We start from the raw sequence: 56,839 nt of genomic DNA on the forward strand, positions 1-56,839 counted from the left end.
CGTAGATCAGTTTCCGCATGGTCAGCCTTTCGTCCGGAGTGTCCGGCGTATGGACCGGCGTGGCGCGGGAAACTCATCGGTGCGCGATCCGGGCTCGCCGGTGGTCCTCGTGCTCGGGCTCTTACCCCGGCTCAGGTCCTGGCTCCGCGTGGCGTGCTCGACCGGCCCGCTCGGCCCCGCGGGGAGCCGAAGGGATCGGTCGGTGCCGGTCGGAAGATCCCGAGGACGCAGGACTCAGCCGTCCTGGGACGGTGCCCAGTCAGGGGCCGGATCCTCGGTGAGCAGGGGCCGGAGCGCGCCGAGAACCGCGCCGACGCAGACGTCCCGCAACTGGGTGCGGGTGCAGGTCTCGTGGGCGAGCCAGTCGACGCAGAGGACCTGGACGAAGACCAGCCAGCTTCTCAGGACGCCCGAGACCGCCTCGCGCGCGCCCTCGTCGGCGAGAGGCAGTACGGCCAGCAACCGGGAGCGGAGCGCGTCCAGTTCGTTCGTCATGATCGTCTGGATCACGGGGTCGCCCGCGAGGACCCGGTTCGCGGCGAGGACGGCGTGGCGGTTGGCCACGAAGTAGTCGAGATGGACCTCCATGCCCTGGACGAGCTGTTCCACCAGGGAATCGGCGGGGTCGAGCCGGGTCTCGGCCAGCAGTTGGTCCGCGGCCTGCTGGTAGACGGCCGCGAAGAGCGCGTGCTTGCTGGGGAAATGGCGGTACAGCAGGGCACGGGAGACGCCCGCCGCTTCGGCGACCTCCTCCATCAGGACTTCGTCGTACGGATGTGTCGCGAAGAGCCGTGACCCGACTCCGAGGAGCTGGGCACGGCGGTCGGCGGGGTCGAGCCGTTGGCGGGGAGGCACGGAGGAAGGCTACTTGACATGTGTCTACTAGCGCATCCAGTCTAGTAGACACATGTCAACTAGACTGGATGCCGATCGGGCTGGACCGGCAGGGTTCGGAGGGGTCATGGCGAATGTTCTGCGCGTGCTGACGCGGGTGATGGGCTGGGCCTGCGTGGCGATCGGTCTGTATCACGTGCTCCTGGGGAACGCGGCGATTCCCGGGGCCGGCTCCGCCGGTCCGACGATCGACAGTTGGGGCCGGTTCATGGGGGCCAGCTTCGTCGGCTACGGGTTGGCGTGGCTGTGGGCCGCGCGACAGCGCCCTGTTCCGGCCCGTGCGGTGCGGTGGCTCGCGGGAGTCTTCCTGCTGGGTGGCGTGGGGCGGCTGCTCTCGCTGGCCGAGCACGGCCGGCCGCACTGGTTCCAGATCGTGCTGACCGTGCTCGAACTCGCCCTGCCCCCGGTCTTCTTCTGGCTGGCCGACGCGGAGGAGCGGCCCCGGCACGGCGGGACGGAGGTCGCGGCGGCCGGGCGGTGAGCGGCGTGCGCGTACGACCGCCGGGCCGACCCTGTCGCGTGGCCACGCCGATCCGCAGGGCCGTTCCAGCGGCTTGACCTCAACCATTGTCGAGGTTGTTGGGTGGGTGAGGGCGGCGGACGCAGCCACCACCTGAACGATGTCGATACGGAGAGGACACCGCCATGACGAGCGGCATTCTTGTAGTGGGGACGATTTCCACCGAGGACCAGGACGCGGTGATCGGTGTGGTGAAGGGCCTGGAGGAAGCGTTCAACGCGAAGGACCCGGCCGCGCTGGGCGGGCAGTACACCGAGCGCACGTCCTGGACCAATGCGAAGGGCACGCGCCTCGACGGCAGGGAGGAGATCGCCGAGTTCAGCGCTGTGGCGATGAAGAGTTTCCTGAGCGACTCCTTCGCCCGGTACGACGTGGTCAAGATGCTGGCGGTGGCCCCGGACGTGATCGCGGTGAATGTGGTGCAGACCCCCCTCGACAGCGCGGGCGACGCTGTCGACGGCCCCGGGGGAGCGGCGCTCTACGTGATCGCCAAGCGGGCCGACGGCTGGTACATCGCGGCGGGCCAGAACATGGCCGTCGACCGTACGGGGTGACCTCCGGACCGGGGCGGGTTTCCGGGGGAGTCGGCAACAGGGTTCAGGAGCCCGTCCCCGCCTCGGTGCGCAGCCAGTAGAGGCCGTCCGCCCGGTCGACGATATCCAGCTCGACCAGGTAGCGGCGGATGGCCACATGGTCGGTGCCGGAGTCCTCGCTCCAGTTGCGCAGGATGTCGTTGACCGACTGCTCGGGGTAGCGCTCGCCGGGGCGGAAGGCACGCTGGGCGAGGTGGGCCAGAACGGCGCGGCGGCGGCCGATCCGGGAGGGGAGGCCGAGCAGCCGGTCGCCGTCGACGAAGGTCCGCAGCAGGGAGTCCGTACTGTCGTCGCCGGTGCCGGTGCCGGCCCGTTCGGTTGGGGCCGCGGACCGCAGGACTTCCCTGAACCTGCCGGTGGCGGCGGTGAGACGGCCGCCGTCGTCGGTCACGAGGCCGCCGGTGGTGAGCTTGTGCAGGGCGAGGGCCACGTTCCTGGTCTGCTCACCGGTCGTGGACGCGATCTCGGCGGGGGTCGTCGCTCCCAGCACGATCGCCGAGAACACCCGCAACCGGATCTCGTCCGCGAGCAGACCCGCCAAAGCCTGGGCTGTCACTGTGTGGCTCCTCGATTCGGTTCGTCCGACGCGTCGTTCGTCGTCCTTGTCCATCGCGTGCAGTGTTGTCGACGAGGGGGAGGCGCAGGTACTCGTTTTCGTGCTCCGCGGCGGGCTCGGCGCCGGGCCCGCCGCCCTGCCGCCCCTGGCCGAAGCAGCGGTGGGGAACCGTCGTGCACAGCATGATCGTCAGATCCAGATGTGACTGAAGTGACGCCAGTGCTGACCGATGACCATAGCGAGCTGATCTCCGACCTGTCCGGAATCGTCTGCGACTATCCCTACGTAGATCCGGAGGAGGCCCTCATCGCGCTCGTCGGAGACGCGGCGGAGGCGGTCGGCCGCCAGGACGCCCCCGAGGGGCGCCGGGAGCGGACCGGGTACGTGATCCTCCTCTACGCGACCTGCTGGTACGCCTCGGCCAGGGTCTTCAACAAGTCCCTCTTCACGTCGTACACGGAGGTCCTGGACGGCTTCCGCGACACGCTCGACCCCACGGTCTGTACCTGCTCGGCCGGGGCCCACCCCACCGGCCTGGACTCGGAGTACGGGGTCGAGGCCGGGGTCAGTCTGCTGACCGGGGCCGGGCGGTCGGTCCTCGCCGAGGACTACGACCTGGAGGACGAGGACCTGGCGGTGTTCGACTGCGAGGGGCTCCTCGCGGAACTCGCCGACCGGGCGGCCGACCGGATGAGCGAGGCGTATCAGGAGATCTTCGGCAGCATCGACGTCTCCTCTCTCGACGCGCGGTTCCTCGGTGAGGGCGGCGGTATCGACATCGTCGCCATGCAGGAAGCCATCCAACGTACGTGGGAGGGCAACGCCGGCCCGGTCGCGCTCTGGTCGGCCCGGCGCCTCCTCTCCGGACAACTGCGGGACACGGAGCGGCTCGGAGTGTTCCTGTGCCTGTGGATGGGGGTCGCCCAGTCGTACGGGGGACTGCCACCGTCCTATGCTCGGGACCTGGCCGCCGCTCTCGCCACCGTCGACCCGGACGTCAGCTGCGACCACCCGAAGCACCCCTGGTCCGCCGTGGACAGCTCCACCCGGAGCCGGTCCCGCGCGGTGCTTCACCTGTACGCGCCGGACGATCACCCGGACACTCCCGTTCCGGCCGAGCTGTCCCTCCGTGAGCTGTGGGAATGCCCGGTGCAGTACGCGGAGTTGGCGCGCAGCGCACTGGCGGACATCGAAGGCTGGCACGGCATGCGCGGCGGTGACGGGGAGGACTGGAAGGGCTGAACACCTCTGCCGGGCCCGGGTACGCTCCGGAGCCCCGTCCCGGGCCGGGGTCGATCCGGGGCCGACCCCGGCTGATTTCCGGACCGGTCCCGCCCCGGGCCGGAACGGCAAATGAGGTCGCCACCGCCCAGTTCTCCAGGTAGTTCTTGACCATGATCTCCGAACCCGAACAGCTGCTCCCCGGTACGCGCCGCGCCCTGCTGCACCGCATCGCCGTCGCACAGTCGGAGGGCCGCGCGCCCTCGCTCGTCGCCGCCGTGCAGCGGCAGGGGCAGGTCGTCTGGAGCGGCTCCCGAAGCTGCGTGGACGGTCATGCCCCGGACGGCGACACCCAGTTCAGAATCGGCTCCCTCACCAAGACCTTCACCGCGGTGCTCGTGCTGCGGCTGCGCGACGAAGGTCTGCTCAACCTGGACGACCCGCTGGAGAAGCACCTCCCGGGCACCGACGTCGGTGACATCACGGTCCATCAGCTGCTCGGCCACAGTGCGGGGCTCGCTGCCGAGTCCCCCGGTCCCTGGTGGGAGCGGACGCCGGGCGCCCTGCGTCCCGAACTGCCCGATGTGCTGGGCGAGCAGACCCGTATGCACGTCCCGGGCCACCGGTTCCACTATTCGAACCCCGGCTACACGCTGCTGGGCTCCCTGGTCGAGCAAGTCCGCGGAATGAGCTGGGAGCAGGCGCTGCGGAACGAGATCCTGGAGCCGCTCGGTATGCACCGCACGAGCCTCCAGCCGGAGGCCCCGCACGCGGGCGGCTGGGCCGTGCACCCCTGGGCCGATGTCATGCTGCCGGAACCGGCCGAGGACCTCGGGCTGATGGCCCCGGCCGGGCAGCTCTGGTCCACGACGAACGACCTTCTGCGCTTCGCGGCCTTCCTGATGGAGGGGGACGACCGGGTCCTCTGCGCCGACTCCGTGGAGGAGATGCGGAAGCCGTCCGCGCCGACCGGGCCAGGTGACTGGCAGTCCGGTTACGGTCTGGGGCTCCAGTTGGCCCGGGACGGTGACCGCACGCTCTTCGGGCACACCGGCTCACTGCCGGGGTTCCTGGCCACGCTGTGGATCAGCGCCGAGGACGACGTGGCGGCCGTCGCACTCACCAATACGACGGCGGGGCTGGCGATCGGTGAGGTGGCCGCCGAGCTCGTCGGGATCGTGGCCGAGGCCGAGCCCCGTGTCCCGGAGCCCTGGCGCCCGCTGACCGAGTCCGAGGTGGACACCGATCTCCTGGCGCTCACCGGCCCCTGGTACTGGGGCACGCGCGCGAACGTGCTGCGGCTGACGCCGGGCGGCGGGCTGGAGATCGCACCGATGCGCGGTGCCGGTCGCGGCGCCCGGTTCGTCCCCGGGGGCGACGGCACCTGGACGGGGCTGGACGGCTACTACGCGGGGGAGATCCTGCGGGTGGTCCGGAACGACGACGGCAGCGTCAACCATCTCGACCTGGGGTCCTTCGTCTTCACCCGGGAGCCTTACGACCCGGCTGCGGCCGTTCCCGGCGGCGTGGACGCGAGCGGATGGCGCGGCCTGGGCGACTGATCGAGCGTTTCACGTGAAACGCTCTGTTTCACGTGAAACGGGAGTCCTGTGCCGGGCCCGGCCGTACGGGGCGGTGCCCGGCCAGGCGTTCCGCGACGACGGATCCGCAGGCTTCAGGAGGTCAACTCCCGCTCCAGCGGGGTTCGGAAGCGCGGTGTGATCCGCGCCGGGCCCACCCACCGGGAGAACCGGGATGCTTCGGCCTCGATCGCGGCGGAAGCATCCCGGCCGACATCGGAGAGCAGCCGCCAGACCGGCTCGCCGTCGGCCCGCTGGGCCCAGCCGCCCACGATCCGACCGTTCCACCACACGGACGGGCCGATATTGCCGGACCGGTCGAAGAGGGCTTCCCGGTGCTCGGCCGGAAGATGGAATCCCCGGTCGGCCCAGCCCATCGCGCTGGGGTCGAGAGCCGGGAGCAGCGCGGCCCAGGGCTCGGTGGCCGGTTCCGGGTCCAGGTCCTCCGGCAGTACCCATCCCGTGGCCCCGCCGTCCAGGAGGACCCGCTCGGCATCGACGGCTGCCAGGGCCGTGCGCACCTGACCCAGGGACCAGCCCGTCCACCACTTGAGATCGGCCTCGGTCGCCGGGCCGTAGGAGCCGAGCCAGCGCCGTGCCAGCTCCGCCCGTGCCTGCTCGGGCTCCTCGACGGGCCAGGGTTCGGACACCGTCCAGCGGAACTGGCTGGAGGTCCAGGAACCGCGTGGGCGATCCCGGCGGATGCGCCCCTCGGCTGCCAGGACCCGGATGACACGGGAGGCGACGCCCTGTACGGTCTCCGCCCTCTTGCCCGGAAAGATGGTGATCTTCGTACGCAGCACGGTGATGGCGGCGGAAAGCTCGGAACCGGTGGCGGTCCCCCGGTCGGCGAGTGCGGCGAGGGTCTGCCGCTCGGCATCGGCCAGCCAGCGCTCGTCCAGGCCATTCCCGTCGTCCGCCAGGTGCTTGAGCAAGGTCCTGCGCTCCTTGGCGGCCACCATCCGGGCGTTCGTGGCGTCGACACAGGGGGCGAACTCCCGGTCGACGACGAAGAGCGTGTTCCGCATGGAGAGCTGGCGGACCAGTGAGACGTCCTCGTAGAGGGCCTGTTCCACCGGGGCCGTGCCCGCCTCGGCCAGCCGCGCACAGGCGGAGAGGTAGACGGTGGCGGCGTCGGTGGCGTGCAGCGCGACGACCGCCCTGGCCACGGACACGGGGGAGGCGGCCCGTGCGGACGTGGCCAGAAGGTGGCGCCGGCCGAGCCGGATTCTGCGCTGCTCGTCGCTGATGCGGTACACGGCCGGCCTCCCGGGTCGACGGACGGAGTCAGAGGGCGAGCTTGAACCCCACGTGACTGCCGGTGAAGCCGAGCCGCTCGTAGAAACGATGGGCGTCGGTCCGCTTCGCGTCCGACGTCAACTGGACCAACTGGCAGCCCAGACGCCGGGATTCCTCCACTGCCCATTCGATCAGCAGGGTACCGAAGCCGCTGCCGCGCTCATCGGCGCGGATGCGTACGGCCTCGATGATCGTGCGGGTCGCGCCGCGCCGGGAGATCCCGGGGATCAGCGTCAGTTGCAGGGTGCCGACCACCCGGCCCTCGCGTACCGCGACGACGAGCCGCTGGTTGGGGTCGTCCGCCAACCGCTGGAACGCGGCGAGGTAGATGCCGAGGTCATCCGGTGACTCACGCTGCTCGCCCAGCGGATCCTCGGCGAGCATGGCGACGATCGCCGGAATGTCGTCGGATGTGGCGGGTCGTATGTCGAGTTCGGTCATGATCGGCAGCGTACGCAGGTCACGCGGGCAGGGCTGGACGCACCGCCCGCGTGGACGTCGATGACATCAGCCCGTCGCCACCGTCAGTGGGGCGTAGCGGCGGGTCCAGTCGCCCGGGAGATCCGGGGCTCCGAGCGTCATCACCGTGGTCGCGGAGGAGGGCAGCAGTCCGCGCCGCTCCAGTCGGTCCAGCAAATCGCCGTGGCGTGCGTCGATGTCCGCGCGCAGCGGCAGATCCGTGGCCGCAGCGAGTGCGGCGACGAGCGCCTCGGCGGTGTCCGTGTCGGGGGCGATCAGCGGGCCGACCACATGGGCCCGGCCGCTCGGCCAGAGCGCCGCGTACCCGACGATCTCTCCCCGGACCCGTGCGACCCGGATGTGGTCGGCGAAGGCCGGGAGCCGGGCGAGGAGATGGGTCCGGTCGGTACCGAAGACCTTCGAGTCCAGTTCGATCATCGCCCGCAGGTCCTCCGCCGTGGCCGGGAGGACGGTCGCGTCGCAGGGTTGCTCACCGCCCGGCAGATAGCGGCCGGTCACTCGCTGGGCGCTGCCCACGATCGCGAAGCCCAGCTGTTCGTAGAGCGGCTGTCCCGCGGTGGTCGCGTAGAGGCTGAGCGGCGTGCTCCCGTGCTCGGCGAGCACCCGGTCCATCAGGTGCCGGGCGATGCCCTGCCGTGCGTACCGGTTCGCCACGAGCAGCATGCCGACGGCGGTCAGGTCCGGGCCGTAGGAGGTCACCACGCAACTGGCCATCAGCCCCTCGCCTCCGGGGTCGTCCATCCCGTAACCGGTTCCGGCGGCGAGGAGCAACCCCCACCTCCGCTCGTCACGTGCCCAGCCGCGGTCTTCGCAGAGATCGGCACAAGCGACCAGGTCGCTCCGGGTGAGGCGCCGGACGGGCAGTTCGGCGAGCGGGCGGGGCAGTGAACTGGGCATGAGGGCCAGGCTTACCGACGTGGCGTCCACGCGTCCACCCCTTTACCGGTTCCTGGTGATTGAGCCGTTTCACGTGAAACGGGCAGCTTGGAACGTGCGGCGGGCGCCTGGCGATGGACGTCATCGTGCGTACTTCCCGGCGCCGCCGCTCCTTCGGCCGGAGGATCAGGCGCTTGGCGTGCTCCGGCCGGGACACGCCAGGCGGTGACCGGAGTCCCTGCCGGAGCATCCGCTGCGACCGCCCCGGCGTATCAGCGGCCCTCGGAGCATCAGCCCAGGTCGGGCGCGTGCATGGCGCGTACGCCCTCGATGTTGCCGTCCAGGTAGTGCCGCAGCGACAGCGGGACCAGGTGGACGGCGGCGATCCCCATCCGGCTGAACGGCACCCGGACGATGTCGTACTCACCGCAGGGATCCTCGATCTCGGGGCCGTGCCGCCGGGACGGATCCATCGACTCCAGTCGGCAGACGAAGAAGTGCTGGACCTTGACGCCCTTCACCCCGCCGCCCTCGATGTGCTCCACCGTGTCGACGAAGCAGGGGACCACATCGGTGATCCTCGCGCCGAGCTCCTCGTCCACCTCGCGGTGCAGGGCGTCGACCACGGTGGCGTCCTCGGGCTCGACCCCGCCGCCCGGTGTGAGCCAGTACGGATCGACCCCCGGCTTGGTGCGCTTGATTAGGATCAGGTCATCGCCGTCGAGCAGGATGGCGCGTGCGGTGCGCTTGACCACAGGGCGTTCGGTCATGGCAAGAGAGTGGCCCGCCCGACCGCTTCTGAAACACCGGGGGTGATGCCGTGCCGCCCGCCCAATGTGCGGCAGGGCGAGCGAGCCGGCCCGCGCGCGGCCAGGAAACGGGTCCGCGGCAGAGGCAGGCTCACGCCCCGCCTTCCCGTCCACGCGACGCTCCAGGCCCGTCCGCGTGCGGATGTCTCAACCGGCCGGTGTCGCCTGCGGCAAGTGCGCCGGTGGAGGGGCGACCAACCTTGTCCGTACGGCTCTTCCCCGGGGAGCCGGGGCGGCCCGAGCGATGAGGGGGAGAGGCTCGGACCCGCCCGTGCTCGCCTATCCCAAAGCGATGTCCAGCGCCCGCTGTACGTCCGCGATCAGGTCCGGAGCGTTTTCGGCACCCACGGAGAAGCGGATGAAGCCCTCGGGCACGGCATCACCGCCCCAGCGGGCGCGGCGCTCGGCGGTGGAGCGCAGGCCACCGAAGCTCGTCGCGTCGTCGACCAGGCGCAGCTCGGCGAGAAAGCGCTCGGCCCGCTCGCGGTCGGGCAGGACGAACGACACCACGGAACCGAAGCGCCGCATCTGCCGGACCGCGTTCGGATACGAGGGGTCGGTGGGCAGCCCGGGATACCGCAGCCCGGTCACGCCGGGCCGGTCGTCCAGCACCTCCGCCAGGGTCAGCGCGGTGGCGCACTGCCGGTCGACGCGCAGCTCCAGCGTGGCCAGCGACCGGTGCGCGAGCCAGGCCTCCATGGGGCCGGGGATCGCGCCGACCACCTTGCGCCAGCGCCGCACCCCCGCCGCCAGAGCGGCATCGCGGCAGGTCACATGGCCGAGCAGGATGTCCCCGTGCCCGGTCAGCCCCTTGGTGTCGCTGGCCACCGAGAAGTCCGCCCCCAGCTCCAGCGGACGCTGACCGAGCGGAGTGGCGAGCGTGTTGTCGACCGCCACCAGCGTGCCGGCCGCATGCGCCGCTTCGACGAGCCGACGCACGTCGCAGACATCGAGGCCCGGATTGGACGGGGTCTCGATCCACAGCAGCTTCGCGCCCTCGAGAACGGCCAACTGGGCATCGCCGCCGGTCGGCGCGGTCCGCACCTCGACGCCGTACGCCTCCAGCTGCTCCCGAACCAGCGGCAGGGCCTGGTAGCCGTCGTCCGGCAGCACGACCGCGTCGCCGGTACGTGCCTGGGAGAGCAGTACGGCCGAGATCGCCGCCATCCCGGAGGCGAAGACCGTGGTCTCGACGGACTCCCCCGGCGCCTCCAGCTCGCCGATGGCCCGCTCCAGAAGGGTCCAGGTCGGGTTGGTGTCCCGGCCGTAGGTGTACGGGCCGACGGGCTCGCCGGAGAGATGGAAGTGTGCGGCGAAGACCGGGCCGGGCAGGGTGGGCTCGAACTGTTCCGGCTCGGGGAGGCCGGCCCGTACCGCTCTGGTTCCGTCGCCTGTGCTGTCCATTCCGCTTCCTCGTTCCTCGTGCGTTTCTCCCCGATGGGACACGGTGGCCGCCCGCTGCCGGACGGGGCCGGCTCAGTCGTCGTCGGGAAGGATCATGTTCAGGGCCCACGAGACGATCGAGATGATCAGACCGCCGAGTACGGCCGTCCAGAATCCCGAGACGTGGAAGCTCAGGTCGAGCTTCCCGGCCAGCCACGAGGTCAGCAGCAGCATGCACGCGTTGACCACCAGCGTGATCAGCCCGAGCGTGAGGATGAACAGGGGCAGGGTCAGCAGCTTCACGATCGGCTTGACCACGAAGTTCACCAGGCCGAAGATCAGCGCGACCAGGATCAGGGTCAGCGCCTTGCGTCCGGTGCTGCCCCCGGACAGCGTGATGTCCTGGAGCAGCCAGATGGCCACGGCCAGCGCCCCTGCGTTGGCGATCGTCTTGACTACGAAATTCTTCATGTGTCTGATCGTGGCAGACGAGATCGGTGGCGGACACCGGCAGCACAGAGGCAAGGGGCACATCGGCCATGAAGGCATTCAGACTGGACGAGCTGGAGGCGGAGCGCGCCGCGAACGACGGCGCGTATCTGCAGTTCGTGAAGGAACGCAACATGTCCGTCGGTCTGTACGCGCTGAACGCCGGTGAGATCGACCCGCAGTTGCCGCACCAGCAGGACGAGGTGTACCTCGTCGTCAGTGGCCGTGCCTCGATCACGGTCGGCATGGAGACCACACAGGTGGGCCGGGGCAGCGTGGTCTACGTACCGGCCGGGGTCGCCCACAAGTTCCACCACATCACCGAGGACCTCCGCGTGATGGTGGTCTTCTCCCCGCCCGAGAGCTGAGCCGGGGAGCCGAGCCGCAGGGCCGGGCCGCAGGATCAGGCCCGGAGCCCGGCCCGGAAGCGGTATCGGAACCCGGCCGGGGCGGAACGGGGAGGTCACGGCCCGGGGGCCGGTCTCAGGGATCCCTCAGGGATCGATCAGGGGACTTCAAGGGCCGTGGCCCCTCTGGCAGCCCCCTCCGCGCCTCTAGCATCGGAAGCAGGAAATCCGAGGAGAAGAGGTAGGGACGATGGCCATGCGGGAGATATTCGCGGGAATGCCCTGGTGGGTGAAGTGGATCGCGGTACCGGTGATCGCGATCGTCGTGTTCGGTGGACTGATCGCCAGCGTGATCGGATTCGTGATCGGTCTGCTCTTCAAGATCCTGATCTTCGTGATCCTGGTCGGCGGGCTCGTCTTCGTCGTACGCAAGTTCATGTCGTCCTCCTCACGTGGCGACTGGTAGGACGATCGGAGACCGGCCGGGACGTTAGCCCAGGTGAGCTAAGTAGCGAGCGAATGAAACATCCCTCGCGGACCCGGCCTATACAGTGACAATTCGCTGTCGCCACCGGTGAGTCAACAGCCCGTCACCACACTGAATCAGTGGGTTCGTACGACGTTCGGCCCCCGGACTCCAGCCGTGCGGCAGCCCGTGGGGGCGGCCCCCACAGGCGGGACGACCACCCGTCACCATGCCTGGGGGTGACTGTTGACCACGGCATCGAGGGCTGCTGCCCCGACGCTGATCGGATCGGTGCAGCGAGCGCTGAGACTGCTGGAAGCCGTGGTCGCCCACCACGGCGGGGCGCCCGCGAAGCAGCTGGCCAGAGAGGCCGGACTGCCCCTCCCCACGGCCTACCACCTGCTGCGGACCCTGACGCACGAAGGCTACTTACGCCGGGAGAACGGTGTCTTCGTCATCGGGACCGCGGCCCAGCGGCTGATCGGTGTGGAGACCCGGCAGGGCCGTCGCGGCAAGATGGCCGAAGCGCTGGGGCGTTGGCGCGACATCATCGGGGCCCCGGTCTACTGCGCCGTCTACCGCGAGGGCGAGATCGACCTCGTCGCGGTCGCCGATTCCCCCGACGCCCCCGCCGTCGCCGCGTCGGGGTCCTTCCGGGAGACCGGCCATGCGCATGCGATCGGCCAGTGCCTGCTGAGCCGACTCGACGAGAAGACCCGTGAGGACTACCTGGATCGTCACCCTCTGCGTCCGCTGACCCGCTACTCGTTGCGGGACCGCGCGTCCTTCCTGGAACGGCTCCGGTCGCTGGAACGGATGGAGCCCGTCATCGAACGGCAGGAGTACGCGTTGGGGACGGTCTGCGCGGCGATCCCCATCGCCGCGGGATTCACCGCGGCGGCGATGGCGATTTCCTTACCACTGGAGCAGGAAAGCCGGTTGCTCCCCGCAGTCGAACAACTACGTGGCGAAGTCGCCAACCTCTTGCGTTCGTTCGTGTTCTCTATCAGTATCTGAAAAATCACTCCTTGTGATCTGCTATCGCGTGCACCACGATGGCGTCAAGAGGGCCACGGGGGATCATTCCTGGCCAGATTCACCTACTGCGGGGTTGAACGATGCGCGAGTCGGTTCAAGCTGAGGTCATGATGAGTTTTCTCGTCTCCGAGGAACTCTCTTTCCGGATCCCGGTGGAGCTCCGGTACGAGGTCTGCGATCCATACGCGATCCGGATGACCTTCCATCTGCCCGGTGACGCCCCCGTCACCTGGGCTTTCGGCCGTGAGCTGCTGCTCGACGGCCTCAACAGCCCCAGTGGGGACGGCGATGTGCACATCGGCCCCACCGAGCCCGAGGGGCTCTGCGACGTACACATCCGTCTTCAGGTCGGCGAGGACCGGGCGCTCTTCCGGGCCGGGACGGCACCACTTGTGGCCTTTCTCGACCGGACCGACAAGCTCGTGCCGCTCGGGCAGGAGTGCACGCTCGGTGACTTCGAGGGCAGCCTGGAGGACGCCCTGGGCCGGATCCTCGCCGAGGAGCAGAACGCCGGCTGACGAGGAGCACCGACGCGGACCGGTCCACCGGCCGGACGCGGGCCCCCGCCGGACGGGTGAACTGCCCGCCCGAGGGGCGGTCACGGCTTCGCCCTTCGGCGACGGCCCCTGCCCGCCCCCGCCCACGCGGGCGTCGGAGCCCCGGCTTCCGCGCCCGGACCCGCACGGTCCGCCGAGACGACCAGTGCGGCGAGCGCCGTCGTCACCGGAACCGAGGCGACCAGCCCGATCGAGCCGACCAGCGTCCGAACGATCTCCTCCGCCACCAGCTCGCTGTTGGCCACCGTCCCCATGCTGCTCTGCGCGACGGTGAACAGCAGCAGCAACGGCAGGGCCGCGCCCGCGTAGGCGAGCACCAGCGTGTTGACGACCGAGGCGATGTGGTCGCGGCCGATCCTGATCCCTGCCCGGTAGAGGTCCCGCACACCCAACGTCGGGTTCGCCTGGTGGAGTTCCCAGACCGCCGACGTCTGGGTGACGGTCACGTCGTCGAGCACGCCGAGCGAACCGATGATGACACCGGCCAGCAGCAGCCCGCTCATGTCGATGTGCGGGTAGAGGCCGTGGATGAGACCGGTGTCGTCATCGGTGTTGCCGCTCAGGCTCGCCCACCCGATGAAGAGCGACCCGAGCAGCCCGATCAGCAGCAACGAGACCAGCGTGCCGACCACCGCGACCGAGGTGCGGGCGGTCGGGCCGTGGCACATGTAGAGCGCGATCAGCATGATCGCACTGGACCCGACCACCGCGACGAGCAGCGGATTCGAACCCTGGAGTATGGCCGGGAGGATGAAGAGGGTCAGCACGGCGAACGACACGGCCAGCGCGATCAGCGCCATCACCCCGCGCATGCGCCCCACCGCGACCACGACCAGCGCGAAGACCCCGGCCAGCAGGGTCATCGGGAACTTCCGGGCCACGTCCGTCACGGAGTACTGGAGCTCGTGGGGCGCGTCGGGGGCGTACGCCGTCACCACGCCCTGCCCCTCGCGCAGTTTGCGCGGTGAGTCGGGCTGGACGATCTCGGTGAAGGTCCGCCCCTTGTCCCGGCCGGTCGTCACCTCGATCGTCGCCTTCTCGCAGAGCCCCCGCTCCTTCCCCGCGTCCGGCGCGGTGGAGCCGTCGAGCGGCGTCTGAACAGCGTTCACGTCCTTGCAGTTCACCTTGGTGACGGTCACCACCTTTCCCTGCTGGGTCTGCCGGTCGAAGCCGACGCCGGTCCGCTCGTGCGGCGGCGTGCCGCCCGGCCAGAGCGCCACCAGACCGACGAGAACGGCGGTGGCGAACGGAATCAGTACGGCCGCGATGACCTTCCGCAGATGCCGGGAACCGGGTGCCGCGGGGCCGTGGCCGTGAGAATGGCCGTGGGAGTGGTCGTACGCGGATCCGGGCGGCTGGTCGTTCGTTCGGCCGTGCGTTCTGTCGTGGGGTACGCCCTGAGACCGGGCCTGTGGTTCGTGGTCCGTGTGGGGAGAGGTCACCGGCCGATCATCGCAAGAACGGCCGGGCCCTCTGTTCATCGCGCCGGACGGGGCGCTAGCGTGGAGGAACCTTTGCACACGCGGGAGCTCGGAGCACCGGGCTGAGAGGGCGCTGACATCCGTACGTCCGTACGGGACAGGCTGCGCCGACCGCCGAACCTGTTACCGGGTAATGCCGGCGTAGGGAGTAGGTCTCATGACCACATCGGACGCACGCACGCCTGCCTCGGACCAGAGCGTCGAGGCCGGGAAGTCCATCGGCTGGCACAAGGGATACGTCCAGGGCTCGCGCCCGGACCTCCGGGTGCCGGTCCGCCAGGTGCACCTCAGCAACGGCAAGGCCGTGACGCTGTACGACACGTCGGGTCCGTACACCGACCCCGCGGTCGACACCGAGGTCCGTCGCGGACTCGCACCGCTGCGGGAGAACTGGATCACCGCCCGCGGCGACACCGAGGAGTACCCCGGCCGCCCGGCCCGTCCCGAGGACGACGGGCTCAGGCACACCTCGCCGCGTGGTGGGCTGCGCAACCTCGACGCGGTTTTCCCCGGACGCCCGAGGCTGCCGCGCCGCAGCGGCACGGGCCGCCCGGTGACCCAGCTCGCGTACGCCCGCCGGGGCGAGATCACCCCGGAGATGGAGTACGCGGCCATCCGGGAGAACGTCGAACCCGAGGTGGTGCGCGAGGAGATCGCGGCCGGCCGGGCCGTACTGCCGGCCAACGTCAACCACCCCGAGACCGAGCCGATGATCATCGGCAAACGGTTCCTGGTGAAGGTCAATGCCAACATCGGCAACTCCGCGGTGACTTCCTCCATCGAGGAGGAGGTGGAAAAGATGACCTGGGCAACGCGCTGGGGCGCCGATACCGTCATGGATCTGTCCACCGGGCGCAACATTCACACCACCCGTGAGTGGGTTCTCCGTAATTCACCCGTTCCGATCGGTACCGTCCCGCTCTACCAGGCACTCGAAAAGGTGGACGGTCGGGCGGAGGAGCTGACCTGGGAGATCTACAAGGACACGGTTGTCGAACAGGCCGAGCAGGGCGTCGACTACATGACCGTCCACGCCGGCGTACGCCTCCCGTACGTACCGCTGACCGCGCGCCGCAAGACCGGCATCGTCTCCCGCGGCGGCTCGATCATGGCGGCCTGGTGCCTCGCGCACCACAAGGAGTCCTTCCTCTACGAGCACTTCGAGGAGCTCTGCGAGATCCTCGCGAGCTACGACGTGACGTACTCGCTGGGCGACGGCCTGCGGCCCGGATCCATCGCCGACGCCAACGACGAGGCGCAGTTCGCCGAGCTGCGTACGCTGGGCGAACTGAACGCGGTGGCCAAGCGGTTCGGCGTTCAGACCATGATCGAGGGGCCGGGCCATGTCCCGATGCACAAGATCAAGGAGAACATCGACCTCCAGCAGGAGATCTGCGAGGAGGCGCCGTTCTACACGCTCGGCCCGCTGACCACCGACATCGCGCCGGCGTACGACCACATCACTTCGGGCATCGGCGCGGCGATGATCGCGTGGTGGGGGACGGCGATGCTCTGCTACGTCACGCCGAAGGAGCACCTGGGCCTGCCGAACCGGGACGACGTGAAGACCGGCGTCATCACGTACAAGATCGCGGCGCACGCGGCGGATCTCGCCAAGGGGCACCCGGGGGCGCAGGACTGGGACGACGCGCTCTCGGACGCCCGTTTCGAATTCCGCTGGGAGGACCAGTTCAACCTGGCCCTCGACCCGGACACGGCACGGGAGTTCCACGACGAGACGCTGCCGGCCGAGCCCGCGAAGACGGCCCACTTCTGCTCGATGTGCGGGCCGAAGTTCTGCTCGATGAAGATCTCCCAGGACATCCGGCGTGAGCACGGAGGCACGGCGGAGGAGATCGAGGCGGGCATGGCGGAGAAGTCCAAGGAGTTCGCGGCGAGCGGGAACCGGGTGTACCTGCCGATCGCCGACTGACCGCCCGCTGAGCCGTCGTGCTCCGGGCGGCTGTCGTCCGGAGCACGACGGGTTGCCGCCGAAGTTCCCCCGTCCGGTGGCGGGGCTCGGCGCGGGCCCCGGGGACGGACGGGCCGAAGAGCGCGCGGAGTGATCCCTGCCCGCCGGCCGCCGCCCGCCGGCCGGCGATCAGTCGCGCTCGTGGTCGGGGCCGCCGAAGTCGGGGCTGGTGAAGTCCGGCGAGGTGAAGCTCGGGCGGGGGCTCGTCGTCGAGACGTCGTCGGGGCTGGTGAACCCCGGCGCGATGTGGCCGACCTTGGGGATGCGGTTGGCCGAGCGCCGGGGTGTGCGCCGGGCGCGCCCGGCTTCCGGGTCGGCGAGCGCGTCCCGGAGGAACGGCAGGATGCCGCGCTCCAGCAGGGCGTGGCGCCAGGCCTCCCGGGCCCGTGCCACGTCCTCCGGCAGCTCCTCCTCCAGCTCCTCGACGGGCTGCGGCTCCGACGCGTCCCGCAGCGCGGTGACCATCAGCCCGATGGCGGCCACCACGATCGCGACGGCCATCAGCACCGCGAAGAACCATCCCGCCGTGATCAGGGTGGAGGAGATCCGCGGCGGGTCGTCGAGCATCCGCAGCAGGTAGCCGATCAGCAGGAGGACGAGGGCGGCGGTACCGGCGAGGACCGGCGCCAGGACCGTGAGGGCGGCGCCCACTCCGGCGCTCGCTCCGGGGCGCCGCCCCTGCTCGGGCGGAGGCGCCCCCTGTCCCGTCCCGTCGTCGCGCAGCTCGGCGCGGGCCCGTACGTAGTGCGCGTACTCCGTGGCGGCGGTGGCGGTGATCATCTCCGTGGCGTCCAGCGCCATGGTGCGCAGCTGGACGGCGTTGAGCAGTTCACCGACTTCGGCCAGATCCGGTCGTTGGTGGGCGTGGCGCAGTGCGTCGTCGAGGATCCGCTCGTACTCGGGTCGGTCCTCGGCCAGCAGGTGCGGAGCGCTTGTCATCTGCATCCCCCGATGCTCCGTCGGGCCTGACTGCCTGCTCGACGCGGGCAGTTGGGCGGAAACGGAGGAGAGCCTGCTACTGATACGCCGATGGTAGAGCGCCCACGGCACGGGGTGACAGGGGGTTTCCGTAAATAGGCCCGGTGGTCGGCGTGGTCAGGTCGTGGATGCGTCTGCCCGAAAGAGCGTCAGTCATGCAGAGGCAGTTGGACGACCAGTAGCTTTCCGGCCATGGTCACTCCGCCGTCCATGGCGATGGCGAGCCCGTCCGCGTAGACGTGCGGGCCCTCGACCACGGGGCCGGAGCTGTCGTCGCCGTCCTCCGAGCCGACCTCGCCGAGGAGGTAGGGAATGGGGCTGTGGCCATGGACGATGCGCTGTCCGCCGTAGGCTGCCATCAGCTCGCGGACGGCCTGCGGACCCGCCTCGTCGCGGAAGGCGAACCGCTTGGTGAACTTCCGGAAGAGGTCCCAGCACTCGTCCGCGTCATTGCGGGTGAGGATGGCGTGGACGTTCTCGTTGACGTCCTCGATGGTGGCGCCGTACTCCAGGTAGGCCGTCGTGTCGGAGTGCATCAGCAGATGCCCGTCCTCCTCGACGATCGCGTCGAGCCGGGACATCCACTGGAGGTGGACGTCCTGGAGCCGCTCCATGTCGTTCTTCTGGCCGCCGTTGAGCAGCCAGGCGGCCTGGAACGTGGCGGTGCCCGCGCCGGAGTTGACCGGGGTGTCGTTGAACCGCTTGGCGCCGAGGAGCAGCAGCTCGTGGTTGCCCATGAGGGCCTTGCAGTAGCCGCCGGCGGCCGCGGCCTCGGCGGACAGGCGCATCACCAGATCGATGACCCCGATGCCGTCGGGGCCCCGGTCGGTGAAGTCGCCGAGGAACCAGAGCCGGGCGTTGCCCGCCGCCCAGGTGCCGTCGGCGTCGATGAGGCCCTGTTCGGTGAGGGCGGCCCGCAGCTCGTCCAGATAGCCGTGGACGTCGCCGACGACGTAGAGCGGACCGCGCCCCTGCTCCTGGGCGGGGCGCGGCGCGGGCTCGGGTGCGGCGACGGGGACCTGGAGGGTGTCGCCGCGGTTGATCACGGGCAGATCGCGTTCGGTGGGCGTGTAGCCCTCCGGCGGCTCGTCGGCCGGCACCGCGTCGCCCGGATGCGGCGACGGCACCGGCGACGGCACCGGGGTCTGGGCGTAGGGCGGTACGCGGAAGTCGCGCAACGTCGCAGTCCGCACCACGGGTTCCTGATCGGCCCCCTGTGTCATCGACCCCTCCACCACCGTCGCGCCGCCGTACACCTGACGGGCCCTGCTGGTCGGGCGGTCCGCGGTGTCGTGCGCCCATCATAGGAATGCGGATCGTTCTCTGTGACGCACCAGGGGTGGTGAATCCGGACGCACGTCGGGTTCACCGGCCGATTGGTCCGAAATCTCCGGATCAATCCCTTGTCGGTGAGCGTGGCGCGCTGACGGTCGTGCGGGGTGGACGGCGCTGCGAGGAGGTCCGCACGATGAGCTCGGTCGGTATCACCTGCTCCACCGGTCCGTCCTGGGCCACGCCCTCGATGGCGTCGATCAGGAGCTGGACCACAGCCGTACCGATCCTGCGCGGCTTGAGCGAGAGGGTGGTGATGGGCGGTTCGGTCGTCGCGTACACGGTGGATTCGCTGCAGCAGACCAGCAGCAGGTCCTCGGGGACGCGCAGACCGTACCGGCGCGCCGCGGCCAGCAGATCCGTGCCGTTGGGGTCGAAGAGGCCGTAGACGGCGTCGGGGCGGTCCGGCCGGGCGAGCAGCCGGTCGGCCGCGACCGCGCCCGCGCACGGGTCGTGGGCGGGGTACGACTCGTACACCGGGTCCTGGCCGACGCGCTCGCACCAGTGGAGGTACGCGCTGGTGGACAGGCGGGTGTACGTGTCGGTGGTGGTGCCGGTGAGCAGGCCGATCCGGCGGGCCCCGGCGGCGGCCAGGTGGTCGAGGAGGTCGAGCACGGCGGCCCGGTGGTCGTTGTCGACCCAGGCGGTGACCGGGAGCGTGCCGGCCGGGCGTCCGTCCGAGACGACGGGCAGCCCCTGCCGGGCGAGCTCGGTGACGACCGGGTCCTGGTCCGAGGGGTCGATCACGACGGTGCCGTCGAGCGCGACGTTGGACCAGACGTCGTGGCGTGAGGTGGCGGGCAGGATGACGAGGGCGTAGCCGCGGGCGAGCGCGGCGGAGGTGGCGGCTCTGGCCATCTCCGCGAAGTACGCGAACTCGGTGAAGGTGAAGGGTTCGTCCCCGTAGGTCGTCACGGTCAGGCCGATGAGGCCGGACTTGCCGGTACGGAGGGTGCGGGCCGCGGCGGAAGGGCGGTAGCCCAGGCGCTCGGCGACTTCGCGGACATGGCGTCGGGTGGCGTCCGGGAGCCTGCCCTTGCCGTTGAGCGCGTCGGAGACGGTCGTGATGGAGACCCCCGCGGCGGCGGCCACGTCGCGGATTCCCGCTCGTCCCTGCCTGCCGCCGCGCCGGGGCGTGTCCGTCCGGCTCACCTGGTGCTTCCCTGCTGCTGTCATGGCGTGCCGATAGTAGGGCTCAACCGGGAGCCCGACCTGATCGCATATGCGCGCGTTGACGGGCACGTTTTTGCATGATCATCTGATAGTAAATGCCTTGGAAACAAAGGTAGTTGCTGGTCCAAGCCGTGATGTGTCACATGCCGGAGTCGTTGGGCCTACTAAATGGTCGAAGTCTCGAAGCCGTCTCATCTCACCACTTCGGGGGACGCGCGCCACGGCGCGAGCCACCGGCGCGCACCGGTATGAAGAGCGCTCCCCCCTCTTCCCGGACGTATCGGGGAGACCGCTTCCCGGCCGCATCGGACATCGGGCGCTCCGGCCATTCGCAGCGGCGCCCAATCCTCATAAGGTGAGCAGTATTGATGTGTACAGACGGTCGAGGAGGACCTGCGGTGAGCGAGACGAGCCCCAAGCTGCGCGCCGAGCTGGACGGCGTTCCCGCCTATGTACCGGGCAAGCCGGCCGCGGCCGGCGGACCGGTCGCCTTCAAGCTTTCCTCCAATGAGAACCCGTATCCCCCGCTGCCCGGGGTGATGGAGTCGGCGCTGGCCGCGGCCGCGCATTTCAACCGGTACCCGGACATGGCCTGCACCGGCCTGATGAACGAGCTGTCCGAGCGGTTCGGTGTGCCGCTCTCGCACCTCGCCACCGGGACCGGCTCGGTCGGGGTGGCGCAGCAGCTGCTCCAGGCCACCTCGGGCCCGGGCGACGAGGTCATCTACGCCTGGCGGTCCTTCGAGGCGTACCCGATCATCACCCAGATCAGCGGTGCGACCTCGGTGAAGGTGCCGCTGAACGACGGGGACGTGCACGACCTCGACGCGATGGCGGACGCCATCACGGACCGCACCCGGATGATCTTCGTCTGCAACCCGAACAACCCGACCGGCACCGTGGTGCGCCGGGAGCAGCTGGAGCGGTTCCTGGACCGGGTACCGGGCGATGTCCTGGTGGTGCTCGACGAGGCGTACCGGGAGTTCATCCGGGACGTGGAGGTGCCGGACGGCATCGAGATCTACCGGGACCGGCCCAATGTCGCGGTGCTGCGGACCTTCTCCAAGGCGTACGGGCTGGCCGGGCTGCGGGTCGGTTTCGCGGTGGCCCACGAGCCGGTGGCGGCCGCGCTGCGCAAGACGGCGGTGCCCTTCGGGGTCAGCCAGCTCGCCCAGGACGCGGCGGTCGCCTCGCTGCGGGCCGAGGACGAACTCCTGGGACGGGTGGGGTCGTTGGTGTGCGAGCGGCAGCGGGTGCTGCGGGCGCTGGCAGGGCAGGGGTGGACCGTCCCGGACTCCCAGGCGAACTTCGTCTGGCTGCGGCTCGGGGACCGTACCGCCGACTTCGCCGCGGTGTGCGAGCGGGCCGGGGTGGTGGTCCGGCCGTTCGCGGGCGAGGGCGTGCGGGTGACGATCGGGGAGGACGAGGCGAACGACCTGTTCCTGAAGGTGGCGGAGTCGTACCGCAAGGAGCTGTAGTCGCGCGGAGTGCCCCGGGGCCCGTACCTCTCGTCGGCGAGGGGTGCGGGCCCCGTGCGTTGCCGGGCGGCGGCCGTCTGGCTTCGGGGGGATTGATCGGAACGTCCGTAAAGGGGTACCCCGCCCTGTCGTCCCGAAAGTCTGTGCGCCATAATGCTTGTGAATGTGAACGCGTTCACAAGCGTGTCCTGTTCTTCCCGTGATCAGTCGAATTTAAAGGGCAAACTGCCGGAATGATCACGGCGACGTAAGGAGAAGACGACGTGGAGCTGGCTCTGGCGCCGGAGACACTGGCGCGATGGCAGTTCGGTATCACTACCGTCTACCACTTCCTTTTCGTCCCCCTGACGATTTCGCTGGCCGCGCTCACCGCCGGCCTGCAGACCGCATGGGTCAGGACGAACAACGAGAAGTACCTGAGAGCGACGAAGTTCTGGGGCAAGCTCTTCCTGATCAACATCGCCATGGGCGTGGTCACCGGGATCGTCCAGGAGTTCCAGTTCGGCATGAACTGGTCCGACTACTCGCGGTTCGTCGGTGACATCTTCGGTGCCCCGCTCGCGTTCGAGGCACTGATCGCGTTCTTCTTCGAGTCCACCTTCATCGGGCTGTGGATCTTCGGCTGGGACAAGCTGCCGAAGAAGATCCACCTCGCCTGCATGTGGATGGTCTCCATCGGCACCATCCTGTCCGCCTACTTCATCCTGGCGGCGAACTCCTGGATGCAGCACCCGGTCGGCTACCGGATCAACGAGGAACGCGGCCGGGCCGAGCTGACCGACTTCTGGCGCGTGCTCACCCAGAACACCGCGCTCACCCAGTTCTTCCACACCATCACCGCGGCCTTCCTGGTCGGCGGCGCGTTCATGGTCGGCATCGCCGCCTTCCACCTGGCGCGCAAGAAGCACATCCCGGTGATGCGGACCTCGCTCCGGCTCGGCCTGGTCACCATCGTCGTCGCCGGACTGCTCACCGCGATCAGCGGCGACCAGCTCGGCAAGGTGATGTTCAAGCAGCAGCCGATGAAGATGGCCGCGGCCGAGGCGCTCTGGGAGGGCGAGGAGGGCGCGCCGTTCTCGCTCTTCGCCGTCGGTGACGTGGCCAAGGGGCACAACACCGTGGAGATCTCGATCCCCGGGATACTGTCCTTCCTCGCCGACGACAGCTTCACCTCGTACGTCCCCGGCATCAACGACATCAACAAGGCGGAGCAGGAGAAGTTCGGCCCCGGTGACTACCGGCCCAACATCCCGGTCGCGTTCTGGAGCTTCCGCTGGATGATCGGCTTCGGGATGGCGTCCTTCGGGCTCGGCATCCTCGGACTGTGGCTGACCCGGAAGAAGTTCATGCTGCCACCGGCGCTGCGGACCGGTGAGGACGAAGTGCCCCACCTGGTCCTCTTCAAGAACAAGGCGCTCAGCCCGAAGTTCGCCAGGTGCTACTGGATCCTCGCGCTCTGGACGCTGCTCTTCCCGCTGATCGCCAACTCCTGGGGCTGGATCTTCACCGAGATGGGCCGCCAGCCCTGGGTCGTCTACGGAGTGCTCCAGACCCGCGACGCGGTCTCCCCCGGCGTCTCGCAGGGCGAGGTGCTCACCTCGATGATCGGCTTCACCCTGGTCTACGCCATTCTCGCGGTGGTCGAGGTCAAGCTGCTCGTGAAGTACATCAAGGCAGGCCCGCCGGAGCTCACGGAGGCCGACCTCAACCCGCCCACCAGGATCGGCGGCGATCACGACGACGCCGACCGGCCGATGGCCTTCTCCTACTGAGGGACGAGGAGCTGAGAGATGGAACTCCACGACGTCTGGTTCGTACTCATCGCCGTCCTCTGGACCGGCTACTTCTTCCTGGAGGGTTTCGACTTCGGGATCGGTGTCCTCACCAAGCTGCTGGCCCGGGACCGCAAGGAGCGGCGGGTTCTGATCAACACCATCGGGCCCGTCTGGGACGGCAACGAGGTGTGGCTGCTCACCGCCGGCGGCGCGACCTTCGCCGCCTTCCCCGAGTGGTACGCCACCCTGTTCTCCGGCTTCTACCTGCCGCTGCTGATCATCCTGGTCTGTCTGATCGTGCGCGGGGTCGCCTTCGAGTACCGGGCCAAGCGGTCCGGGGAGCGGTGGCAGGCCAACTGGGAGCACGCCATCTTCTGGACCTCGCTGATCCCGGCCCTGCTCTGGGGCGTGGCCTTCGGGAACATCGTGCGCGGGGTGAAGATCGACGCCGACATGGAGTACGTCGGCAACTTCTGGGACCTGCTCAACCCGTACGCCATCCTCGGCGGACTGGTCACGCTCTCCCTCTTCACCTTCCACGGCGCCGTGTTCGCGGGGCTCAAGACGGTGGGGGACATCCGGCGGCGGGCGGGCCGGCTGGCGCTGAAGCTGGGGATCGTCACCGCGGTGCTCGGGCTCGGCTTCCTGGTCTGGACCCAGGCCGACAACGGTGACGGCTGGAGCCTGCTCGCGATGATCGTCGCCGTGGTGGCACTGGTCGCCGCGATCGCGCTGATCACGGTGGGGCGCGAGGGCTGGTCGTTCGCCTTCTCCGGGGTGACCGTCGCGGCGGTGGTCGCGATGCTCTTCCTGACGCTCTTCCCGAACGTCATGCCGTCCTCGCTGAACGACGCCTGGGGCCTCACGGTCACCAACGCCTCGTCCACCCCGTACACCCTGAAGATCATGACCTGGTGCGCGGGGATCGCGACCCCGCTCGTCCTGCTGTACCAGGGCTGGACGTACTGGGTGTTCCGCAAGCGCATCGGTACGCAGCACATCGCCGAAGCGCACTGACCGCATCCGGGATCCCTCCGGCGGACCGGGCCGGGCACCTCGCCGGCCCCGGTCCGCCGACCGAGCTCGCTAGGGGCTGTTTCACGTGAAACCGATCGACCCGCGGCTGCTCCACCACGCCCGCGCCACCCGCCTCTTCCTGGCAGCCGTGGTGGCGCTGGGCGTGGTCGGGGCGGCGCTGGTCATCGCCCAGGCCATGCTCGTCGCCGAGATCGTGGTCGGCGGGTTCGAGGACGGACTCACCGCCGCCGGGCTCCGGACCCCGCTGATCCTGCTCGCCGGGGTCGCGCTGGGGCGGGCGCTGGTCTCCTGGCTGACCGAACTGGCCGCGTACCGGGCCAGCGCGGCGGTCAAGTCCGAGCTCCGCGGCCGGCTGCTGGAGCGGGCCGCCGCGCTCGGCCCCGGCTGGCTCACCGGTCAGCGCACCGGTTCCCTGGTGGCGCTCGCGACCCGGGGCGTCGACGCGCTCGACGACTACTTCGCGCGCTATCTGCCCCAGCTCGGCCTCGCGGTGGTCGTCCCGGTGGCGGTCCTCGCCCGGATCGTCACCGAGGACTGGGTCTCCGCCGCGATCATCGTGGTGACGCTGCCGCTCATCCCGCTCTTCATGATCCTCATCGGCTGGGCCACCCAGTCGCGGATGGACCGCCAGTGGCGGCTGCTGTCCCGGCTCTCCGGCCACTTCCTCGACGTGGTCGCCGGACTGCCGACCCTGAAGGTCTTCGGCCGGGCCAAGGCACAGGCCGAATCCATCCGCACGATCACCACCCAGTACCGCCGGGCGACCCTGAGGACCCTGCGGATCGCCTTCCTCTCGTCCTTCGCGCTGGAACTGCTGGCGACGCTCTCGGTGGCCCTGGTGGCCGTCACCATCGGCATGCGCCTGGTCCACGGCGAACTCGACCTCTACACCGGGCTGGTGGTGCTGATCCTGGCCCCCGAGGCATATCTGCCGATCCGCCAGGTCGGCGCCCAGTACCACGCCGCCGCCGAGGGGCTCTCCGCCGCGGAGGAGATCTTCGCGGTGCTGGAGACCGAGCCGCCCACGAGCGGGACGGCGGACGTTCCCGGCTCGCTGCGGCTGGAGCTGGAAGAGGTGACCGTACGCCACGAGGGCCGCGGCACCCCCTCCCTGGACCGGGCCTCGCTGGTGGTGGACGAGGGGGAGACCGTGGCGCTGGTCGGCCCCAGCGGCGTCGGGAAGTCCACCCTGCTCGACGTGGTCCTCGGCTTCACCCGGCCGGACGAGGGACGGGTACGGGTCGGCGGCGTCGACCTGGCGGAGCTCGCGCCCGAGCGGTGGCGGGAGCGGATCGCCTGGGTGCCGCAGCGCCCGTACCTCTTCGCGGGCACCATCGCCGAGAACGTACGGCTGGCCCGGCCGGACGCCGACGACCGGGCGGTGGCGGCCGCACTGCGGGACGCCGGGGCCCAGGACTTCGTCGCGGCGCTGCCCGAGGGGGCGCGGACCCGGATCGGCGAGGACGGCGCCGGGCTCTCCGCCGGACAGCGGCAGCGGCTCGCGCTCGCCCGGGCCTTCCTCGCCGACCGCCCGGTGCTGCTGCTCGACGAGCCCACCGCGAGCCTGGACGGCGAGACGGAGGCGGGGATCGTCGAGGCGGTGCGGCGGCTGGCCGAGGGCCGGACCGTGCTGCTGGTCGTGCACCGCCCGGCGCTGCTCGCGGTGGCCGACCGGGTGGTGCGCCTGATCCCGGATGCCACGGCGCTTCCGGAGCGGGCCGGGGCCGCCGGGACCACCCGGGCCGCCGGAGCCGCGCAGAGTCGGACGGAGAACGCCGCCGGTGCCCCGGACCCCGGGGCGTCGCCGGACACCCCGGCCCGTCCAGGGCACGTCCTGCGCCGGGTCCGGGAGGCGGCGGGGGCGCGACGCGGCCGACTGGCGCTCGCGCTGCTGCTGGGGAGCCTCGCCGTGGGCTCCGCCGTTGGGCTCATGGCGGTCTCCGGCTGGCTGATCGCGCGCGCCTCGGAACAGCCCCCGGTGCTCTACCTCATGGTCGCGGTGACGGCGACCCGCGCCTTCGGCCTGGGCCGGGCCGTCTTCCGCTACGCCGAGCGCCTGGTCTCGCACGACGCGGTGCTCGCGATGCTCGCCGATCTCCGGGTCGCCGTCTACCGGGGCCTGGAGCGCGTCGCCCCCGCAGGGCTGCGCCGGACCCGGCGCGGGGACCTGCTCTCCCGGCTGGTCGCCGACGTCGACGCGCTCCAGGACTACTGGCTGCGCTGGCTGCTCCCGGCCGGGACCGCCGTGGTCGTCGGGACGGCGACCGTCGGCTTCGTCGGCTGGCTGCTCCCGGCGGCGGGTGCGGTGCTGGCCGCCGGGCTGCTGCTGGCCGGGGTGGGCGTACCGCTGATCAGCGGCGCCTGCTCCCGGCAGGCGGAGCGCCGGCTCGCCCCGGCCCGCGCCGAACTGGCCACCCGGGTCACCGACCTGCTCGGCGGGACCGCCGAACTGACCGTCGCGGGCGCCCTGCCCGCCCGGGTGGAACGGACCCGGGAGGCCGACGGCGTGCTGACCCGCATCGCGGCGCGCGCCGCCACCGCCACCGCCCTCGGCGGCGGCCTCTCCACGCTGATCACCGGACTCACCGTCGTCGCCACCGCGCTCGTCGCGCTGCCCGCCGTACGGGACGGCCGGCTCGCCGGGGTGGAGCTCGCGGTGCTGGTGCTGACCCCGCTGGCCGCCTTCGAGGCGGTGGCCGGACTGCCGCTCGCCGTGCAGTACCGCCGCCGGGTCGAGCGGAGCGCGGAGCGGGTGTTCGAGGTCCTGGACGCTCCCCTGCCGGTGCGCGAGCCCGCCGAACCGGCGGAGGCACCCGCCTCGCCCTTCCCGCTGGAGCTGCGCGGGGTGTCGGCGCGGTACGCGGGCACGGACCGCGAGGCCCTCGACGGTGTCGACCTGACGCTGACCGCCGGCCGGCGCATCGCCGTCGTCGGGCCCTCCGGCTCGGGAAAGACCACCCTCGCGCAGGTCCTGGTCCGCTTTCTGGACGCCCGGGCCGGCACGTACCGGATCGGCGGGGTCGAGGCCGGTGCGCTGGACGGGGACACGGTGCGGCGGTCCGTGGGGCTGTGCGCCCAGGACGCCCACGTCTTCGACAGCTCCGTACGGGAGAACCTGCGGCTGGCCCGTACCGGCGCGACGGAGGCGGAGCTGCGGGCCGCCCTCGACCGGGCGCGGCTCCTGGACTGGGCCGACGCGCTGCCGGACGGGCTCGACACCCTGGTGGGCGAACACGGCGCCCGGCTCTCCGGCGGTCAGCACCGCCGCCTCGCCCTGGCCAGGGCGCTCCTCGCCGACTTCCCCGTACTGGTCCTGGACGAGCCGGCCGAGCACCTCGACCTGGCGACGGCGGACGCGTTGACGGCGGATCTGCTGGCGGCGACCGAGGGGCGTACCACCGTACTGATCACCCACCGGCTGAAGGGGCTCGATGCCGTGGACGAGGTGCTGGTGCTGGACGCGGGCCGGGTCGTGCAGCGCGGCCCGTACGCCGAGCTGGCCGCCGTCGAAGGCCCGCTGCGCCGGATGCTGGACCGCGAGCGGGACTCCGAGGGGATGCCCGACGAGACGGCCGGGGTACCCGCGTGAGCCCTGGCAAAGCCGACTTTCCCTGTCAATAGGTACTAACTACGCTCGGGGTATGCCGGAGGAGCAGGACCCGAACGAGTCACTCGAAGCGGCCACCCGGGCGACGCGCAGTCTCCAGGGCCTGTCGGCCGAGATCACCGCCCGCATCCCGCAGTTGCTGGAGGCCATGCGGTCCGTCGGCGCGGGGCTGGAACTGCACTCCACCCTCGACCGGATCTGCGAGACCGCCGCCGAGCTGGCCCACTCCCGCTACGCCGCGATCGGCGTCGTCGACGCGGAGGGCGAGGGCCTCTCCGACTTCGTCACGTACGGGGTGCCGGACGAGACGGTGGCCCGGATCGGGCGCCGCCCGGACGGACACCGGGGGCTGCTGGGCGCGCTGATCCACGATCCGGTCCCGGTGCGGCTCGCCGATCTGACGGCCGATCCGAGGTTCGCCGGGTTCCCGCCCGGCCATCCCCCGATGCGGACCTTCCTCGGCGTCCCGATCCGGGTGCAGGGCGAGATCTTCGGCAATCTGTACCTGGCCGAGAAGGACGGCGGCGGCGAGTTCAACGACTACGACCTGCACATGGTGCGGGTCCTCGCCACGGAGGCCGGGATCGCCATCGGCAACGCCCGGCTGTACGAGGCGGCGCGCCAGCGCGAGCGCTGGATCGACGGTTCGGTGGCCGTGACGACCACCCTGCTCTCCGGCGGGGACGCCGATGACGCGCTCTCCGTCGTCGCCGAGCAGGCCCGCCGCCTCGCCGACGCCGCCGCGGGGGTGGTGCTGCTGCCCACCGGGGACGGCGGTCTCGAAGTCGTCGCCGTCTCCGCGGACGACCCCGCCTCCTCGCTCGGGGTGGTCATCGGCCCGGAGAGCCCGATCGCCACGAGACTGCTGGAGGGCGAACCGGTCTTCGTGGACGACTCGGCCACCGATCCCCGGATGGTCACCTCACTGGCACCCCGGTACGGCCCGAGCATGCTGCTGCCGCTGCAGAGCGGCGGGCGGGTGCTGGGCGCGCTCGCCACGCCCCGGACCCGGGGCGGCCGGCCGTTCACGGAGGCGGAGCGGACCCTCGCCACGCAGTTCGCCTCGCAGGCCGCGCTCGCTCTGAAGATGGCCGAGGCGCAGCGGGACCGGGAGCGGCTGGCGGTCTACGAGGACCGCGACCGGATCGCCCGCGATCTGCACGATCTGGTGATCCAGCGGCTGTTCGCCACCGGGATGATGCTGGAGAGCGCCCAGCGGCGGTCGTCCGTGCCCGAGGAGCGGAACGGGATCGGCCGGGCGGTCGACGAACTGGACGTGACCATCCAGGAGATCCGCACCGCGATCTTCGCCCTCCAGCAGGAGCCCGCCGAGGCCCCGTCGGGGCTGCGCACCCGCGTTCTGCGCGAGATCAACACGGCGGCGGTCCCGCTGGGCTTCAAGCCCTCGCACCGCTTCCTCGGCCCGGTCGACTCGCTGGTCGGTGAGCTGACCGGCAAGAACCTGATCGCGGCGTTGCGGGAGGCGCTGTCCAACGCCTTCCGGCACGCCGACGCGTCCGTGATCGACGTGGTCGTCGATGCCACGGCGACGCTGCCGGACGGGCGGGCGGCGGTACGGCTGTCGGTCGCCGACGACGGGGTGGGCATCCCCGAGGGCGGCCGCCGCAGCGGCTTGCGGAACCTGGCGCGCCGGGCGGAGTCACTGGGCGGGGCCAGCTGGTTCGGCCCCGGCATCGGGGAGGACGGCGGTGGGACGACGGTGGTGTGGGAGGTCCCGGTCTGAGCGGACGGGGCCGGGTCCGGGGCGGGGCCGGTGTGACCGGGCGGGCGTCAGGGCACCCGGCCCGGGGTCCGGCGCTCGGCGATGATCCGCTCGATGACGAGGGCGACACCGTCCTCGGCGTTGGTGGCGGTGCGGCCGGTGGCGGCGGCGAGCGCGGCCGGGTGGGCGTTGCCCATCGCGTACGAGGTGCCTGCCCAGCGCAGCATCTCCACGTCGTTGGGCATGTCGCCGAAGGCGACGACCTCGGCGGGCGAGATGCCGCGCTCGGCGCAGCACAGCTCCAGCGTGCTGGCCTTGGAGACCCCCGTACCGCTGACCTCCAGCAGGGCCGTCGGGCTGGACCGGGTGAAGGCCGCCCGGTCCCCGGCCGCCGCGAGGGCCAGGGCGAGGAACGCGTCCGGGTCCAGCTCGGTGTGGTGGGCGAGGAGCTTCAGCATCGGGATGCCGGCGCCTGGCCTCTCCTCGTCCAGCAGCTTCTCGACCGGGGCGACCGTGGCGTTCGGGTCCAGGTGGAGGGGCGGGTACGCCGGCTCGTAGTGGATGCCGGTGGCCAGCTCCACGGCGAAGGAGGTGCCGGGGGCGGCGGCCCGCAGCGCACGGACCACGTCCAGGGCGACGGACCGCTCCAGCGGACGGATCTTGACCAGCTCGCCGCCCGCGTGCAGATCCGCCACCGCCGCGCCGTTGGCGCAGATCGCCAGGCCGTGACCGTGCACATGGTCGCTGACGACCGTCATCCAGCGGGCCGGGCGCCCGGTGACGAAGAAGACCTCGATGCCCTCCTCCTCGGCGGCGGCGAGCGCGGCGACCGTGCGCGCGGAGACGCTCTTGTCGTCGCGGAGCAGGGTTCCGTCCAGGTCGGTGGCGATCAGCCGGACAGCGGCGGGCGAGGGCGAATCGGAAGCTGAGGTCACCCGTTCATTCTCCCGTACGAGCGTGCACGGGCGTGCGGAGGGGCGCACATCTGAGGATGTACGCCCCTGACCAGGTGGGCATGCCTGAGGCATATGCCAGCAGTGCTGACCGCACCCCGGATTCCGGGCTCGGGGCCGGGCGGTCAGTGGCCGAGCTGGGCCAGTCCTTCGGTGGCGATCCGCTCGAAGACCTTCTCGTCCGCCGCGAAGTCGGAATCGGGGATCGGGGTGTGGATGACGATCTCCGTGAAGCCCAGTTCGAAGTGGGTGCCCGCGAAGTCCACGAAGGCGTCGAAGGACTGGAGCGGGCGGTCCGGGGTGAAGCCGGTGAGCAGGATCCGGTCCGGTTCGGAGGCGTCCCGGCCGACGGCCTCGCAGGCCGCGTCCAGCTTGGCGATCTGCTTGCGGATGGCCGCCACGGACTGCTCGGGGGTACCCGTCTCGTAGAGCTTCGGGTCGCCGGTGGTGACCCATGCCTGCCCGTACCGGGCGGCGAGCTTCATGCCGCGCGGGCCGGTGGCGGCCACCGCGAACGGCAGCCGGGGCCGCTGGACGCAGCCGGGCACGTTCCGGGCCTCGTTCGCCGCGTAGAACGTCCCCTCGTACGTCACCGAGGGCTCGCGCAGCAGCCGGTCGAGCAGCGGTACGAACTCGTCGAAGTGGTCCGCCCGCTCGCGCGGGGTCCACGGCTCCTCGCCGCTCCGGCGCAGCGTCGTGGCGTCGAACCCGTTGCCCCCGGCGCCGATGCCCAGGGTGATGCGGCCGTCGCTGACGTCGTCCAGGGTGATGAGGTCCTTGGCGAGCGTGACGGGGTGCCGGAAGTTGGGGGAGGTGACGAGGGTACCCAGCCGGATGCGCTCGGTCGCCGTGGCGGCGGCGGTGAGGGTCGGGACGGCACCGAACCAGGGGCCGTCCCGGAAGGACCGCCAGGCCAGGTGGTCGTATGTGTACGCGGCATGGAACCCGAGTTCCTCGGCCCGCTGCCAGATCTTCTGTCCTTCCGCCCACCGATGGATGGGGAGGATCACGGTGCTCAGACGCATGTCCCCGACGATACGTGGGCTCTCCCGGCCGCCCGGGAGAAAGCGACGGACGGGTTCTACCGGCCGCGCTTCCGGCCAGGCGGTGCCGTTGGTCAGCCGCGCAGCCTGAGGAACGGCGGCGGTACGGCGTCGGTGAGCCAGACGCCGTTGGCGCTGACGTGGAAGGTGTGGCCGGCGCGGTGCATCGCGCCCGCGTCCACCGACAGCACGACGGGACGGCCGCGCCGGGCGCCCACCCTGGTCGCCGTCTCCCGGTCGGGCGAGAGGTGGACGTGTGTGCGGTTCATGGGGCGCAGCCCCTCGCTCCGGATCTGGTCCAGCACCCGGCCCACCGTGCCGTGGTAGAGGTACGCGGGCGGTTCGGCGGGCGGCAGACCGAGGTCCACCGGGACGGTGTGTCCCTGGCTGGCCCGGATCCGGTCGCCCTCCACGGCGAACCGCCGCTTGTCGTTGGTGGCGACGACATGGTCCAGCTCGGCGCGGGTGAGCGGGACGTTGTGCCGGGCCAGGGCGCGCAGCAGCGTGTCGATCGGCACCCAGCCTTGGGCGTCGAGGGTGATGCCGATGCGCTCCGGCTGATGGCGCAGGTGTTTCGAGAGGTATTTGGACACCTTGACGGTGCGTCTTTCGTCCATGCCGCCAGAGTGCCCGCGGCGCTCCCTCCGACGCACCCGGGTTTCGCCCGCACCGCGACGCACTGCTCAGCGACGCTTCGAGGCGTTCCGAAGTGCTCCGAAGCGCTCCGGAAAAACTGTGCATCCATAGGTTTGATCCACAGTCAGGACGACTTATCCACAGGCGAATTGGCGATTCTGTGGACAACTACTGTGCGTTTTAGGTTATTTGATCAACTTTGTCTATTTCTGGGGGTGGTGAAACAAGAGAGTCCAAGGTCCTTTTCTGTACCTCGCGTTCGGCGGCCGCAGCGACGAACGCCGCCACGTTCTCCTCGCCAACCAGCCGCTGAACGGCCCGGATCGTCTGGGGTGGCAGCTCCACCGGAAGCGCGGCGATCGGAAGGACGTCGCCGCCGAGCGGGGTGTCGGCGCCGAGGTGGTGGTGCAGATGGCGGGTCGCGAACGTGCGCATGGCACGGGCCAGTTCCGCGTCGACCGTCTGCTGGGCGAGCGGTCGCAGCCGGCGCACCATGGCGGCCGCCTCGGCCGCGTCCGAGTCGGTCGGCGGCCGATGGCCCAGATAGCGGGCGAAGACGTGCTCGGTGGTGAACTCCAGGAAGCGGGAGGCGATCTGCTCGACTTGGCCGCGAAGTTCCCGCAGATGCCCGGAGATCGCGATGAGCGGAACCCCCGCCCCGTGCAACTCCACCGCCACGGCGAGCTCCTGGGGGCTCGGCACCAGGAACTCGTCGTCCTTCCCCGGGACCGGTTCGAGCACCCCCAGCTCCACGGCCTCGGCCACCGCCTCGTCGTCCGGTACGCCGCCGAACGCTTCGACCAGTTCGGTCAGGGTGATCCGGTCGGCCTGCTCGTCCGTCCAGGGGCCGTGCACCTCGGCGACGAGCCCGAGCACCCCGCCGAGGCCGCGGCCGGTGTCCCAGGCGTCCAGGAGCTCCTTGATGCTGGCCAGGGTGTAGCCCCGGTCCAGCAGGTCGGCGATCTGCCGGAGCCGGGCGAGATGGGTCTCCCGGTACACGTTGGCGCGGCCGCGCCGCTCCGGTGTCGGCAGCAGGCCGCGGTCCTGGTAGGCGCGGATCGTCCGGACCGTGGCCCCGCTGGCGTGCGCCAGGTCCTCGATCCGGTACTCGGCGGCGGACGGCCGGTCCGCCGCCGGGGCCGGTCGCGTGGGGCCGGTCACAGCGGCGGCTTCAGCCGGGCGATCCCGCGCAGCACACCGGGGCCGAACCGGGAGAGGAGCCGGGCGCCACGCGCCTCCGGGGTCACCGGCACGACGGCCTGGTTGCGCACCACCGCCTTGAGCACCGCGTCCGCGACCCGCTCCGGGGGGTAGTTGCGGAGCCCGTACAGTCTGCTGGTCCGCTTCCGCAGCCTGGTCTCCTCGGCGGCGTCGGCCCCGGCGAAGTGCGTCGTCGCCGTGATGTTGGTGTTGACGATGCCGGGGCAGATGGCGCTGACCCCGATCGACCGCTCGGCGAATTCCGCCCGCAGGCACTCGCTGAGCATCAGCACCGCCGCCTTGGACGTGCTGTACGCGGGCAGCGCCCTGGACGGCTGGTAGGCGGCGGCGGAAGCGGTGTTGACGATGTGGCCGCCCTGGCCGCGCTCGGCCATCTGCCTGCCGAAGATCCGGCAGCCGTGGATGACCCCCCACAGGTTGACGTCGAGAACGTTCTTCCAGTCCTCGCTGGTGGTGTCCAGGAAGGAGCCGGACAGCCCGATCCCGGCGTTGTTGACCAGCACGTCGACGATGCCGTACTCGGCGGCCACCTTCTCGGCGAGCTTCTCCATCGCCTGCTCGTCGCTGACGTCGGCCACTTCTCCCCAGGCGTCCTGGGCGCCGATCAGCCGGGCCAGCTCCGCGGTCCGGGCCGCCCCCTCCGCGTCCCGGTCCACGGCCACCACCCGGGCGCCCGCCTCGGCGAACGCGAAGGAAATGGCCCGGCCGATACCCCCGGCCGCCCCCGTCACCAGGACCAGCCGACCGCCGAACCGGTCCGCGTACGCTCCGGTCGGAGCGGCTTCCAGGACCGGGGCAACCTCCCTGGACGTCTCGTTGGCGTCGACGAACTCGCTTATCCAAGAGGCGAGTTGATCCGGCCTGGTGCGCGGCACCCAGTGCTTCCCTTCGAGCGACCGGCGCACCAACCGAGGTGCCCACAGCTCCAACTGGTCGTAGAGCCGCTCCGAGAGGAAGACGTCGCCGGTCGGCGTGATCAGCTGGACCGGCACGTGCGCGTAGGCGTCGTCGCGGGGCCGGCCCAGCCGGGCGCGGACGTTGTCGCGGTAGAGCCAGGCGCCGTGCGCCGCGTCGCGGGGCAGTGAGGCCGTCGGGTAGTCGCCCGCGGGCACCTTCTCCAGCCGCTCCAGGATGCGCGGCCACCGCTTGCCGAGCGGCCCGCGCCAGGCCAGCTCCGGCAGGACGGGCGTGTGCAGCATGTACACGTACCAGGACTTGGCGCCCTGGCCGAGCAGCTGACCCACCCGGCGCGGGGTGGGCCGGGTCATCCGCTGCTTGATCCAGTGCCCGAAGTGGTCCAGGGAAGGGCCGGACATCGAGGTGAACGAAGCGATCCGGCCCTCGGTCCGCTCGACCGTGGCGAACTCCCAGGACTGGACCGACCCCCAGTCGTGCCCCACGAGGTGCACCGGCCGGTCGGGGCTCACCGCGTCGGCGACCGCCAGGAAGTCGTCCGTCAGCTTCTCCAGGGTGAACCCGCCGCGCAGGGGCTTCGGCGCGCTGGACCGGCCGTGCCCGCGCACGTCGTACAGCACGACATGCCACCGCTCGGCCAGCTGCGCCGCCACGTCGGCCCAGACCTCCTTGCTGTCCGGATAGCCGTGGACCAGGACGACCGTCGGTCGCGAGGCGTCGCCCAACTCCGCGACACACAGCTCGATTCCACCCGTACGCACCCGGCGCTCGCGCGCACCAGGCAGGCTCGGCAGGCTCATGCCGCCACCCTTTCCTCGGCCCAGCGCCGCACATGCGGCAGATCGTCGTCCAGCCAGAAGGCGCTCTGCTCGGGGTCCTTGGAGTCGGTGACCACCAGGATCTCCTCGAACTTGGCACCCATGCCCCGGAATCCGAGATGGGGCTCGACCGCCCACAGCCCGGGCTGCGGAGGGTGGTCGGAGAAGCGGTAGGGGCTCCACAGCGGGGACCAGCCGTCCCGGTGCCCATGCAGCGCGTCGCCCAGCAGCCCCTTGAGGGACTGGGTGCCGAAGCCGAACACGTGCGGGGACCAAAGCCGTTCGGCGACGCGGTCGACCTTGTGCGCGATGACCCCGAAGGGGTAGGCGCGGTGCCGGTTGGCGTAGCCCTGCCGGACCATCAGACGGTCCACGTCCTCGTATATCTCGCGCAACGAGCGCCGCTCGCGCACCTCGCGCAGTATCAGCGCGCGGTGCACCTCCAGGTCGGCGAGGAGCTTGTCGTGCAGCGGGTTGGGGCCGAGACAGCCGGAGTAGCCGATGTCGGCAGTAAAGCCCTTGAACACGGGCGCCATGTCGAGGATGAACGGCATCCCCGGCTCCAACTTCCGGTTGCCCGGGAAGAACTGCAGCGGCACCTTGAATCCGGTGAACGCCGTACGGTCGCCGAACCAGGCGAACGGGAGATGGAACCAGTCCCGCACCCCCGCTCACGCAGCCAGTCACGCTGCATCCGGGCCGCCTCGCGCTCGGTCACTCCCGGTTCGAGCCGGGCCGCGACCGCCTCCGCGCAGGCGTACGCGAGGCTCTGCACCTCTCTGAACCCCCGCAACTCCGGGGCGTGTACGTCCTTCACCACCGAATGCATGCCACCGTCCGTTCCCTGCTGTGTGCGGTACGTGCCCGTAACGTGACACTGATGAATGTGACAATGTCCGACGGCTACGTCAAGAGGTGTGCGGGCGCCTGTGGAAAACCCGGCCGGGCCCGGCCCGGTGCCGGGATGTCGTCCGCCGTGACGGCTCCCCTACGGGTACGTACATCTGGAGTCGGACGCCGATCCAGCCGCCAGGGCTGACGACCGCAGTGAGCCGTGCCACTACGTTCGATATGTGACTGTGATCGCGACTGAGCGCCTGACTATGCGGTTCCCCCGGGTGACCGCGCTTGACCGGCTCTCCCTGGACATCGGCCCCGGCGTGACGGGGCTGGTGGGTTCCAACGGGGCCGGCAAGTCCACATTGATCAAGATCCTGCTGGGGCTGTCCCCCGCCACCGAGGGCCGGGCCTCCGTGCTCGGCCTCGACGTCGCCACCGAGGGCGCCGCCATTCGGGAACGGGTCGGCTACATGCCCGAGCACGACTGCCTCCCGCCCGACGTCTCGGCCACCGAGCTCGTCGTCCACATGGCGCGGATGTCCGGGCTGCCCCCGACCGCCGCCCGCGAGCGCACCGCCGACACGCTGCGGCACGTGGGCCTCTACGAGGAGCGCTACCGGCCCATCGGCGGCTACTCGACCGGCATGAAGCAGCGCGTCAAGCTGGCGCAGGCGCTCGTCCACGACCCGCGTCTGGTCCTGCTCGACGAACCGACCAACGGCCTGGACCCGGTCGGCCGCGACGAGATGCTCGCCCTGATCCGCCGCGTCCACACCGACTTCGGCATCTCGGTCCTGGTCACCTCGCACCTCCTGGGCGAGCTGGAACGCACCTGCGACCACGTCGTCGTCATCGACGGCGGCACCCTGCTGCGCTCCAGCTCCACCAGCGACTTCACCCAGACCACCGCCACCCTCGCGATCGAGGTCACCGACAGCGACACCCACCCCGACGGCACCGACGCGCTCCGCCGCGTCCTCACCGAGGCCGGGGTGAAGCTGCTCGGCCACGACGGGCTCGACACCCAGGGACTGCCCGGCGCGGGCCACATCCTGCTGATCGAGGCCGTCGGCGAGGAGACGTACGACACCGTGCGCGACAGCGTCGCCGGGCTCGGGCTCGGCCTCGTACGGATGGAGCAGCGCCGCCACCACATCGCCGAGGTTTTCCGCGCCGAGGAACCCCACGCCGCCACCGCCCCGGCACCCGGCGCCTCCGCGTCGGCCGCCCGTACAGCAGAAGGGGAGCGGTCGTGATGAGCAACGGGACCGGGACCACGGCCGGGAGCGAGACCTCCCGCATCCACAACATCGGCTACCGCTCGTACGACGGCCCCCGGCTGGGCCGGGGCTACGCGCGGCGCTCGCTCTACACGCAGTCGCTGCGCGGAGCCTTCGGGCTGGGCCGTTCCGCCAAGTCCAAGGTGCTGCCGATGCTGCTCTTCGGCGTGATGTGCCTGGTCGCGGCGATCATCGTCGCGGTCGCGGTCGCCACCCCGGGCATGAAGGCGCTGCCGTTGAAGTACACCGACTTCGCGATCTTCCTCCAGGCCGTGATCGGTCTCTTCCTCGCGTCCCAGGCGCCGCAGTCCGTCTCCAGGGACCTGCGCTTCAAGAGCGTGCCGCTGTACTTCTCGCGGCCGATCGAACGGGTGGACTACGTCGTGGCCAAGCTGGCCGCCATGGCGTCCGCCCTCCTCATCCTCACCGGCGTGCCGCTCGTCATCCTCTACCTGGGCGCGCTCCTCGCGAAGTTCGACTTCGCCGAGCAGACCAAGGGATTCGGACAGGGCATGGTCTCCGTCGCGCTGCTCTCCGTGCTGTTCGCCGCGCTCGGCCTGGTGATGGCCGCGCTGACCCCGCGCCGCGGCTTCGGCGTCGCCGCCGTGATCGCGGTGCTGACCATCACCTACGGGGCGGTCTCCACCGTCCAGGCCATCGCCTGGTCCACGGGCTCCACCGGGGCCGTCGAGTGGCTGGGGCTGTTCTCCCCGATCACCCTGATCGGCGGCCTGCAGACCGCCTTCCTCGGCGCCAACTCGGCCTTCCCCGGAGGGGAAGGCCCGGGGGCCGGGACCGGCCTGGTCTATCTGATCGTGTTCCTCGCGCTCGTTGCCGGCAGCTACGCCGTACTGATGCGCCGCTACCGGAGGGTCGGGCTGTGACCACCATCGAGATCGACCACACCTCGCGCTGGTTCGGCAATGTGGTCGCCGTCAACGACGTGAGCATGACGGTGGGGCCGGGCGTCACCGGACTGCTCGGACCCAACGGCGCGGGCAAGTCCACGCTGATCAACATGATGGCCGGGTTCCTCGCCCCGTCGACCGGCACGGTCACCCTGGACGGCCGGCCGATCTGGCGCAACGAGGACGTCTACCGGGAGATCGGCATCGTGCCGGAGCGGGAGGCCATGTACGACTTCCTGACCGGCCGTGAGTTCGTCGTCGCCAACGCCGAGCTCCAGGGGCTCGGCGACGAGGAGGCGCGGCGGGCGCTCGCCACGGTCGAGATGGAGTACGCGCAGGACCGCAGGATCTCGACGTACAGCAAGGGCATGCGCCAGCGGGTCAAGATGGCGTCCGCGCTGGTCCACGAGCCCTCGGTGCTGCTGCTCGACGAGCCGTTCAACGGAATGGACCCGCGGCAGCGGATGCAGCTGATGGAGCTGCTGCGACGGATGGGGGCGGAGGGGCGCACGGTGCTCTTCTCCTCGCACATCCTCGAAGAGGTCGAGCAGCTCGCCTCGCACATCGAGGTGATCGTGGCCGGACGGCACGCGGCCTCCGGCGACTTCCGCAGGATCCGCCGGCTGATGACGGACCGCCCGCACCGCTACCTCGTACGCTCCAGCGACGACCGCGCCCTCGCCGCCGCCCTGATCGCGGACCCGTCGACGGCCGGCATCGAGGTGGACCTCGGGGAGCGGGCCCTGCGCATCCAGGCGGTCGACTTCGGACGCTTCACCGAGCTGCTGCCCAAGGTCGCACGGGAACACGGCATTCGCCTTCTGACCGTTTCGCCGTCCGACGAGTCCCTCGAATCGGTCTTTTCCTATCTCGTATCGGCCTGAGTAGTGGCCTGAAAGGAGCTGTGAAGCGTCATGTACGAACCCACAGTCGCCCGGCTCACCTACCGGGCCCTGCTCGGCCGACGCCGGGCCGCCATCCTGTTCGTCCTGCCGGTGCTGCTGGTGATGATCTCCGTCGCGGTGCGGATGTTCGCCGGCTCCGACGACCAGGTGGCCTCGGACGTGCTGGGCGGTTTCGCCCTCGCCACGATGGTGCCGTTGATCGGCGTGATCGCCGGGACCGGGGCCATCGGCCCCGAGATCGACGACGGCTCGATCGTCTACCTGCTGTCCAAGCCGGTGAAGCGGCCGACGATCATCTTCACCAAGCTGATCGTCGCCATCGCCGTGACCATGGTCTTCTCGGCACTGCCCACGCTGGTCGCGGGCCTGATCCTCAACGGCAACGGCCAGCAGATCGCGGTCGCGTACACCATCGCGGCGCTGGTCGCCTCGATCGCGTACAGCGCGCTGTTCCTGCTGCTGGGCACGGTCAGCCGGCACGCGGTCGTCCTCGGGCTCGTCTACGCGCTGGTGTGGGAGGCCCTGTTCGGCTCGCTGGTCCCCGGGGCGCGCACGCTCAGCGTCCAGCAGTGGTCCCTGGCGGTGGCCGAGAAGGTCGGCGGGACGGGCCTGATCACCGCCGACGTCGGGCTGACCACCGCGACGATCCTGCTGGCGGCGGTCACGGTCGTGGCGACCTGGTACGCGGGCCAGAAGCTGCGGACGCTGAAGCTGGCCGGAGAGGAGTGACCGGGGCCTCGGCCCCGCACGCCCCGGCATCCGTCGGCCCTCGCCCTCCGGGGCGGGGGCCGATGTGTTTCCGGCTGGTTTCCGCGTAACTGTGTGGTTATCGGTTCGTTGGGCGGGGTGCGTGGAGGCAATGAGGATCCGTGGCGTCGTGGCTTTCGTGAATCAGGGGAATGCCGGTGCCGGCGGGGCAGTAGCCGTCGGGCCGGTCATCGAGTGAGTGGCAACCGTGAGCGTCCTCCACCCTTCGAGCCCGGGACAGGGCTGTCCATCACCCGCTTCACGACAGGAAGTCATGCCCATGCCCACGGAAGTCGCCCTGCTCGAATCACGCGCGCTGCGTGTCGAACAGATGGGGCGCGTCGATGTCCTCGACAAGGTGAAGAGCCTTGTCATGCTCCCGGACGGAATTCACGTTCGCACAGAGGATGTGGCGCGTTACTTCGAAGTATCCACAGAGGCCGTCAAGAAGGTCACGCAGCGGCATCGCGACGAGGTGGTGGAGAACGGCCTCATCCTGATGCGCGGCGATGAGCTGCGGAAATTCCATAGGGACATGTTGTCCCTATGGAGCGGGCAGGGGGCGGAAAGTTATCCACAGGCTGCCACGCAACTCACTCTCTACACCCGCAGGACCGTCCTCAACATCGCGATGCTCCTTCGCGACAGCGACATCGCCCGATGCGTCCGTACGTATCTGCTCGACGCCGAGCGGGACCTTCGGGCGGGCTACGCCGCTCTCGAACACCGCGTCACCCGGGTGGAGAGCTGCCTGGCCGGGGTCGGGGCCGCGCTCCAGGAGCTGGGGCCGGTCCTCGGCCGGATGTCGTACCGGCTCGACAGCCTCGACCGGAGGCTGGACGCCACACATCAGGTCGTCGGTGCGATGAGCGTGCGGCTGGGGCACGTCTCGGAGAACGTCGTCCGGATCGACGCCAGGACGGACGAACTCGCCCACAGCCTGAAGGATCTGAGTCGCCGCGTCCGCAGACAGCGATGACCCGCTGAGAAGGCCGGGAGCGGGAGGCTGTCCGCCCCCGCTCCCGGCCGTTCCCGCTACGGGGAAAAGAGACTACGAGGACTGGAGGAGCCGCTCCAGGACCACGGCGATGCCGTCCTCCTGGTTGGAGGTGGTGACCTCCTGGGCCACACCCTTCAGCTCCTTGTGCGCGTTGGCCATCGCCACGCCGTGCCGCGCCCAGGCGAACATCGGGATGTCGTTCGGCATGTCACCGAAGGCCAGGGTGTCCGCCCCCTTCACGCCCAGCCGGCGCGCGGCCAGGGAGAGCCCGGTCGCCTTGCTCAGCCCGAGCGGAAGGATCTCCACTATCCCCGGACCGGCCATGACCACGTCCACGAGACTGCCGACGGCCGCACGTGCCGCCGCCGCCAGGGCGTCGTCGTCCAGCGCGGGGTGCTGGATGTAGACCTTGTTCAGCGGCGCGGCCCACAGCTCGGCCGGATCGTCCACGACGACGGCCGGAAGCGGTCCTTCCTGCACGCGGTAACCGGGGCCGACCAGGACCTCGCCGTCGAGCCCGTCACGGCTCGCCGCCATGGCCAGCGGGCCGACCTCGGCCTCGACCTTGGACAGCGCCAGGCCGGCGAGCTGCCGGTCCAGCGTCAGCGAGGTCAGCAGCCTGCGCTCGCCCGCGTGGTACACCTGCGCGCCCTGGCCGCAGACCGCGAGCCCCTCGTAGCCCAGGTCGTCCAGGATGTGACGGGTCCACGGGACCGACCGGCCGGTGACCACGATGTGCGCGGCACCGGCCGCGGCGGCCGCGACCAGTGCCTCACGGGTGCGCTCGGAGACCGTCTCGTCGTTGCGCAGCAGCGTGCCGTCGAGGTCGGTCGCGACGAGCTTGTACGGGAAGGTCACTTGGCGACCGGTTCCAGGACCTCGCGTCCGCCCAGGTAGGGCCGGAGCACCTCGGGCACCCGGACCGAACCGTCGGCCAGCTGGTGGTTCTCCAGGATCGCCACGATGGTGCGCGGTACGGCGCAGAGCGTGCCGTTCAGCGTGGCCAGCGGCTGGAGGACCTTCTTGCCGTCGCGGTTGTCGCGCATCCGGACGGAGAGGCGGCGGGCCTGGAAGCCGTCGCAGTTCGAGGCGGAGGTCAGCTCGCGGTACTTGCCCTGGGTAGGGATCCACGCCTCGCAGTCGAACTTCCGGGAGGCCGAGGCGCCCAGGTCGCCGGTGGCCACGTCGATCACCTGGAAGGGCAGCTCAAGACCGGTCAGCCACTGCTTCTCCCAGTCCAGGAGCCTGCGGTGCTCCGCCTCGGCGTCGGCCGGGTCGACGTACGAGAACATCTCGACCTTGTCGAACTGGTGCACCCGGAAGATGCCGCGGGTGTCCTTGCCGTACGTGCCGGCCTCGCGGCGGAAGCAGGGCGAGAAGCCGGCGTAGCGCAGCGGGAGCTGCTCGGCGTCGATGATCTCGTCCATGTGGTACGCCGCGAGCGGGACCTCGGAGGTGCCGACCAGGTAGTAGTCGTCCTTCTCCAGGTGGTACACGTTCTCCGCGGCCTGGCCGAGGAAGCCGGTGCCCTCCATGGCGCGCGGGCGGACCAGCGCGGGGGTCAGCATCGGGACGAAGCCGGCCTCGGTGGCCTGCGCGATCGCCGCGTTGACCAGGGCCAGCTCCAGGAGCGCGCCGACGCCCGTCAGGTAGTAGAAGCGCGAGCCGGAGACCTTGGCGCCCCGCTCCATGTCGATGGCGCCGAGCTTCTCGCCGAGCTCCAGATGGTCCCTGGGCTCGAAGCCCTCGGCCCCGAAGTCACGGATCGTGCCGTGCGTCTCCAGGACGACGAAGTCCTCCTCGCCACCGACCGGCACGTCCTCGTGGACGATGTTGCCGATCTGCAGCATCAGCCTCTTGGCCTCGGCGTCCGCCTCGTCCTGGGCCGCGTCGGCGGCCTTGACGTCGGCCTTCAGCTGCTCGGCCCGCTTGAGCAGCTCGGTGCGCTCCTCGGGCGATGCCTTGGGGATGAGTTTGCCGAGCGCTTTCTGCTCGGAGCGGAGTTCGTCGAAGCGGACACCGGACGACCTGCGCAGCTCGTCGGCGGAGAGCAGGGCGTCGACGAGGCCGACGTCCTCTCCACGGGCGCGCTGGGAGGCGCGAACACGGTCGGGGTCCTCACGGAGCAGGCGAAGGTCAATCACCCCTCCAGGCTACCGGTGGCCCTTCCCCCGCTCGAACCGATATGGGCGAGCGTGTCACTTTGCCCAGATTGCCGGAATTAGTGATGCTGGGGGAGATTGTGTGGCCGGAGGGGATTCCGGCTGTCAATAAGAAGCGTCTATTCGCCCGAATGGGGCAGATGGCTTCACTCTCTTGACGCATCATCCTTGCTCGGAGCGGTAGTTGACCCTCGCTTGTCCACAGGTCCCGGGGTTCCCGAAAGTTATCCACAGGCTGTGAGGAAGTTCTGTGGATTCCGGAGGGCAGTATTCCGGGAGCGCCGGGAAGGGGTGTGGGTCCCTGTCGTCGACTCGCCTTGAATCCGCTTCAAACCCGCTTCGGGCGCTCGTTCGGGTGAGAATTGGCCGTCTTCGCGAGTTGATCAATGGAATTGGCCGATGCGTGACGTCTGGGACGTCCTGGCAGGCTGTGGACGCGCCTGGCCCGCCAGGGAGGATTTGTCGACCATGTCGCATCCGACTGTCGACTTGTCCCCAGGTTCCCGGTCGCCCCTGTGGATAACTCGGTGGATAACTCTGGGGACGGGAATCGTCGGATAGTGCGATGCCGTCAGCCCCGGCCGTCCAGGTTCCTGGCCAGCCAGTCGGAGGCCTCGGTGAACTCCGTGTCCGACGTTCCGGGCCGCAGCGGGCCCACGTCCTCCGGCGCGACCCCGGCCCGCGGATACGAGCCCAGGAACCGCACCTTCGGGCAGATCCGCTTCAGCCCCATCAGCGCCTCGCCGACCCGGCGGTCCGCGATGTGGCCCTCGGCGTCCACCGCGAAGCAGTAGTTCCCGATGCCGGCTCCCGTAGGCCGTGACTGGATCAGCATCAGGTTCACCCCGCGCACCGCGAACTCCTGGAGCAGTTCGAGCAGGGCACCGGGACGGTCCTCGCCCATCCAGATGACCACCGAGGTCTTGTCCGCGCCGGTGGGGGACGCCGGACGGGCGGGCCGGCCCACCAGGATGAAACGGGTCTGCGCGTTCTCCGCGTCGTGGATCTCGGTCACCAGCGGGACGAGGCCGTAGGTGGCCGCGGCGAACTCGCCGGCGAAGGCGGCGTCGTACCGCCCCTCCTGGACCAGCCGGGCCCCGTCCGCGTTGGAGGCCGCCGACTCCCACACGGCGTCCGGGAGGTGGGCGGCCATCCAGTTGCGCACCTGGGGCTGGGCGGCCGGGTGGGCGGTGACCGACTTGATGTCGGACAGCTCGGTGCCCGGCCGCACCAGGAGCGCGAAGCTGATGGAGAGGAGTACCTCGCGGTAGATCATCAGCGGTTCGCCGCTGGTCAGTTCGTCGAGCGTCGCGTTGATGCCGCCCTCGACCGAGTTCTCGATCGGCACCAGGGCAGCCGCGGCGCTCCCGGTCCGTACGGCGTCGAGGGCGGCCGGTACGGAGACCATGGGGACGAGCTCGCGGGTGGCGGCTTCCGGGAGCGTACGGAGGGCGACCTCGGTGAAGGTGCCTTCGGGGCCGAGATAGGCGTAGCGCGTGGCGGACATGTCCGTCACCCTAATGGGCCTTCCGGCCCCCGGGGCTCAGGATTCGAGCAGCCGCTGCCCCACGTACTCCCCCTCCGCCGCGCCGCCCGGCACCGCGAACAGCCCGCTCGCCTCGTGCCGGATGAACGGGGACAGGGCATCGCCCCGGTCCAGCTTCCGCTGCACCGGAATGAAGCCGCGCAAGGGGTCCGCCTGCCAGCAGATGAACAGCAGGCCCGCGTCGGGGGTGCCGTCCGCCGCGATGCCGTCGTGGTACGAGAAGGGGCGCCGCAGCATGGCCGCGCCGCTGTTCTTCCCGGGCGAGGAGATCCGGGCATGGGCGTTGTCCGGGATCAGGAGCTTGCCGTCCGGGCCCGCCCGGTCGAGGTCCATCGGTGTGGTCTCGGTGCCGCCGCTCAGTGGGGCGCCGTCCTTCTTCCGGCGCCCTATGACCTGCTCCTGCCGGGCCACCGGGAGCTTCTCCCAGTCGTCCAGCAGCATTCTGATCCGGCGCACGACCGCGTACGAGCCGCCCGCGAGCCACTCGTACGCGGTGCCGGTTCCGGCGGGGACGAAGACCCGGCGGTCGAAGTCGCTCTCGGTGGGCTTCGGGTTGTTGGTGCCGTCGACCTGGCCCATCAGATTGCGGGCGGTCATCGGCGTGGCCGTGGCACCGGGGGACCGGTTGAAGCCGTTCATCTGCCAGCGGACCCGGGCCGCCGGGGCGGCCGCACGCTGCACGGCCCGCAGTGCGTGGAAGGCCACGAGCGCGTCGTCCGAGCCGATCTGGACCCAGAGGTCGCCCTCCGAGCGCTTGGCGTCGAGGTGGTCGGAGGAGAACGGCGGCAGCGGGTCGAGCCCCGGCGGACGGCGGTCGGCCAGCCCGGTACGCCCGAAGAACGTCCGGCCGAAGCCGAAGGTGAGGGTCAGCGAGGACGGCCCGGCGTCCAGCGCGATCCCGGTGTCGTGGTCCGGGCCGTCCGCAGCGCCGGTCCCGGCGGACTCCCCGGCCATCAGCCGCCCGGCCAGCTCCGACCAGCGGCGCATCAGGACGATGGCCTCCTTGCGGCCGGCGCCGGGCACCAGGTCGAAGGCGACGAGATGGCCGCGGGCCTGAAGCGGAGTGGTGATCCCCGGTTGATGTTTCCCGTGAAACATCGCCCGGGTCGCGCCGACCGTGGTCAGCGCGGCGGGCTCGTCGGGGCGGGTCGCGGCGTAACCGGCCGCACCGCCCGCCGCCCCCAGCACCAGGCCGGCCGCACCGGCCGCGCCGACGCCGCCGATCAGCCGCCGCCGGGAGACGCCCGCGTCGGCGCGCGTGCTCCCGTCGGCGGGCGGACCCCCGCCCGCGTCGGCCGTACCGTTCCCCTTCGCGGAGGCCGCACGACCTCCCTGCGCCGGGGCCGTGCGGTTCCGTGTCCTGCTGCCGCTGCTCTTCGTGCTCACGATCCTGCTCAGCCGATCTTCGTGGTCTTGTCGACGGTCGTCTGATCGATGTCCGAGGTGCGGACGGTCACGGCGACCTTCCAGGTGCCCGCCACCGGGATCTGGACGGCGGAAGCCGTCCAGTGCCCCTCGGCCAGCCTGGTGGGAACGGCGGGCAGCGGGCCGAGCTTCTGGGCCTTCAGCGTGAAGGAGACCTTCACCTCGGGGACGTCCATCGGCTTCCCGTCGGTGCCGTTGATCCACAGGTGCAGCTCGTTGGCGCCGGTACGGGCCGGGGTGATCTCCAGCCGCACCGTTCCGCTGCCCTTCTCGCCGCCGGTGTCGAAGGGCAGCTCCATGGTGACCGGGCCGCTGGTCACCGGGGTGGACGCCGCCGTCGACGCGCGGGACGCCTCCTCCTCGGTACGGGCCGGCTCGGTCGAGGTCAGGACCGTCGTCACCGCCAGCAGGACGACGGCGACGCCCACCTCCGCCAGCACCGAGCGGCGCAGCCCGGACCGGCCGGGGTCGGCGTCGCGGACCCGCTTCTTCTCGGCGGTGGCCACGGCGGCCCGCTGGCGGGCGAGCTGGGCCGCCCGCTCGGGATCGACGTCCCGCGCGGACTCCTCCGCCGGCGCCCCGGAGTCCTCGGAGGCCCCGGCAGCGGGGGAACCCTCGGAGTCCCCGGCATCGGGAACGTCTTCCGCCGGGCCGCCCGTGTCCCCGCTCCGGCCCGTGCCCAGCCGGGCCGTCCAGCGCCGTGACGTCCAGGCGAGCGCGACCATGATGGCGACCAGCACCACCTTCGCGATCAGCAGCTGCCCGTACTCGGTCCCGGTCAGCGCGGACCAGGTGCCGACCTGGCGCCAGGACTGGTAGATCCCGGTCGCGACGAGGACGACCACACTCCCGAACGCCATGGCGGAGAAGCGCCGTACGGCCCCGGCGTCGAGGTCGTCGGTGCGGTACAGGGCGACCAGCAGGGCCACGAGGCCGCCGAGCCAGGCGGCGACCGCCAGCAGGTGCAGCACGTCGACCGGCATGGCGATGCCCGGCTGGAGCCCGGCCGAGGCGTGCTCGGCGAGCGCCCACGTACCGGCGATCCCGGCGGCGACCACCGTTCCGCCGATGGCCAGTCCGAAGGCGAGGTCCTTCTGCTCGCGCCGGTCCTCACGCCGGGCGTAGGTGCCGAAGAGGACGGCGATGAAGAGCGCGGAGGCCCCGAGCAGCAGCAGCCGGGAGACCAGCGCGGCACCGGGCTTGGTGTCGAGCACGGCCTTCAGACCGTCGAGGTCGAAGGCGTCCGCGAGCTTCCCCGACCCGGTGTACGGGCTGCGCAGCATCAGCATGGCCAGGGTGGCGACGGTCAGGGTCATCCACCCGCGCACCACCAGCCGCTGGAGCGGACGCGCCCCCGCACCGCGCTGCCAGCAGGCCAGTACGAAGGCGGAGCCGCCGACCAGCAGGATGAACCCGGCGTACGCGGCGTAGCGCGCGATGTCGTAGAGGACGCCGACGAGTCCGCCGCCGACCTCCTGGTCCGGCAGGGCCGCGGCGGTCTGCGAGGGCGCGCCGATCGAGAAGGTGAAGGCGCCGGAGACCGGGTGGCTGTCCGCGGACACGGCCTGCCAGGCGACGGTGTACGTCCCGTCGGCCAGCCCGGTGCGCAGCGCAACGGCGTACCGTACGGCGGATTTGTCCGACAGGTCACGCGGCTCGGCGCCGGTGTCGGCGCGTTTGCCGTCCGGGGCCAGGACGCGGACGGAGCCCTTGCCGAGGGCGACCTGCTCGGAGAAGGAGAGCGTGACCTCCTTGGGAGCGGAGGTGACCACCGCCCCGTCCTGCGGATCGCTCCCGGTCAGTGCCGCGTGCGCGGCCGCCGGGCCCGCGCCCGTCAGCAGCAGTCCGAGGACCATGCCGACGAGGACGGCGAGCAGCGGGGCGACGGCGAACGGACGGCGTGGCGCGGGAATGGCCGGGCCCCGGGGCCGGGCCGGTCCGAAGTGCGGGGCGGTGGCTGTCATGGCGAGTCAGTCCCTCACTGCGTCTTCGGGTTGTAGGTGGTTTCCTTCACGGGAAGGTCGACCTTTATCGGATCGGCCTTCTCGAAGTGCAGCTCCACGGAGATCCTGTCGCCCTGCGCGGGCCGCTGCTTGAGCTTCATGAACATGATGTGGTTGCCGCCGCGCCGCAGATCCAGCTCGCCGCCGGCGGGCACGTCGAAGGACGTCGCCATGCGCATGGCCTGGTTCTTCGTCTCGTGGATCGTGACGTCGTCGGAGAGCGGGCTGGTGACGGAGGTGAGCCGGTCGGAGGTCCCGCCGCTGTTCTTCACGACGAGGAATCCGGCCGCCATGTCGCCGACGGGCTGCGGCATGAACGCACCGCTCACCGTCAGGTCCGGCGCGCTGTCCGAGGACGAGCAGCCCGCCAGCGTCAGCCCCGCGGTGAGGGCGACGACGCCGGCGAGCGCGGTGCGCCGGTTCACGGGTTGGCCCCCGTCACGATCTTCGGGAGGTCCTTGGTGTAGTCGTCCGGCGAGGTGTCCTCGCTGTAGACGAGGTAGCCCTTGTCGGTCTTCGGGGAGAACGCGATGACCTGCGAGCCGTGCATCGAGACGACCGTTCCGTCCTTCTCCTTCTTCGGCGCGTCGATGCCGATGCCGATCTGGCGCGCACCCGCCTGGATGGCCGGGAAGGCGCCGGTGAGGCCGATGAAGGACGGGTCCTGCGCCTTGAGCCACTTGCCGAGCGAGGACGGGGTGTCCCGCTCGGGGTCGGTGGTCACCATGACGACCTGGAGCTTCTCCTGGTCGGCCTTGGGCAGCGCCTTCTTGGCGATGGCGATGTTGCTCATGATGAGCGGGCAGACGTCCGGGCAGTTGGTGTAGCCGAAGTAGATCAGCGTCGGTTTGCCCTTGGTCCGCTCGCGGAGGTCGAACTTCTTGCCGTGGGTGTCGGTGAGGACGAGATCCGGCTTGGTGAACGGCTGGTCCAGGACGGTCGCGGCCCCCGTCTTCGGCTGGACCGACACGTCGGCGAGGGGCTTCTTGGCGTTGTCGTCACCGCTGCCACAGGCGGACAGGGTGAGCGCGGCCGCGGCGACGAACGCCGCGGCCAGCACCGTTTTCTTGTACATGGAGCACTATTCCTGGTGATCGATGGGGCGGGTGTGGCAGTGGATCAGGAAGCGCGGCGGCGGCCGGCGAGCACGCCGAAGGCCACTCCGGCCGCGCCGACGACGATGCCGACGATGCCGAGGACCCGGGCCGTGGTGTCGCTGTCGGAGACGGCGGACGCGACCGGCGTCTCCTTGGCACCGGCCTTGTCATCGGCCTTGGCGTCCGACTTGCCCTCGGCCTCGGCGTCGGTCAGCGCGAGGACGGGCGCCGGGCTCTCGGGCTCCTCGGCACCGGGCTTCTGCTCCTCGATCCAGCGGACGACTTCCTTGTTGTCGTAGGTCTGGACGGCCTTGAGGACCAGCTGGTCGGTGTCGTCGGGGAGCTGACCGAGGGAGAGCGGGAACTGCTGGAAGGTGCCGGGGCGGATGCCGCGCTCGTCCTTGGCGCCCTCGGCGGTCCAGGTCACCTTGGAGACGGCCTCGTTGATCTTCTGGCCGTGCATCTCCAGCGGCTTCGCCAGCTTGGCCCTGGTGACCTCGACGTTCCAGCCGGGGACGGCCTGCGGCATGACGGAGACCAGCGGGTGGTCGGTCGGGAAGTTGACCTCGACCTTGGTGGTCGCGGCGTCGTCGCGCTCGTTGGGGACCTTCACGTTGACGGTGGCGTAGCCGCCCTTGGCGGCCTCGCCCACCGGCTGCACGCTGACGTGCGCGGAGGCGGTACCGGCCAGGAGCAGGACGGTGGACGCGGCGAGGCCGCCGGTGAGGGCGATGCGGGAAACGTTCATGACAGGAATCACTCCATGAGGCACGAGGCGAATGGCGGTCCGGCGCGCGGATGCGCGGCGGTATGCGCGACACCTCTCCTCTCCTGGCCGACGGCAGGCGTGTGCCGGGAAGGCGGGCCCGGCACGGAACAGGGCGTTCCGTGCACCGGGCGGAGGGGGCGTCGCGTCAGGCTGCGAGCGCGTAGGCGGCCGGAGGGCCGCGCCTGATCACCTGGTGCTGCAAGGGGTCCCCGGTGGCGGGCGCCGGGGCGTCGACCGCCGTACGGGCGAACCGCGGCCCGGTCGTCGGACCGGACAGCCCGGACCGGACCGCGTCGACGAGGGCGAGCGCCGCGCGCAGCGCACGCAGCCGGGCCCCGGCCGCGATCTGCCGCGCGCCGTACGAGGACAGTCGGACCAGCCGGAAGAGGGCGACCTCGCCGCGGCGCAGCAGCCAGCCGGTGGCCAGCGCGGCCAGCAGATGGCCGAGGAGCATGGGCAGGTCGGGCAGCAGGGCGCCGGAACCCATGCCCGGCATCGCCGAGGCGGCGACGTCGGGCCGTACTCCGGCCACCACGGCCGCCGGGTCGATCCCCGCGGTGGTGACGATGCGGTGGGCGTCGGCCGCGTTCAACTGGGCCGGTCCGGCACCGCAGACCAGGCTCGCCGCGAACCGGATCAGCGCGTCGTCGCCCGCCGCGGCGGCGTCCGCCGCCGTACCGTGCGCGCCCAGGCCGAACAGGGCGTGCAGGGCGAGCTGCCCGCCCGCCAGCGCGGCGGTGATGGACGGCAGCGTGCGCTCGCGCCCGGCGAGCGGCGCGGCCACCGCGAACACCCCCAGGAATCCGGCGAGCAGGGTCCACCAGGGGACCGCCGCACAGGAGGCCAGGGCATGACCGGCCGCGGACAGCGCGACGCAGACCGCGGCGAACACCGCGGTCCTCAGGAGCCGCAGACCGGCCCCGGCGCTTGCGACGGGCATAGACATGGCGGGGCCATCATCGCACCGGCCCGCCGCCACCGGAACGGCAGGTCCGGAAGGCCGAATTCCCCCTGGAGAGCGGCCGGCCCGCCCGGAGGGGACGAGTGCACGCCCGCGCGCGGCGCCTCCCAGGGCCCATGCGCACGCGCACCGGGCGCCGCCTTGGCTCCCGCACCCCGGCGGCGGACTCCCCTCGTGCCCCGGCACGCCCTCCGCGTACGCGACGCGCCCCCTCGCACATGCGACGCGCCCCCGCCCGCCCGACGGGCCCGGCCGCCTCGGCATACACGGGCGCACGGACGGCTGGCTATCCGCCGAATGAGCGGCGTCACATCGGGGGTGCGCTTACGGAGAAGGCCGCGCGGTAATACGTATCGGTATGTCGAGCCGCAGCCAGGAGGCTGGAGCATGAGCATCTGGTGGTCCCTCCATCTGCGGCGCGAGGCCGCGAGCGTTCCGCTCGCCCGCCGCTTCCTGCTGGGCACCATGGAGACCGCGGGGGTCGACCCCGACATCTCCTTCGACCTGTCGGTCGCGCTCACCGAGGCATGCGCGAACGCCGTCGAGCACGGCGGCGGCCACCCGGCCGCGGCGGACCCCGAGAGCTCTCAGGGGTGGGAGGAACGGCCGGACCGGTCCGCGACCGTCCCCGGCCGGTACCGGGTCACCGCCTATCTGGACGGTGAGCGGTGCCGTATCGAGGTCGCTGACTCGGGCCCCGGCTTCCCCGCCCGGAGCCCGCTGCCCGCCTCCGCCCAGCAGCCCGGCGGCGATCCGTATGCCCCCCGGCCCTGCCCCCCGACCGACGCCGAGGACGGGCGGGGGCTCTGTCTGATCGAGCAGCTCGCCGACCATGTGCACTTCGGCAACCGCCCCGGCAGCGGGGCCGTCGTCAGCTTCGACAAGATCCTGAAATGGCGGAAGGACGCCCTGCTCATGGTGTCCTGAGCGGGGCGCCCTTCCGGCGGGTCGCTCCGGGGTCAGCCCTTGAGCGAGGCCATCCACGCCTCGACCTCGTCGGCCCGGCGCGGCAGCTTGGCGGAGAGGTTCCGGTTGCCGTCCTCGGTGACGAGGATGTCGTCCTCGATCCGGACGCCGATGCCCCGGTACTCCTCGGGCACGGTCAGGTCGTCGGCCTGGAAGTACAGACCGGGCTCGACCGTCAGGCAGACGCCCGGCTCCAGCGTGCCGTTGACGTACGTCTCGGTGCGCGCGGCGGCGCAGTCGTGGACGTCCATGCCGAGCATGTGGCCGGTGCCGTGCAGCGTCCAGCGGCGCTGGAGGCCCAGCTCCAGGACCTTCTCCACGGAGAGGTCGCCCAGCAGCCCCCACTCGACGAGCTTCTCGGTGAGGACCCGCTGCGCGGCGTCGTGGAAGTCGCGGTAGTCGGCGCCGGGCTTCACGGCGGCGATGCCCGCCTCCTGCGCCTCGTACACCGCGTCGTAGATCTTCCGCTGGAGCGGGGTGAACGTGCCGTTGATCGGGAGGGTGCGGGTCACGTCGGCGGTGTAGAGGTCGTTGGTCTCCACGCCGGCGTCGAGCAGCAGCAGATCGCCGGAGCGCACCGGGCCGTCGTTGCGCACCCAGTGCAGGGTGGTGGCGTGCGGACCGGCCGCGCAGATCGAGCCGTAGCCGATGTCGTTGCCCTCGATGCGGGCGCGCAGGAAGAAGGTGCCCTCGATGTAGCGCTCGCTCGTCGCCTCGGCCTTGTCCAGGACCTTCACGACGTCCTCGAAGCCGCGCGCGGTGGCGTCGCAGGCCTTCTCCAGCTCGGCGATCTCGAAGGCGTCCTTCACCAGCCGGGCCTCGGAGAGGTAGACGCGCAGCTCCTCGTCGCGCTCCGCGGTGACCTTGTCGGTCAGCGCGGCCTCGATCCCGGCGTCGTGGCCGCGCACGTTGCGGACCGGGCCGGTGGCCTCGGCCAGTGCGGCGGGCAGCTCGCGGACGTCCTTCGCCGGAATGCCCAGCAGCTGCTCGGCCTCGGTCAGCGAGTGACGGCGGCCGACCCACAGCTCGCCCTGGCCGTCGAGCCAGAACTCGCCGTTCTCGCGGTTGGAGCGCGGCAGCAGGTGGATGGTGGCCTCGTGGCCGTCGGCGGTCGGCTCCAGGACGAGGACGCCGTCCTGGGTCTGGTCGCCGGTCAGGTACGCGTACTCGGTGGAGGCGCGGAAGGCGTACTCGGTGTCATTGGAGCGGGTCTTCAGGTTGCCCGCCGGGATGACCAGCCGCTCACCGGGGAACCGCGCGGACAGCGCGGCGCGGCGGTCGGCCGTGTGCGCGGCCTGGGCGATCGGTTCGAGCCCGTGCAGCTCGGTGTCGGCCCAACCCGACTTCATGTTCGCGGCGAGTTCGTCGGAGACGCCCGGGTACAGGCCGTTCTTCCGCTGCTTGACCGTTTCTTCTTCCTCGGTCTCCGGGTTCTCCGGGGTGAGCTCCTCAGCCACGATTTGTCTCTCCTTGATACGACACTGGACCCCGTCCATCGTACGGGCGTGCGCATAGGGGGCACAGGGCCGGAGGACCTGTTACGCGAACACCCCGCTACCGAACCGCCGGTCAGTCGAATCGGGCGGCCAGGACGACCACGTCCTGAGTGGCGTCGCCGCGGTCGAGACCGTCCGGCAGCATGGCGTGCAGGACGTGGTCGGCGACGGCCCCGGCGTCGTGGCGCACCGCTCCCGGCACGGACGCGGCCGCCGCGTGGAGCCGGGCGAAGGCCCGGTCCGTCGGCTCGCCGGTGCGGCGCAGCAGCCCGTCGGTGCAGAGCAGGACGGTTTCTCCTCGTGCCGGGGCGATCTCCACACTGGGCGCCTCCCAGCAGGCCAGCATGCCCAGCGGCGCGGAGACCGAGGTCTCGACGAACTCGGTGCGCCGCTCGCCGATCACCAGGGGCGGGGTGTGGCCCGCGCCCGCCAGCAGGATCCGGCGCCCGGCCGGTTCGCAGTGGGCGAACAGCGCGGTCGCGGTCCGGGCCGGTTCGGTGAGCCGCAGCAGCAGTTCCAGATCGGAGAGGACGGCGACCGGGTCCTCGCCCTCCATCACCGCGTACGCCCGCAGCCCGGCCCGCAGCCGGCCCATGGCGGCCAGGGCGCCCGGCCCGGAGCCCTCCACCGAGCCCACGGCGAGACCGAGCGCGCCCTCCGGCAGCGCCAGCGCGTCGTACCAGTCGCCGCCGCCCTGCGGTCCGCGGTGGTGCCGGGCCGCCAGCTGCACGCCCGGGACCCGGGGGAGCCTGCTGGGGAGCAGCTCCTCGGTGACGGTGGCGACATCCGCCCGGGCCCGCTCCAGCTCCACCAGCCGGGCCAGGTGCTCACCGGCGTACCGGGCGTAGAGGCCGACGAGATGGCGGCGCCGTTCCAGCGGTTCGGCGGGTTCGTCGTACAGCCAGACCGCCGCACCGAGCGGACCGGTCGCCCCGGTGGTGAGCGGTACGGCATAGCTCGCGGCGTAGCCGAGCAGCGCGGCGACCTCGCGGCGGCGGGGGTCGAGTCCGGTGTCGCCGAGCAGATCGGGGGTGGCCGGCGCGGCCTCCGTGTCCGGGAACCCCTCCAGGATGCGCCCGTACGAGGTGGCGGCGCGCGGCACCGTCTCGATCAGCCCCAGCTCGGCGTGGCTGAGCCCGAGGCCGACGGTGCGCACCGGGCCGCGGCGGTCGGAGGGTTCGAGGACGACCAGGCCGCGGCGGGCCCCGACCAGGGTGGCCCCGGCACCGAGCAGTTCGTGCAGGGCGTCGTCGAGGGCGGCGGTCCCGGCCAGCCGCTCGGTGAGTTCGTGCAGCGCGGTGAGATCGGAGATCCAGCCGGCGAGCCGGTCCTGGAGGAAGGTGCCCGGAGCGGGCGGAACGTCGGGCAGGGGCCCGGCAGTGTGCGCTGAAACCGAAACATCAGGATCGATTCCAGCCACTTTCGGAAGGTGCGGGGCACTCATAGCTTCCGGCTTTCCGACCAGCTCTTTCTATGGAATAGCATCGCAAACCCCCATGTCATTCTGCGCCGCTATCTGCGGGTCCAGATGGACACGCAGCACCACATGTACACGTACATGTAAGGCGATGTCCAGCATTGTCCCCACGGGAAATATGGTGTCCAAGGGAGCGTCAAGTTGGCTAAAAATTGCAGCTTACGGCCGTCAATTGCGGTCGACTGGGCGTGCTCGACCAAGAGGTGTTACTCGGGTGAAGTCCCGGAGAGAGCGTCATTTCGGGCATGCTGGGTACGTAATCGACGAAGGCCAGGGGCAGTTCCGATCGCCCCGGAACCCGGCAGGCGGCTCGGGCGTCCTCTCTGATGACGGCCACGCCCCCACCCCCGAGTGGCGGGGTTCGCACTTTGGACCGCGGGCGCGACAGATGCGCCGCTCCTCGCCATGCGTGTCCGGACCGCTCGTCCGGGCCCGTCCCGCACCTGCTCGGCCCATGCTCGGTATCGACGTACCACCTGTACCGCAGACCCGAAGAGCATGTACGCACAGTGAAGCACGGCATACGTACAGCAATGCGCACGTGGTGTGATGTGGACCCTCGGCGTTCAACGGAAAGGAACGAGCGCTCATGCGCGAGATCCTCGGAAGGCGACGCAGGCCCCGGCGCGGGGGAAGGTCCGCCCCGCTCGACGCGGCCCTGACCTGCGCCACCGCATGGCGGTGGCCCGTACTGCCCGGAGTGGGGCCGCGAGCGGGCGGCGGCTGCGGCTGCCCCGACCCCGAGTGCGCCGTGCCCGGCGCGCACCCCTTCGACCCCGGCCTCCTCGCGGCGACCACCGACGAGCGGATGGTGCGCTGGTGGTGGACGAACCGGCCGGGTGCCCCGATCGTCCTGGCCACCGGCGGGCGCGCCCCGTGCGCGCTGAGCCTGCCGGCCGCGGCCGCCGTCCGGGCGCTGGCCGCGCTCGACCGGATGGGCGTCCGGCTCGGTCCCGTGGTGGCGACGCCGACGCGGTGGTCGATCCTGGTCGCCCCGTACGACCTCGAACGGCTGGGGGAACTGCTGTACGCCCAGGACTGGGTGCCCAGTTCGCTGCGGTTCCACGGCGAGGGCGGATACATCGTCCTGCCGCCGTCCGCGGTCGGCGCGGGGCAGGTCCGCTGGGAGCGGTCCCCCGTCCCCCGCACCCGGTCGCCGCGGGTACGGGGCCAAGGCGCGCAGGGGGGCGCGGCCGCCGTCGCCCCGTGGCTGCCGGACGTCGGGACGGTGCTGGACGCGCTGGTCGAGGCGAGCACCGAAGCGCCCGACGGCGGCAGCAGACTCGCGTACTGACGGCCGCCCCGCCACGATTCCGTTCCGTTTCCCGGCCCGGATACGCGCTCAATGTCTCCGGCCGGAGACCTCGCCCGGCGGTGTCTCCGGGCGGACTTCCCGACCGGGGACGCGACGGGGAAGTCCGGCCGGGATGCGACGGGAAGTTTGGCCGGGGAGCGCCCGGAATCATGGCTCGGGCTCGAATCCCGGTCGAATCCCCGGTGAATCCCGGCCCCGAACGCACTGCGCAAAGTCTGCCGCTGCAAAGACCGGCTTCGGAAGTGCGTCTGATGGGCTTTCCGTAGATCATCCCGCAATGCGCCACCTGGATTTGATCGAATGATCATTCGAGTATTCCGGGTGGGGAAAGGCGCTCGGGCCGGATTGTGGAAGCCCCTCCGGGGTACGGGTATCTGCTCTTGCCTCTCTGTCGCCGAATACCCGTCGTCCGGTATTCGACGTCGGCCATCCGCTGTCCGGGCAGCCGCCGGGTCGGGGTGGCCGGTGCACGCCGCGCGGGCATCGTCCCTGGACGGCAGGGGTGTTGGGGGAAAGCGGAGGCTGCTGCCGGACATTCGGCGGGCGAGGGCGAAGAGGCCGGGGCGGCGTCGGTCCGGGATGTGGCGGGCGATGATCGCAGAGCCCGAAGGGCGTTCGGGGGCGCGCGGGAAGGGATTGCGCGCGGGCCCGCGCTCCGGCATCGCGCGCTGTGCGCCGTACCCGGAAATGA

The 56,839-nt window shown here is 71.0% G+C and carries 49 protein-coding genes, 2 pseudogenes and 1 riboswitch (1 of these 52 only partly in view); of the genes and pseudogenes, 21 read left to right on the forward strand and 30 right to left on the reverse strand.

Annotated elements, in window-relative coordinates:
• Together ACF08W_RS18125 and ACF08W_RS18130 are read right to left on the reverse strand one after the other, a co-directional pair.
• Nucleotides 1-19, reverse strand: partial view of a dihydrofolate reductase family protein gene (locus tag ACF08W_RS18125; protein ID WP_392279801.1) — the beginning only. The gene continues 548 nt to the left of window position 1, outside the view; 19 of the gene's 567 nt are visible here — the first part of the coding sequence; its start codon is at nt 17-19; its stop codon lies off the left edge, out of view.
• A gap of 215 nt (nt 20-234) precedes the next feature.
• Nucleotides 235-855: a TetR/AcrR family transcriptional regulator gene (locus tag ACF08W_RS18130; RefSeq protein WP_392279802.1), complete on the reverse strand. Its 621-nt coding sequence runs from the start codon at nt 853-855 to the stop codon at nt 235-237.
• A gap of 106 nt (nt 856-961) precedes the next feature.
• Between ACF08W_RS18130 and ACF08W_RS18135 the strand changes: the two genes are divergently transcribed.
• Both ACF08W_RS18135 and ACF08W_RS18140 read left to right on the forward strand, forming a co-directional pair.
• A complete protein-coding gene (locus ACF08W_RS18135; RefSeq protein WP_392279803.1) occupies nt 962-1,375 on the forward strand; it encodes a DUF4345 domain-containing protein in 414 nt (137 codons plus the stop codon).
• A 164-nt stretch (nt 1,376-1,539) separates the two neighbouring features.
• Nucleotides 1,540-1,968, forward strand: coding sequence for an SgcJ/EcaC family oxidoreductase (locus ACF08W_RS18140; RefSeq protein WP_392279804.1), 429 nt, complete (start codon nt 1,540-1,542; stop codon nt 1,966-1,968).
• Nucleotides 1,969-2,011: 43 nt separating this feature from the next.
• Here the strand turns inward: ACF08W_RS18140 and ACF08W_RS18145 are convergent, their stop codons facing one another.
• Nucleotides 2,012-2,563 carry a DUF2087 domain-containing protein gene (locus ACF08W_RS18145; protein ID WP_392279805.1) on the reverse strand — a complete coding sequence of 184 codons (552 nt, stop codon included), beginning with the start codon at nt 2,561-2,563 and terminating at the stop codon, nt 2,012-2,014.
• A 219-nt stretch (nt 2,564-2,782) separates the two neighbouring features.
• Between ACF08W_RS18145 and ACF08W_RS18150 the strand changes: the two genes are divergently transcribed.
• Both ACF08W_RS18150 and ACF08W_RS18155 read left to right on the forward strand, forming a co-directional pair.
• On the forward strand, nt 2,783-3,805 hold the full coding sequence (locus tag ACF08W_RS18150) for a hypothetical protein (protein WP_392279806.1): 1,023 nt from the start codon (nt 2,783-2,785) through the stop codon (nt 3,803-3,805).
• Between the two features lie 152 nt (nt 3,806-3,957).
• Nucleotides 3,958-5,346 (forward strand): serine hydrolase domain-containing protein, encoded by a 1,389-nt coding sequence (locus ACF08W_RS18155; RefSeq protein WP_392279807.1) that lies wholly within the window; start codon nt 3,958-3,960, stop codon nt 5,344-5,346.
• 113 nt (nt 5,347-5,459) lie between these two features.
• Here the strand turns inward: ACF08W_RS18155 and ACF08W_RS18160 are convergent, their stop codons facing one another.
• The 6 genes from ACF08W_RS18160 to ACF08W_RS18185 form a co-directional block, all read right to left on the reverse strand.
• The gene (locus ACF08W_RS18160) at nt 5,460-6,623 is read right to left on the reverse strand and encodes a winged helix DNA-binding domain-containing protein (protein WP_385202667.1); all 1,164 of its coding nucleotides are present in this window, start codon (nt 6,621-6,623) and stop codon (nt 5,460-5,462) included.
• A 28-nt stretch (nt 6,624-6,651) separates the two neighbouring features.
• Nucleotides 6,652-7,104, reverse strand: a complete 453-nt coding sequence (locus ACF08W_RS18165) for a GNAT family N-acetyltransferase (RefSeq protein ID WP_352274019.1) — start codon at nt 7,102-7,104, stop codon at nt 6,652-6,654.
• A gap of 66 nt (nt 7,105-7,170) precedes the next feature.
• On the reverse strand, nt 7,171-8,040 hold the full coding sequence (locus ACF08W_RS18170; protein WP_392279808.1) for a GNAT family N-acetyltransferase: 870 nt from the start codon (nt 8,038-8,040) through the stop codon (nt 7,171-7,173).
• A 269-nt stretch (nt 8,041-8,309) separates the two neighbouring features.
• The gene (locus tag ACF08W_RS18175) at nt 8,310-8,789 is read right to left on the reverse strand and encodes an NUDIX hydrolase (RefSeq protein WP_352274017.1); all 480 of its coding nucleotides are present in this window, start codon (nt 8,787-8,789) and stop codon (nt 8,310-8,312) included.
• Nucleotides 8,790-9,107: 318 nt separating this feature from the next.
• The gene (locus tag ACF08W_RS18180; RefSeq protein ID WP_392279809.1) at nt 9,108-10,232 is read right to left on the reverse strand and encodes a cystathionine gamma-lyase; all 1,125 of its coding nucleotides are present in this window, start codon (nt 10,230-10,232) and stop codon (nt 9,108-9,110) included.
• 72 nt (nt 10,233-10,304) lie between these two features.
• Complete coding sequence (locus tag ACF08W_RS18185) at nt 10,305-10,682, reverse strand: phage holin family protein (protein ID WP_385202655.1); 378 nt, start codon at nt 10,680-10,682, stop codon at nt 10,305-10,307.
• A 68-nt stretch (nt 10,683-10,750) separates the two neighbouring features.
• Between ACF08W_RS18185 and ACF08W_RS18190 the strand changes: the two genes are divergently transcribed.
• The 4 genes from ACF08W_RS18190 to ACF08W_RS18205 all read left to right on the forward strand — a co-directional run bounded on the left by ACF08W_RS18190 (nt 10,751) and on the right by ACF08W_RS18205 (nt 13,069).
• Nucleotides 10,751-11,068, forward strand: a complete 318-nt coding sequence (locus tag ACF08W_RS18190; protein ID WP_352274014.1) for a cupin domain-containing protein — start codon at nt 10,751-10,753, stop codon at nt 11,066-11,068.
• Nucleotides 11,069-11,303: 235 nt separating this feature from the next.
• Nucleotides 11,304-11,513: a DUF5326 family protein gene (locus tag ACF08W_RS18195; RefSeq protein WP_352274013.1), complete on the forward strand. Its 210-nt coding sequence runs from the start codon at nt 11,304-11,306 to the stop codon at nt 11,511-11,513.
• A 246-nt stretch (nt 11,514-11,759) separates the two neighbouring features.
• On the forward strand, nt 11,760-12,530 hold the full coding sequence (locus ACF08W_RS18200; protein WP_385202650.1) for an IclR family transcriptional regulator: 771 nt from the start codon (nt 11,760-11,762) through the stop codon (nt 12,528-12,530).
• A gap of 101 nt (nt 12,531-12,631) precedes the next feature.
• Nucleotides 12,632-13,069 carry an SsgA family sporulation/cell division regulator gene (locus tag ACF08W_RS18205; protein WP_352274011.1) on the forward strand — a complete coding sequence of 146 codons (438 nt, stop codon included), beginning with the start codon at nt 12,632-12,634 and terminating at the stop codon, nt 13,067-13,069.
• Nucleotides 13,070-13,149: 80 nt separating this feature from the next.
• On the opposite strand, the gene ACF08W_RS18210 is transcribed toward ACF08W_RS18205, so the two are convergent.
• Nucleotides 13,150-14,589, reverse strand: a complete 1,440-nt coding sequence (locus ACF08W_RS18210; RefSeq protein ID WP_392279810.1) for a YibE/F family protein — start codon at nt 14,587-14,589, stop codon at nt 13,150-13,152.
• 31 nt (nt 14,590-14,620) lie between these two features.
• Nucleotides 14,621-14,754, forward strand: a riboswitch (TPP riboswitch).
• Here ACF08W_RS18210 and thiC point away from each other — a divergent pair.
• On the forward strand, nt 14,747-16,522 hold the full coding sequence (thiC, locus tag ACF08W_RS18215) for a phosphomethylpyrimidine synthase ThiC (protein WP_392279811.1): 1,776 nt from the start codon (nt 14,747-14,749) through the stop codon (nt 16,520-16,522). Its footprint overlaps the riboswitch before it by 8 nt.
• A 168-nt stretch (nt 16,523-16,690) precedes the next feature.
• On the opposite strand, the gene ACF08W_RS18220 is transcribed toward thiC, so the two are convergent.
• The 3 genes from ACF08W_RS18220 to ACF08W_RS18230 form a co-directional block, all read right to left on the reverse strand.
• Nucleotides 16,691-17,506, reverse strand: coding sequence for a hypothetical protein (locus tag ACF08W_RS18220; protein ID WP_392279812.1), 816 nt, complete (start codon nt 17,504-17,506; stop codon nt 16,691-16,693).
• A gap of 182 nt (nt 17,507-17,688) precedes the next feature.
• Nucleotides 17,689-18,762 (reverse strand): metallophosphoesterase, encoded by a 1,074-nt coding sequence (locus ACF08W_RS18225; RefSeq protein ID WP_385202638.1) that lies wholly within the window; start codon nt 18,760-18,762, stop codon nt 17,689-17,691.
• A 172-nt stretch (nt 18,763-18,934) separates the two neighbouring features.
• On the reverse strand, nt 18,935-20,047 hold the full coding sequence (locus tag ACF08W_RS18230; RefSeq protein ID WP_352274006.1) for a LacI family DNA-binding transcriptional regulator: 1,113 nt from the start codon (nt 20,045-20,047) through the stop codon (nt 18,935-18,937).
• A 395-nt stretch (nt 20,048-20,442) separates the two neighbouring features.
• Between ACF08W_RS18230 and hisC the strand changes: the two genes are divergently transcribed.
• From hisC to ACF08W_RS18255, 5 genes are all read left to right on the forward strand, one after another.
• Nucleotides 20,443-21,522, forward strand: a complete 1,080-nt coding sequence (hisC, locus tag ACF08W_RS18235; protein ID WP_352274005.1) for a histidinol-phosphate transaminase — start codon at nt 20,443-20,445, stop codon at nt 21,520-21,522.
• 263 nt (nt 21,523-21,785) lie between these two features.
• Nucleotides 21,786-23,294: a cytochrome ubiquinol oxidase subunit I gene (locus tag ACF08W_RS18240; RefSeq protein WP_392279813.1), complete on the forward strand. Its 1,509-nt coding sequence runs from the start codon at nt 21,786-21,788 to the stop codon at nt 23,292-23,294.
• An 18-nt stretch (nt 23,295-23,312) separates the two neighbouring features.
• The gene (gene cydB, locus ACF08W_RS18245; RefSeq protein ID WP_392279814.1) at nt 23,313-24,314 is read left to right on the forward strand and encodes a cytochrome d ubiquinol oxidase subunit II; all 1,002 of its coding nucleotides are present in this window, start codon (nt 23,313-23,315) and stop codon (nt 24,312-24,314) included.
• A gap of 85 nt (nt 24,315-24,399) precedes the next feature.
• On the forward strand, nt 24,400-27,924 hold the full coding sequence (gene cydD / locus ACF08W_RS18250) for a thiol reductant ABC exporter subunit CydD (protein WP_392279815.1): 3,525 nt from the start codon (nt 24,400-24,402) through the stop codon (nt 27,922-27,924).
• A 52-nt stretch (nt 27,925-27,976) separates the two neighbouring features.
• The gene (locus ACF08W_RS18255; protein ID WP_392279816.1) at nt 27,977-29,686 is read left to right on the forward strand and encodes a GAF domain-containing sensor histidine kinase; all 1,710 of its coding nucleotides are present in this window, start codon (nt 27,977-27,979) and stop codon (nt 29,684-29,686) included.
• Between the two features lie 47 nt (nt 29,687-29,733).
• On the opposite strand, the gene ACF08W_RS18260 is transcribed toward ACF08W_RS18255, so the two are convergent.
• The 6 genes and pseudogenes from ACF08W_RS18260 to ACF08W_RS18285 all read right to left on the reverse strand — a co-directional run bounded on the left by ACF08W_RS18260 (nt 29,734) and on the right by ACF08W_RS18285 (nt 36,080).
• A complete protein-coding gene (locus tag ACF08W_RS18260) occupies nt 29,734-30,600 on the reverse strand; it encodes a Cof-type HAD-IIB family hydrolase (RefSeq protein WP_352274000.1) in 867 nt (288 codons plus the stop codon).
• A 143-nt stretch (nt 30,601-30,743) separates the two neighbouring features.
• Entirely contained in the window at nt 30,744-31,643 is a 900-nt protein-coding gene (locus ACF08W_RS18265; protein WP_392279817.1) for an LLM class flavin-dependent oxidoreductase, read from the reverse strand.
• 92 nt (nt 31,644-31,735) lie between these two features.
• Entirely contained in the window at nt 31,736-32,278 is a 543-nt protein-coding gene (locus ACF08W_RS18270; RefSeq protein ID WP_385202625.1) for an RNA 2'-phosphotransferase, read from the reverse strand.
• A 199-nt stretch (nt 32,279-32,477) separates the two neighbouring features.
• Entirely contained in the window at nt 32,478-33,458 is a 981-nt protein-coding gene (locus ACF08W_RS18275) for a MerR family transcriptional regulator (protein WP_392279818.1), read from the reverse strand.
• Nucleotides 33,455-35,233 (reverse strand): SDR family oxidoreductase, encoded by a 1,779-nt coding sequence (locus ACF08W_RS18280; RefSeq protein WP_392279819.1) that lies wholly within the window; start codon nt 35,231-35,233, stop codon nt 33,455-33,457. The genes ACF08W_RS18275 and ACF08W_RS18280 overlap by 4 nt, the downstream gene beginning before the upstream one ends.
• Nucleotides 35,230-36,080 (reverse strand): annotated as a pseudogene (locus tag ACF08W_RS18285) (M24 family metallopeptidase). The gene ACF08W_RS18280 and the pseudogene ACF08W_RS18285 overlap by 4 nt, the downstream one beginning before the upstream one ends.
• Before the next feature lie 274 nt (nt 36,081-36,354).
• Between ACF08W_RS18285 and ACF08W_RS18290 the strand changes: the two are divergent.
• The 5 genes and pseudogenes from ACF08W_RS18290 to ACF08W_RS18310 form a co-directional block, all read left to right on the forward strand.
• A pseudogene (locus ACF08W_RS18290) lies at nt 36,355-37,351 on the forward strand (ABC transporter ATP-binding protein); the annotation flags it as partial.
• Nucleotides 37,347-38,255: an ABC transporter permease gene (locus ACF08W_RS18295; protein WP_385202613.1), complete on the forward strand. Its 909-nt coding sequence runs from the start codon at nt 37,347-37,349 to the stop codon at nt 38,253-38,255. The pseudogene ACF08W_RS18290 and the gene ACF08W_RS18295, both read left to right, overlap by 5 nt.
• Nucleotides 38,252-39,163, forward strand: coding sequence for an ABC transporter ATP-binding protein (locus ACF08W_RS18300; RefSeq protein WP_352274225.1), 912 nt, complete (start codon nt 38,252-38,254; stop codon nt 39,161-39,163). Before ACF08W_RS18295 ends, ACF08W_RS18300 begins: the two co-directional genes overlap by 4 nt.
• 30 nt (nt 39,164-39,193) lie before the next feature.
• Nucleotides 39,194-39,913 (forward strand): ABC transporter permease, encoded by a 720-nt coding sequence (locus ACF08W_RS18305; RefSeq protein ID WP_352273993.1) that lies wholly within the window; start codon nt 39,194-39,196, stop codon nt 39,911-39,913.
• A 298-nt stretch (nt 39,914-40,211) separates the two neighbouring features.
• Nucleotides 40,212-40,910, forward strand: a complete 699-nt coding sequence (locus ACF08W_RS18310; protein WP_392279820.1) for a hypothetical protein — start codon at nt 40,212-40,214, stop codon at nt 40,908-40,910.
• 72 nt (nt 40,911-40,982) lie between these two features.
• On the opposite strand, the gene ACF08W_RS18315 is transcribed toward ACF08W_RS18310, so the two are convergent.
• The 9 genes from ACF08W_RS18315 to ACF08W_RS18355 form a co-directional block, all read right to left on the reverse strand.
• Entirely contained in the window at nt 40,983-41,789 is an 807-nt protein-coding gene (locus ACF08W_RS18315; protein ID WP_392279821.1) for an HAD family hydrolase, read from the reverse strand.
• Nucleotides 41,786-43,075: a serine--tRNA ligase gene (serS, locus tag ACF08W_RS18320; protein ID WP_385202604.1), complete on the reverse strand. Its 1,290-nt coding sequence runs from the start codon at nt 43,073-43,075 to the stop codon at nt 41,786-41,788. The genes ACF08W_RS18315 and serS overlap by 4 nt, the downstream gene beginning before the upstream one ends.
• Nucleotides 43,076-43,664: 589 nt before the next feature.
• Entirely contained in the window at nt 43,665-44,600 is a 936-nt protein-coding gene (gene pheA / locus ACF08W_RS18325) for a prephenate dehydratase (RefSeq protein ID WP_392279822.1), read from the reverse strand.
• A gap of 36 nt (nt 44,601-44,636) precedes the next feature.
• On the reverse strand, nt 44,637-46,025 hold the full coding sequence (efeB, locus tag ACF08W_RS18330) for an iron uptake transporter deferrochelatase/peroxidase subunit (protein ID WP_392279823.1): 1,389 nt from the start codon (nt 46,023-46,025) through the stop codon (nt 44,637-44,639).
• A gap of 8 nt (nt 46,026-46,033) precedes the next feature.
• Nucleotides 46,034-48,028: a copper resistance protein CopC gene (locus ACF08W_RS18335; RefSeq protein WP_392279824.1), complete on the reverse strand. Its 1,995-nt coding sequence runs from the start codon at nt 48,026-48,028 to the stop codon at nt 46,034-46,036.
• Between the two features lie 14 nt (nt 48,029-48,042).
• The gene (locus ACF08W_RS18340; protein WP_392279825.1) at nt 48,043-48,492 is read right to left on the reverse strand and encodes a copper chaperone PCu(A)C; all 450 of its coding nucleotides are present in this window, start codon (nt 48,490-48,492) and stop codon (nt 48,043-48,045) included.
• Nucleotides 48,489-49,142, reverse strand: coding sequence for an SCO family protein (locus tag ACF08W_RS18345; protein WP_352273985.1), 654 nt, complete (start codon nt 49,140-49,142; stop codon nt 48,489-48,491). Before ACF08W_RS18345 ends, ACF08W_RS18340 begins: the two co-directional genes overlap by 4 nt.
• A gap of 44 nt (nt 49,143-49,186) precedes the next feature.
• A complete protein-coding gene (locus tag ACF08W_RS18350; RefSeq protein WP_385202593.1) occupies nt 49,187-49,912 on the reverse strand; it encodes a YcnI family protein in 726 nt (241 codons plus the stop codon).
• A 166-nt stretch (nt 49,913-50,078) separates the two neighbouring features.
• Nucleotides 50,079-50,879 carry a hypothetical protein gene (locus tag ACF08W_RS18355; protein ID WP_392279826.1) on the reverse strand — a complete coding sequence of 267 codons (801 nt, stop codon included), beginning with the start codon at nt 50,877-50,879 and terminating at the stop codon, nt 50,079-50,081.
• A 402-nt stretch (nt 50,880-51,281) separates the two neighbouring features.
• Here ACF08W_RS18355 and ACF08W_RS18360 point away from each other — a divergent pair, with 402 nt between their 5' ends.
• Entirely contained in the window at nt 51,282-51,821 is a 540-nt protein-coding gene (locus tag ACF08W_RS18360; RefSeq protein ID WP_392279827.1) for an ATP-binding protein, read from the forward strand.
• Between the two features lie 32 nt (nt 51,822-51,853).
• Here ACF08W_RS18360 and ACF08W_RS18365 read toward each other — a convergent pair whose 3' ends face one another.
• Nucleotides 51,854-53,317 carry an aminopeptidase P family protein gene (locus ACF08W_RS18365; RefSeq protein WP_392279828.1) on the reverse strand — a complete coding sequence of 488 codons (1,464 nt, stop codon included), beginning with the start codon at nt 53,315-53,317 and terminating at the stop codon, nt 51,854-51,856.
• A 112-nt stretch (nt 53,318-53,429) separates the two neighbouring features.
• Nucleotides 53,430-54,800 (reverse strand): PP2C family protein-serine/threonine phosphatase, encoded by a 1,371-nt coding sequence (locus ACF08W_RS18370; RefSeq protein ID WP_392279829.1) that lies wholly within the window; start codon nt 54,798-54,800, stop codon nt 53,430-53,432.
• Between the two features lie 622 nt (nt 54,801-55,422).
• Between ACF08W_RS18370 and ACF08W_RS18375 the strand changes: the two genes are divergently transcribed.
• Nucleotides 55,423-56,127 (forward strand): bifunctional DNA primase/polymerase, encoded by a 705-nt coding sequence (locus tag ACF08W_RS18375; RefSeq protein WP_392279830.1) that lies wholly within the window; start codon nt 55,423-55,425, stop codon nt 56,125-56,127.
• The last annotated feature ends 712 nt before the right edge of the window (nt 56,128-56,839 follow it).

This window comes from Streptomyces sp. NPDC015144 (assembly GCF_043079735.1).
Lineage (GTDB): Bacteria > Actinomycetota > Actinomycetes > Streptomycetales > Streptomycetaceae > Streptomyces.

What these genes read in the sequence shown, in the direction of transcription:
- ACF08W_RS18180 (WP_392279809.1), bottom strand. Translation starts at nt 10,232, where the DNA reads ATGGACAGCACAGGCGACGGAACCAGAGCGGTACGGGCCGGCCTCCCC.
- ACF08W_RS18135 (WP_392279803.1), top strand. Translation starts at nt 962, where the DNA reads ATGGCGAATGTTCTGCGCGTGCTGACGCGGGTGATGGGCTGGGCCTGC.
- ACF08W_RS18170 (WP_392279808.1), bottom strand. Translation starts at nt 8,040, where the DNA reads ATGCCCAGTTCACTGCCCCGCCCGCTCGCCGAACTGCCCGTCCGGCGC.
- thiC (WP_392279811.1), top strand. Translation starts at nt 14,747, where the DNA reads ATGACCACATCGGACGCACGCACGCCTGCCTCGGACCAGAGCGTCGAG.
- ACF08W_RS18370 (WP_392279829.1), bottom strand. Translation starts at nt 54,800, where the DNA reads ATGAGTGCCCCGCACCTTCCGAAAGTGGCTGGAATCGATCCTGATGTT.
- ACF08W_RS18355 (WP_392279826.1), bottom strand. Translation starts at nt 50,879, where the DNA reads ATGTCTATGCCCGTCGCAAGCGCCGGGGCCGGTCTGCGGCTCCTGAGG.
- ACF08W_RS18205 (WP_352274011.1), top strand. Translation starts at nt 12,632, where the DNA reads ATGCGCGAGTCGGTTCAAGCTGAGGTCATGATGAGTTTTCTCGTCTCC.
- ACF08W_RS18375 (WP_392279830.1), top strand. Translation starts at nt 55,423, where the DNA reads ATGCGCGAGATCCTCGGAAGGCGACGCAGGCCCCGGCGCGGGGGAAGG.
- ACF08W_RS18165 (WP_352274019.1), bottom strand. Translation starts at nt 7,104, where the DNA reads ATGACCGAACTCGACATACGACCCGCCACATCCGACGACATTCCGGCG.
- cydB (WP_392279814.1), top strand. Translation starts at nt 23,313, where the DNA reads ATGGAACTCCACGACGTCTGGTTCGTACTCATCGCCGTCCTCTGGACC.
- pheA (WP_392279822.1), bottom strand. Translation starts at nt 44,600, where the DNA reads ATGTCCGCCACGCGCTACGCCTATCTCGGCCCCGAAGGCACCTTCACC.
- ACF08W_RS18195 (WP_352274013.1), top strand. Translation starts at nt 11,304, where the DNA reads ATGCGGGAGATATTCGCGGGAATGCCCTGGTGGGTGAAGTGGATCGCG.
- ACF08W_RS18345 (WP_352273985.1), bottom strand. Translation starts at nt 49,142, where the DNA reads ATGTACAAGAAAACGGTGCTGGCCGCGGCGTTCGTCGCCGCGGCCGCG.
- ACF08W_RS18335 (WP_392279824.1), bottom strand. Translation starts at nt 48,028, where the DNA reads ATGACAGCCACCGCCCCGCACTTCGGACCGGCCCGGCCCCGGGGCCCG.
- ACF08W_RS18190 (WP_352274014.1), top strand. Translation starts at nt 10,751, where the DNA reads ATGAAGGCATTCAGACTGGACGAGCTGGAGGCGGAGCGCGCCGCGAAC.
- ACF08W_RS18270 (WP_385202625.1), bottom strand. Translation starts at nt 32,278, where the DNA reads ATGGACGAAAGACGCACCGTCAAGGTGTCCAAATACCTCTCGAAACAC.
- ACF08W_RS18155 (WP_392279807.1), top strand. Translation starts at nt 3,958, where the DNA reads ATGATCTCCGAACCCGAACAGCTGCTCCCCGGTACGCGCCGCGCCCTG.
- ACF08W_RS18360 (WP_392279827.1), top strand. Translation starts at nt 51,282, where the DNA reads ATGAGCATCTGGTGGTCCCTCCATCTGCGGCGCGAGGCCGCGAGCGTT.
- ACF08W_RS18225 (WP_385202638.1), bottom strand. Translation starts at nt 18,762, where the DNA reads ATGACACAGGGGGCCGATCAGGAACCCGTGGTGCGGACTGCGACGTTG.
- ACF08W_RS18295 (WP_385202613.1), top strand. Translation starts at nt 37,347, where the DNA reads ATGAGCAACGGGACCGGGACCACGGCCGGGAGCGAGACCTCCCGCATC.
- ACF08W_RS18305 (WP_352273993.1), top strand. Translation starts at nt 39,194, where the DNA reads ATGTACGAACCCACAGTCGCCCGGCTCACCTACCGGGCCCTGCTCGGC.
- ACF08W_RS18220 (WP_392279812.1), bottom strand. Translation starts at nt 17,506, where the DNA reads ATGCAGATGACAAGCGCTCCGCACCTGCTGGCCGAGGACCGACCCGAG.
- ACF08W_RS18230 (WP_352274006.1), bottom strand. Translation starts at nt 20,047, where the DNA reads ATGACAGCAGCAGGGAAGCACCAGGTGAGCCGGACGGACACGCCCCGG.
- ACF08W_RS18280 (WP_392279819.1), bottom strand. Translation starts at nt 35,233, where the DNA reads ATGAGCCTGCCGAGCCTGCCTGGTGCGCGCGAGCGCCGGGTGCGTACG.
- ACF08W_RS18310 (WP_392279820.1), top strand. Translation starts at nt 40,212, where the DNA reads ATGCCCACGGAAGTCGCCCTGCTCGAATCACGCGCGCTGCGTGTCGAA.
- ACF08W_RS18265 (WP_392279817.1), bottom strand. Translation starts at nt 31,643, where the DNA reads ATGCGTCTGAGCACCGTGATCCTCCCCATCCATCGGTGGGCGGAAGGA.
- ACF08W_RS18255 (WP_392279816.1), top strand. Translation starts at nt 27,977, where the DNA reads ATGCCGGAGGAGCAGGACCCGAACGAGTCACTCGAAGCGGCCACCCGG.
- ACF08W_RS18350 (WP_385202593.1), bottom strand. Translation starts at nt 49,912, where the DNA reads ATGAACGTTTCCCGCATCGCCCTCACCGGCGGCCTCGCCGCGTCCACC.
- ACF08W_RS18210 (WP_392279810.1), bottom strand. Translation starts at nt 14,589, where the DNA reads ATGAACAGAGGGCCCGGCCGTTCTTGCGATGATCGGCCGGTGACCTCT.
- ACF08W_RS18140 (WP_392279804.1), top strand. Translation starts at nt 1,540, where the DNA reads ATGACGAGCGGCATTCTTGTAGTGGGGACGATTTCCACCGAGGACCAG.
- ACF08W_RS18185 (WP_385202655.1), bottom strand. Translation starts at nt 10,682, where the DNA reads ATGAAGAATTTCGTAGTCAAGACGATCGCCAACGCAGGGGCGCTGGCC.
- ACF08W_RS18175 (WP_352274017.1), bottom strand. Translation starts at nt 8,789, where the DNA reads ATGACCGAACGCCCTGTGGTCAAGCGCACCGCACGCGCCATCCTGCTC.